Genomic DNA, 56,324 nt, shown 5'->3' on the forward strand with positions numbered 1-56,324 from the left:
CTATTTACTGAGGAATTCAACATTATGTGGGGGGATGGTCCCGGTGGTCAGCCCAACAGTCGCTTTGGGGTCAAAAAGCCAGTGCGTCCCCCTCAACGGGTGGCTGTGGGCGATGCCATGGTCACGGTGCGCTTTTCGCCAACCCCGCGATCGCAACCCTGGGCGGCCTCTACCAACGGCCTCATTGGTCAAACTCTGAATCGCAGTCGCCAAAAAATTGATATGGCGCTCTTTGTTTTCTCCGATCAGGAGTTGTCCTACGTGCTTGAGGAACGCCACAACCAAGGGGTGAAGATTCGCGCCCTCATTGACTCAGGATTTATCTACCGTGACTTTAGCGAAGCCCTCGATATGATGGGGGTAGCGATGGCCAATACTGCCCAAGCCCGTCAAGGCAACTGTTACTACGAAGCCGGCAACCGCCCATGGCAAAAGCCCATTCAAACGGTGGGCACCCCCCTCCTACCAGAGGGCGATAAGCTGCACCACAAGTATGGCGTGGTTGACGATCGCACGGTGATTGTGGGTTCCCACAACTGGTCCGAGGCGGCCAACCGCGGCAATGATGAATTCTTGCTGGTCATCGAGCATCCTACGGTTGCAGCTCACTACGAACGGGAGTTTGAGCGCCTCTATAGCAATAGTCGTTTGGGTCTGCCGCAGCATATTCGCGATCGCATTCAGCAGCAGTTGACCGCCTGTGGTGGTAAGATTGCCACCCGACCTGCCCCCTCTTCAGGAAATCGTGCCAGCACGCCGACTACACGGGTGAACTTGAACACGGCCACCGCAGAGGAACTGCAAACCCTACCGGGCGTCGGCCCCAAACTGGCGGCTGAAATTATCCGTGCTCGCGAGCAAAAGCCCTTTCAATCCTTGGCCGATCTAGATGCTGTCCCCGGTGTCGGGCCGAAGCTCCTCGAACGCTTGCGCGATCGCGTGACGTGGTAACGCCCTAGTCAGTCACACTTAATAAACCTAATAAGTTACAAGGGTGGTAATCGGCACATCGGGCAACTTTTGTCGTCCCCCCAAGTCCGTCAGCTCGACGATAAAGGCAAAGCCATGGAGTTCAGCTTGCGCTTTTTGGATCAGACCCGCCGCTGCTGCCGCTGTGCCTCCAGTGGCAATCAAGTCATCAACAATGAGTACCCGCCGACCTGGCTCTACAGCATCTTGGTGCATCTCGAGGCGATCGCGCCCATACTCTAGTTCATACTCCACCGCATAGACGGGAGCACAAAGTTTACCCGGTTTGCGTAAAGGAATGAAGCCTGCTCCCAGTCGATAGGCCAAGGGGGCACCAAAAATAAAGCCCCGCGACTCGATACCAGCCACATAGTCAATGCCCTCGTTGGCGTGTTTTTCCACCAATTGGTCAATGACGTAGCGCAGCCCCGCCTGATTTTGCAGCAGTGTTGTTAAATCCCGAAACAAAATGCCCGGCTTAGGGAAGTCTGGGACATCACGAATCAGGGATTTGAGATCCATAGGTAGTGTGTTTCCAATCAGTTCAGAAGCATCCTATCTTAGATCTTGTCTAACGCCAAAAGTAGTGGGCAATAAAGATAAGCGCCAATCCCCAGAGGGCAGGATGCACTTCCCTCCCTTTGCCTGCCGCCCATTTCACGATTGGATAGCTAATAAATCCCACTGCTAGCCCCTCACTGATGGAGTAGCTCAAGGGCATCACCAACACCACTAAAAAAGCAGGAATTGCTTCCGTGAGATCAGACCAGGGAATGTCTGGGAGCGATCGCGCCATAAAGACACCGACAAGCACTAGCGCTGGTGCCGTGGCAAAACTGGGAATCGCGGTTGTGATCGGCAAAAAAAACAGTGAGAGCAAAAACAATCCGCCAACCATTAAAGCCGTCAGTCCTGTCCGGCCGCCCACGGCAATTCCGGCTGCCGATTCAATATAGGTGGTCACGGTGGAAGTGCCAAAGAGGGCGCCAACAATTGTCCCCACCGCATCTGCCATAAAGGCTCCCAAAGCGCGGGGGAAATGTCCCTGCTGATTGAGAAACCCCGCCTGTACCCCCACCGCAGAGAGCGTGCCTACGGTGTCAAACATATCGGTAAAAAGCAGTACCAAGGTGACCAAGAAAAAAGACCCCAACTGCCGCGGTTGCAATTGTCCAAAACCCGCCAAGGCTTGACCAAAGAGATGGGACGGCCATTGCGGCCATTGGATCAAACCTGTCGGCCAAGGGGCAGCCCCCACTAGCCATGCAGCTAAGGCGGTGATCATCACCCCCCAAAAAATCGCCCCCCGCACCCCCTTAGCACAAAGAAAGGCTGTCAAAAGAATCCCAAGGGCAGCGAGGATGGGTGGCCATGTCTGAAAGGTGGTGAGTTTTGTTTTCGTGGCGGCATCAGCGATGATAATTCCCGCATTGCTAAGGCCAATGTAGGCGATAAATAGCCCCACCCCGGCAGCGATCGCCACCTTCAAGGACATGGGAATCATATTTACAATCAGCGATCGCACCCCCGTCAAGGTGAGCAGCACAAAAACAATGCCCTCTAGGAGGACAGCACTCAACGCCAATGGCCAAGGCAGCCCCATTTGCCCCACCACCGCAAAAGCAAAAAAGGCATTGATGCCCATGCCGGGGGCCAACGCAATCGGGTAATTTGCCCAAGTCCCCATCAGCATGCTACCCACTGCCGCAGACACGGCGGTTGCAATCACCAACTCCGCCTGCAAATCTTGTGGTTGCTCGCGAAAAATGGCATTGGAAAGAATTTGTGCATTGACGGGCAAGATGTAGGCCATCGTTAGAAATGTTGTCAGTGCCGCCAGTGCCTCGGTAGGGAGTGAGGTGTGTGCTTGCTGCAAATTACACCAATCCCTAAAGCGTGAGTACCCATGTCTCCTCAAGAGGTTGCTCCTTTGTGCGAGAGTTATTCAAGTTTATTTACGCTTTTATTTACGCTGAAGCCCAGTATGAGTGAATTTGATAAGGCTTGGACTTGTCCCTAACAGAGAGATTCGCCACTGCATATACTGGAGTACTCTTGAAATGGAGCCTTTTGGGAAAAGGTATAATAGGGAGCAGGACATGGATGTGAGCGAGATTACATCACCTCTCTCAAGTTTGCGGTTAAATTATATCAACTGTGTATAAAAGCCAAAAATTGAGGGCGTATTCAACTCAGCATCAGCAGCAACGAAGTTCTCGTAGTCAAGATATATTGATAGAGCAAAGGTTGGGGCAATAGAGGACAGGCCAATGATGAAAAAACTGGTGCGCTCACTGAAACGTCGCTATCCCCGTCCGGGGTATCGGCGGCGGCAGCGGGGGTTTACTCTGCCTTTGGTCTTGGGCATGGGACTGATCATGATCGTGGTTGCCCTAACCCTGCTCTCGCGATCGCAACTGGATGTGAGCACTGCTAGCTTGCAAAAACAAACCCAGCAGGCCTTTGCGGTGGCTGAGGGCGGTATGGCTCGTACCCTTGGCTTACTCAATGGCAACTACCAGATTCTGCTGCGCCGCACCTATAACCCCGCTAACAATACGAACTTTAATCCTGCCCGCCCCTACCTGATCAGTCGCGCAGCGGATGCAACAAAAGTGGGTCAGCCCAATACCACGGGTTTGAATGTTCCTGCTGTAAATGAATGGACAGCGGCGAGCCTTGATTCTGATGCGCCCCCCTGCTTTACCCTCGATAACCTAAATACGATTGTCCTCAACGGCACAATTGGCACCCCTGTGCAGGGCAATTACCGTATTCTCTCCTATCTCTACGATGCGCCAACGCAAACAGGACACCTGTTGATCGAAGGTCGCTTGCCCAATAACTCGCCGGCGAATGCCTTCATCTTGCAAAAGATGGTGATTACGGATCGCAGCGTGCCCTCCAACTTCCCTGGCCTGCTGGCACAAAGCATTAACCTCGGCAACAATGATGTCTTTGGCACCGTCAACGGCAACGTGATCTGCACCAATCCTGCCAACTGTGTGGTTCCCCAAGCCCAGTGCCAAAATGGCCAGCCGACCCAACAGGGACTGCGCAGTGCCATCGGAGCGCTCAATAACGCGATTATTGAGGGGACGATCGCCATCAACAAGATTAACCTACCGCCTTTTCCTGAAGCACCCGATGCGGTGGGTGGTTCCGTGCTAGGGAGTGTTCCCCTGACTACGCTACCCAGTTGGTTGCCATCCAGTCAAATTACCGACTTTCAGCAAGCCCTGCAAGCGGCAGGCGGCTACAGTCAAGGTGCCTACGCCAACTTTCCGATTCCAGGACAAGGCCGAAATCCTCCCCAAGACTCACAGGACATTACAGGTAGAACAACTGACCAAAACTTTCCCCGTTCGGGCGATCGCCCCTACGTTGACCCTGACCCCAACATTCCCTTCTTTATCCCTGATCCCCTACGCCCCGGGGAGCGAATTGTCAACCCAGAGAAAGTCTATTACGCCTATCGCATTCGCGACATTAACCTCAGTGGTAACGAGAGGGTGACATTTAATACGACGAACTATGCCATTCGCCTCTACGTCAGTGGCAACATCTCCCTCAGTGGTAATGCAGGGATTGACAACACCTGTAGCCCCAATAGTTCCACCTGCGGTACCGACGCTAATATGGGACTTCCCAGTGGTGTCGGCACGCCCGATCGCCTACGCATCTATGGCAATCCCCCAGACCCAACCAATGCGATACCTGACCAAGAATTCACCCTTAGCGGTGGCTCCACAGTAGGAAGTGTCTTTGTTTATGCGCCTGATGCGAAGGTAGGCATCAATGGCGGCAGTCGCGAGCCAGATATCTTCGGTGCAGTTTGGGCAAAAACGTGGAATGGTTCTAGCTCCAACAATGCTGAAATCAGGGTGCCCGATCGCCTACCGGAAGCCTTGGGAGGCAACTATGCCAATGCTTCAATTGTTGTGGCACGCACCACCGAAGCGAGCAACTGGAACCGCCTAGCCCAGTACTAAATTCGGAGGTAATGTTGATGACTCGTAGTAAGTTCTATTTCCACTGGCTGGTGCAGCAACGTTCCCAAGGCTTTACCCTTGCGGAGGTCTTGGCTTCCATTCTGGTGATTAGCCTCTTTACCCTAGCGGCGATGCAGGCCATTGTTGTCGCTGCCTTTTTCCAAGCGGATGCCCGTAAATTTGCCGAGGCCAGTCACTGGATTCAAGATGATCTAGAAAATATCAAAATTGTTGCCTACGATCTCTGCCAAACCAAGTTTGCCCAACGCAAGCTGGCAGCACCCGCCCAAGGCAATGACACCACCTTAACACTGGCACTCATTCAATCGGGTGAAAGTGACTACGATCAAGCCATGCCCCCAGAGTATCGCACCGGGGGTGCCTGTCCAGTAACTTCACCCACGGATGGGTTTCGAGTGGGCGATCGCGTTCTCATTGGTTCGGACTCGGGCACACGCCGTATTGTCTCTATGTCAGCCAACACGATTACCTTGGACTCGCCAGTAGGGGGCTATCGGGGGGCGGGTACTCGTGTCTATGCCCGCTGTCGGATTCAAGCCGATGAAACCAATGGCATTGATGGTGGCTTTGGTGCCTACCTGCAAACCTTGATTCCGCCGATGAACAGCAGCAATAATAGTCGCCCCATTGTCAATGACACGTTTACGATGACGCGCACACCCACCACCCGTGCTGAGGCACCTTTCCAAACCCTAGAACTGGCCTATTCTGTGCGCAATAGTAACAACCGCGTCGTTGCTCAACTATCAACCGAGGTGGTGCCCAATGCGTTTTTCCGCTGTCCGTGAGCAGGGCATGACCCTGATTGAAATCCTGATTGTCCTGACGGTGGCAGCGATTTTAGCGGTGGCTGTCACGCCGAGCTTTCTCTATTGGCTAGAAACGCAGCGGGTCAACCAAGCTCTTGAAAGCTTAGAGGGGGCACTACGGGAAGCGCAGCGGGAGGCAATGCGACGCAACCAAGCCTGTCGAGTGACGATTAACACAGGCACCAATCCCACTATCGCGGGAGATCCACCCCAATGTCTGCCCAATGGCTCCCGCCAACTGGAAAATGTAACCCTCCGTCGAGGAACAGGGACGGCCTCCGTGCGATTTGGCTTTCAGGGGCGCACCAGTAGTACAGGCACTATTGTCATTGCTTCTACCAATAATCCCACCCTTCAGCGCTGTTTGGTGGTGTCCTTGGGATTGGGGATTATGCGCACGGGCAGTTACCTTGCAACGGATACCACGGGTATGACTGCCAACAACTGTCAAGCACGCAACTAGAGGGGCACAGATATGCAGGGTTGGCGCAGAAGCGATCGCGGCTTTACATTGACGGAGTTACTGGTGGCGGCTGCCGTTGGCAGTATTGTTGTGGCCATGAGTGGTTGGGCAATGGTGGCTATCCTGCAAAACAATCGTCGTGTTGAAGAGCAGGCAATTACCCGCATGAACCTCAGCCGCGCCCTCGACTTTATCTCCGATGATATTCGCTCAGCCATTCGCATCTCAACCACGGCACCCCCAGATTGGGTCATTCCCAGTGGTGGCTACCAGTTGGTGATGTTTATAGAAAAACCAGCGGATAACCTAGAGGAACAGAACGACGGCACCCTCGCCAGTACGACCCGTGTGGCCTATTACACCCGTCCCAAGACGAGCAATGTGGTGTGGCGAGGCCCGATGATTCTCTATCGCCAAAAAATTGGTGACTCTACCCCCAATGCGTTGATTGATGGCATTGCCAACACGAGTCCCAACTGCACCAATAACTTGCCGGGCGCTGTTGACAGTGGCACCAACAAAGGAGGGTTTCGCGTCTTCGTTCAGCACAATCGCAATGTCAAGCTCTGCATTGCTGGTTTGGTGGAGTCAACGGGTACGGTTTACCAAGCAGAAACCCTTGCCGCCGTGCGATCCGGATCTGCGACCCCCACTCCCTAGCGGCAGCAGCATTCCTTGAGAGGTACTTTTGGGAACACTGATAGCTTCTCCTCTTCACTCGGATAGAATAGGCTCAAAACGGTGAAAGTTCCTAGGGAACGGGATGACCTCCCCTTTACTTTACGTACCCCCTGTTTGACAAAAGGGTCATCGTTTTTCTATTGCTGCTGTTATAGGGATGCAACCATGATTTGGCTTTTTTATAGTCTGATGACTATTCTTGGCATTGGTCTGCATTTGTGGCGACAGCCTCACCAGCGTACACGGGCAGGGATCATCCATGTCAGCTTGCTGTACCTACTGGTTATTTTTGTGGGAATTGGGGGGGTGATGAGTGCGTTGGTGCATACGTTTGATGCTGCAGCGACGGCTCGCAAAATTGGCTGGTTACCGGGGAGTCCTTTCCAATTTGAGGTCGCAATGGCGAATCTGGCCTTTGGGATTCTTGGCCTGCTCTGCATTTGGCAACGAGGATTGTTCTGGTCAGCAACAGGGATTGGTTTCTCGGTCTATGTGTTGGGATGTGCCTATGGCCACTACCAACAGATGTTGCTGGGAAATTTTGCCCCCTACAATGCTGGCTGGGGGATTTGGCTTTACGATGTTGGCGTACCGTCGTTGATCTTGACATTGCTGTGGGGTCGCAGTCGCTGGAATGTGTCCCACCCTCATAGGAATGTGAGTAAATCCTAACACCAATCGCCCTCAGAGCTGGTGACCTAGTGATTTTCAACTTAACAGAACAGGCGCGATCTCAAGGGGGAGTGTAGGATAGGGAAGGCGTGATTGAAATCCTTTGGCTGCGTTGTCCCTATGCCTCGTCGTACCGATATTTCAAAAATTCTCATTATTGGTTCGGGTCCGATTGTCATTGGTCAAGCCTGTGAATTTGACTATTCGGGAACCCAAGCCTGTAAGGCGTTGCGCGAGGAAGGGTACGAGGTGATCCTGATTAACTCCAACCCCGCCACCATCATGACGGATCCCGAGACCGCCGATCGCACGTACATTGAACCCCTCACCCCGGAAATGGTGGAAAAAGTCATTGCCGCTGAGCGCCCCGATGCCCTACTGCCGACCATGGGCGGACAAACGGCGCTGAACTTGGCGGTGGCTCTGTCAAAATCGGGGGTGCTGGATCGCTATGGCGTGGAGTTGATTGGTGCCAAATTACCCGCCATTGAAATGGCCGAGGATCGCAAGCTCTTTAAGGAGGCAATGCAGCGCATTGGGGTGGGGGTGTGTCCGTCGGGCTTGGCCAATACCCTCGAAGAGGCGCGGGCGATCGCCCAAGAGATTGGGGTTTATCCCCTGATTATTCGACCGGCCTTTACCTTGGGGGGCAGCGGTGGTGGCATTGCCTATAACCAAGAGGAATTTGAAGAGCTTGCTGCTGCTGGTCTGGAGGCTAGCCCGGTCTCGCAGATTCTCATTGAGCAGTCCCTGATTGGCTGGAAAGAATATGAGCTAGAAGTCATGCGGGATATGGCCGATAACGTGGTCATTATCTGCTCCATTGAGAACGTGGATCCCATGGGTATCCATACCGGGGACTCCATCACTGTCGCACCAGCGCAAACCCTGACGGATAAAGAGTATCAGCGGCTGCGGGATGCTGCCATCAAAATCATTCGGGAAATTGGCGTAGAAACGGGCGGATCAAACATTCAGTTTGCCGTTAACCCCGAAACAGGGGAAGTGATCGTGATTGAAATGAATCCCCGTGTCTCGCGCTCCTCAGCACTCGCTTCTAAGGCAACTGGCTTTCCCATTGCCAAAATGGCGGCGAAATTGGCTGTGGGCTACACGCTGCCGGAAATCCCCAACGACATTACCAAGAAAACCCCCGCTAGTTTTGAACCCACGATTGACTACGTGGTCACCAAAATTCCCCGCTTTGCCTTTGAGAAGTTTCCCGGCTCGCAGCCGGTGCTGACCACCCAAATGAAGTCCGTTGGTGAAGCCATGGCCATTGGCCGCACATTCCAAGAGTCCCTGCAAAAAGCCCTGCGATCGCTGGAAACCGGACGCGCCGGCTGGGGGTGCGATCGCCCCGAAAAACTCCCCAGCCTTGAACAACTGCGGGGGAAACTGCGCACACCCAATCCCGATCGCATCTTTGCCATTCGCCACGCCTTCCTCTTGGGGATGACCGTTGAAGAGGTTTATGAACTAACCGCCATTGATCCGTGGTTCCTGCGGCAGATGCAGGGACTGCTAGAAACGGAAAAATTCCTCAAGCGCAGCAAACTAGAGCAACTCACCGCTGATGATCTCTGGCGGGTCAAGCAGCAGGGCTTTAGTGATGCCCAAATTGCCTACGCCACCAAAACCACCGATGATCAGGTGCGGGCCTATCGCCAATCCCTCGGTGTTGTTCCCGTCTATAAAACCGTGGACACCTGTGCCGCCGAGTTTGAGGCCTACACCCCCTACTACTACTCCGCCTATGAGCGGCCGGTGGAGCAAATTAACCCCGATACCGGCGATGTTGAATTACTGCCCCCGCAATCGGAAGTGCTGCCCCCCCGCAAGCCGCGGGTAATGATTCTTGGCTCAGGGCCAAACCGCATTGGTCAAGGGATTGAATTTGATTACTGCTGCTGCCATGCTTCCTACGCGCTGCGGGCGGATGACTATGAAACAATCATGGTCAACTCCAATCCTGAAACGGTTTCCACGGATTACGACACCAGCGATCGCCTCTACTTTGAACCCCTGACGAAGGAAGATGTCCTCAACATTATTGAGGTGGAGCGCCCCGTCGGCATTATTATTCAGTTTGGCGGTCAAACGCCGCTGAAACTCGCCTTACCCCTCCAGCAGTACCTCGAAACCCATGGCGATCGCCTCGGAACGCAAATCTGGGGCACCTCGCCCGACTGCATTGATATTGCCGAAGACCGCGAACGCTTCGAGAAAATCTTGCGGGAGCTGAATATCCCCCAACCCCCCAATGGCACCGCTCGCAGTTACGCCGAAGCCCTGAGTATTGCCCAGCGCATTAGCTACCCCGTAGTGGTGCGCCCCAGTTATGTGCTCGGCGGTCGCGCCATGGAAATCGTCTATTCCGATGCCGAACTGGAACGCTATATGAACGAAGCCGTGCAGGTGGAGCCAGAGCGACCAATTCTCATTGATAAGTATCTGGAAAACGCCATTGAAGTGGATGTGGATGCCATTGCTGATGCCAGCGGTACCGTGGTGATTGGCGGGATTATGGAACACATCGAGCAAGCGGGAATTCACTCTGGGGATTCTGCCTGTAGCTTGCCCACCCAATCCCTTTCTCCTACCGTGTTGGCGACCATTCGCAGGTGGAGTATTGCCCTCGCCAAGGCCCTCAAAGTGGTGGGGCTGATGAACCTACAACTGGCAGTACAAGGGGAGCAGGTCTATATTTTGGAGGCCAACCCGCGGGCATCCCGTACGGTGCCCTTTGTCTCCAAGGCGATCGGCATTCCCCTTGCTAAAATGGCTGCCCGCCTGATGTCAGGCAAAACGCTTGCAGAACTCAATTTCCTCGATGAGAAGATTCCCAACCATGTCGCTGTTAAGGAAGCGGTTCTGCCCTTTGAAAAATTTGCCGGTACCGATACGGTGCTAGGACCTGAGATGCGCTCCACCGGTGAGGCGATGGGGATTGACATGACCTTTGGTGCTGCCTATGCCAAGTCTCAACTGGCGGTCAATCAAAGGTTACCTTTGAAAGGAACCGTTTTTGTATCGATGAGCGATCGCGACAAGGCAGCGATTGTGCCCGTGGTGCAGGAGTTGCAGTCCCTCGGCTTTCGGATTATTGCCACCGAAGGAACCCGCAATGCTCTGCTTGAGGCGGGTCTGAGTAATATTGAACTCATCCTCAAGCTCCATGAAGGGCGTCCCCATGTCCTCGATGCGATTAAAAATGAGCAGATTCACCTGATTCTGAATACGCCCTCGGGTCAGGAAGCCCGTACCGATGCCCAATTGATTCGTCGCACCGCCCTTGCCTACAAGATTCCAATTGTGACGACGATCGCCGGTGCAAAGGCAACGGCTGCCGCCATTAAAACCCTGCAAACCTCAACCCTCGGGGTACGGGCACTTCAGGACTACCATCGGGCGGAATGCTAAACATTGGTTTTGGCAACTATGTCTCGCCGCAGCGACTGCTGGCGATCGTCAGCCCCGACTCTGCTCCCATCAAGCGCCTAATTCTCGAAGCACGGCAGCATCATCACCTCATTGATGCCACCCACGGACGGCGGACTCGTGCCGTACTGGTCTTGGATGGGGAGATTGTCGTTCTCTCGGCGCTGCATCCTGAAACGTTGGTGGCGCGACTCAACCCACCCCCCTAGACGCCTCTAAAACATCAAAAAATAATCGTCACCCGCAGTGAGTCGGTGTAGAGGCCGGGGGCAACCCACTGCTGGGCAGGAATGCGACCGTAGATCGTCAGTGTATTGAGGACATTGTTGCCGGGAATAAAAGGCCCCCGTTGCTGTGTGCCCCCTGTGCCATCGCCCCAAATGATACTGCGATTAGCATCAAGATAGAGGTTATAGTTCAGGCGATCGCTCCCACTGCTCATTTGTCGCGGTGTAAAACTATTGCTGCCCCCTTGGCTTAGTTGAACCGTTACGGGGCGGTTATTAAAGCTACCAGCCCCACCCCCCACACAGACAAATTGGACTTGACCAGTGGTATCCAGAGGAATGGGCGAAAAAGGATCATAGCTCCCAAAGTTTAACCCGGTCACACTTTGAAACTGACAACCCGTCCCCTGAGCCTGTGCGGCTGCCCAATACCCAAGGCAACTGAAGCCAGTGATGCATCCTATCGTGGCGAGTCGGGCAACGAACATGAGACTTCCCCTACATCAGTAAAGAGATCGTCACTGGGTGGCAGTGTCAGTTGGAACGTACAGCGCAGTTGCTCGTAGGTCACTTCAGCAGTGTAGGTTCCTGCTTCTAGGGTATCAAAGTAAAATTCTCCCCTTGGCGAGAGGGGCGATAGGATTGTTTCCTTGTTGCGTTCTAGGGTGAGTTGTCCCAAATTGGGAATGATTCGCTCACTGCCCCGCAAAATCACCACTCGTCCGACATAGTTGCGACTGGGGCGGACATCAAAGCGGGCGATCGCTCCCCCACGAAAAGGCGGTGCAATCAGTAGCTCGGTGCGGCCAATGGCAAAATCAATGGGAATATCCTGATCCTCGATCCGCAAGGCATTGCCGTAGTAGGGCAGCAAGTCTGGAATCAAAATTTTACCGCGACGATTCGTGCGACCAATTTCCTGATTGCTTAAGTAGGTGCGCACACCCCCCACATTGGGCACATCTACCAAAACAAAACTTCCCTGCACCGGTCGCGTGGCAAAAACTTCACCGCCAATTGTGACGAATCCCCCTTCCACCACCACTTGCGCCTGTCCTGTATCCCCTGCCTGCGCGTAGCCAATTTGGTAGCGGCTCCAAGGGGCATTGTAAGAAAATGTGCCACTGACAAAGACCCGCTCATTGGCCTGAAGCACCTGTCCCTGATAGCCATAGCCGACGCCCACCGGGAGCGATCGCGAGACGTTGAGGAAAGGAACCCCCTGATTTCCCTGTTGCAGCCAGCCAGTGTTAAGTGTCACTGCATTGTTCAGAAAGTAGTTAAACGTAACACTGATTTGGTTCACTGGCTGATCACTGCCAGAAAGGAAGCGCGAACCTTGCAGGTATAGACTGAGATTGCGGCGGAGTTGCACTTGAGCGAGAATCGTTGCCTGTTGCCGCACCACTTGATCGCGGGGATTGGTAAAAAAGTACTGACCACTGATTGTTACCCGCGACCCCAGATTCAGAGTGGCATTGGCAAAGCCCTCTAACTGCGGGCGATCGTCCCCCAAACCCAAGCCAGTATTGACATAGTTGCCACTGAGGAGGCGCACCCCACCACCAAAGGCCAGCCGCCGCCCCGGATAGTTGTAGCCAACAGCAACCCCACTCCCCAATTTTCCCTCAGTGGTACTCACCGCCGCCGCCACATCCAGCGTGCCAATGGGAATCGCCGTACTCAGGTTCAAGCCCGCATTCAAAAGATCGCCATTGCCTTCCAGACGTGCCCCTAGGGTCAAGTTATTCAAAATGCCCTGCCGATAGGCCGCCAAAAATTGCACCTGATCTCCGTAGCTGAAATTCTCCGTGCCAAAATTTTCCCGCTCGGCACCGGCAGCCACAATAAACTCCGATAGTCCAGGGCGCAATAACGTAAACGACTGGACAAAATTACGGCTAAAGACCTGTTGATTGCCCTCAGCATCCTTTATCACAATTCGCAAGCGATTAAAGCCCCCAAAGGCGGGCAAATTTTTGAGAATAAACGGCCCCGGCGGTAACGTCACCTGCCGAATCAGCAAGTTATTCAGGTAAATTTCTGCGCTGCTGGGGGTGGTTACCTCACCCCGAAAGTCAAAGGCGGGTTGGCGAATCAGGTAAGGGCTAAGGCCAAAGTTGCGTTCCCAAACAATGCCCCCCCAAAGGCCACCCCCGCCCAACAGGTCACTGCTGATAAACGCATCCCCTAGGGTCAAAGTTGTGAGATGGCGCCGATGATCCAATCTAAAAGCGGTGAGTCCCCGTTGCAGGTTGCCATCGGCAGTCAACCCCAGCGTTGAGGTGAGGGCATTGCCACCAAAGCTAATCGCCACTTCACTGGCAGCCGTCAGTTGTTCAAAGTCATTCCAAAAAACACCATAGTTCAGGTAGGCACTTAAGGGTTGGCTATAGCGAATCCCCGGCGGTTCATTACTCGGTTTAAAGTCAATGACCGTTTGTGGCAGTTGGGCTGCTCCCACCTGTAACCGTAGCACTAAGTTGGCATCATCCCGCTGGAATGTCATCTGCGGTGCCAACGACTGCAAGGAGACGTGCTCAATGCCTTGGATGATTTCGCGGCGACCGCCAATCTCCCTCAGACCGGCATTCACTAGATCCTGCAAAGGGATGAGCACATCATCGCCACGCACCAAAACAATCACATCCCCCTTGGTAACGCGATTCACCTCAAGGGTATAAATGGCAGAGACTTCTGCTTGGGCAGAGACTGGAGCAGCCATCAGGAGGCTACTAAACGCAAACGCCGTTGGGAGTAGAAATTTCAGTTGTAAGGGAGGGGTTGGTGCCCACAGACTGTAATTTGACTTGGCGCACTTGGGCACAGTTGGTTTGTGGTAGAGGAATATTCCTAAAGGGGCGATCGCGATCGGCCAAAACATACACAGAATCTAGCGTCCGCTCGAAAACAACCGTCCCCCGCTCATTCAGCCCCTGTACGGTTATGCCAAGGGTTTGAATGTGAACATTACCACGATTGCGGAGTACAAAACTTAATTTGCCCCCTTCAACCCGACCATTCAAAATTTCGCCTTGGCGCTGGATATTGGCAGGTTGGACAAAAACGGGCAGGCTAAAGGTCTTGATAATGCGAATGGCAGCCCCTTGGGTTTCTGGCACATTGGCTGGGGGCAATTCTGTCACTAGGAGGCGATAGGTTTGCTCTTCAGTGGTTGCCGGTTGCCGTACCCCAACCCGTAAAGTCCGCTGTTCTCCTGGCGGTACCGACAGCAAGACAGGGAAAGCCACGACATTGCCATCGCTTTCCGTTAGCTCCTCTTGGCCATCGGCGGTTTGCTGCCAGCGGCGGACACTAATCTCAAAGTTAATCGGCACCTGCCCCGTATTGGTCAGGGTCAACAATGCCGTTCGCTGACGCGGTGAGAGAAACACCTGCACCGCATTCAAATAAAACTCTGAGGATTGTGCAGCTACTCTTGAACTCAGACCAAGAGCAAAGAGAGTAGCTAGCAGCGCAAACCGCCACCCGAATGGAAAACAGACCTTAGAACGAGACAATGACCTGAACTGTGTCACCGTACGTTCCTGGTGTCAGTTGATTCAAGATGCCTGCAGGTAGGCTGTTTCCTGCTGGAATCCGGCCGTAGATAGTGAAGTCTTTGGGCAAGGCATTAGATGCAGTGTACTCGACATCATTAGTGGCATCGCATCCCCAAATACCCGTTGCTGTAGAATTCTTGTATAGTCCATAGGGAAGACGGGCGGTACCACTGGCCATCTGTCGCTTGGGACTGGCGCAGGAAGACCCTGATGCAGAATTATTTCCTTGGCTTAGTTTGATAGTTGCTTGGGTCTTGGGTAAACACTGAACGCTGACTTTGCCTTGGGCATCCAAGGGCGTTGTTGCGTGGGCACCCAATGGATGATAGGTACCAAAGTTGATATTTTGAGTACCCGTAATTTTGCAGGCTGGGTTGACTTTTGCTTGAATTTGGATATTTGTGGTTTGGGGCGAAGTTTGGGCTTTGGCAGCCTGTGCCATTAACAGAGGCAGTACGCCCCCCGCCGCAGTAAGAAATAGACCGAGAAGAATCCGTTTGAGCAGGAATGAGAAAGTCATCGTCAAACCCCCTTATGAGAACAGCAAAAAGTTTAGACTCCAATTTTTGATGTTACTCTAATACTGAATGTAGCAAACCTTTAGGGATAACTCGCGGTGAGCTTGCAACACATACTAGCAGTAACAATACTACAGTATCCCCCCCCCCTTGCCTACCGTAATTTCACGGAGGTTTTATCTTTCCTTAGACTCTTCTCCCAACAGTTCATCAGTATTTTAATTGCTAGAGTGAAGCCTACAAATTGCTAATTATGAATTTGGAGAGCACTCAGTCATGACTCGTAGGCCAAGCTTACGCAAGCCTAATGTGAAGGTGTGCGGCGAATTCACAATTGCAGCCGTTAGAGGGGCACTGTCAATCTTACACCACTTACAGGACTTATGAACAGAGAATTTTAACTACGCAACAAAAGTTAATCTAAAGATTGGCACCCCCAAGCGTCAGGATCATCGTTGATGGGATGCGATCGCCATCGAAGGCAGTCTCAAAAATATTTTTGTAATGTTGATTGACCCCATTTTATTTGAGTGTATGCTAGTGCCTAGGAAAATTTTGTAGCCCTTTGATTTGGAGTGATTGCTGTGTTGCCAGACTTGCCAAGTTTTGATGCTTTGCTTCAGAGTTTGCGTAATATTGACACCTTAACCGAGTGGGAAATGGCGGTTCTGGGCATTATTGTCATCGTGGTTGGCATTTCTCTAGGGAACTGGGTCTGGCCAAGGATTTTGCAGGGGCTATTTATTCTTCTGTATCTTGGTGTAACTGCTATTCCCCTATTTTTGGTGGCGAACGGTATTCTACACCAGTGGCAAGATGTGGTCTTTAGCTGCCTAGTTATCGGCTTTTTGGGGTCAATCCCGTTACTCCCCTTTTTTGCTGTTTCCAGTATTCAGCGAAAAATAGATGGCCTCAAGCAACAGGTGAACACACCACCTGCATCAGCTCCTATTAATTTCGAAAGGGAGTGAGATATTTTCAAGAGGGATAGGCTATACTCAAAGCGTCATGAATGTTACTCAAGAACATGAGCTATAGCTTAGACTGACGAGAGCGGGTTGTCTCCTACATCCAGCAAGGTGGCAAAATCAGTGAAGCAACTCAAATCTTTCAGGTGAGCCGCGCCACCATCCATCGCTGGCTGAAGCGAGACGACTTAGCCCCCACAGTTGTCCCCCGTCGTCCTTGGAAGCTGGATTGGGCGGCCTTAGCAGCCGATGTTGCTGCCCATCCCGATGACCGTTTAATCGACCGTGCCCAGCGATTTGGCGTCCAAGTTTCCACCATTAGTTATGCCCTCAACCAGATGGGCATCACCCGCAAAAAAACAGATGCGTTACCAAGAACGGTGTGAAGAAGAGCGGCAAGCGTATCAACAGCAGCTCGACACATGGGTAGAGAGCCATGGGGAGGAAACGGTAGTCTATATCGATGAGACGGGGTTTGACTCTGGGGTGGAGTGTGAGTATGGGTGGTCAGCGCAAGGCCAACGAATTGATGGAGAGCGAGCGGGGAAGCGTCAGAAAAGAGAGAGTTGAGTCGCAGGACGGTATAGACACCAGAAAGACTTCATCGCCCCAATCCTGTTTTCAGGATATTTGAATGCGGTAGGGTTTGTGAGCTGGCTGAGTCAGTACTGTTTGCCGGCGTTAAAGAGACCGTCGTTGTTGATGATGGATAATGCACCGATTCATCCAAAAGGGGCGATTCAGGCAGTGGTGAAAGCGGCGGGTCACGAGGTGTTATTTTTACCGAAATACTCTCCTGATTTGAATGTGATTGAGCACGACTTCAGTGCGCAGAAGCGAGCGCGGATGTATGCAGGGTCAAACAGTTCGATTGATGAGGTGATTCGCAAGTATTGTGCTGGATAATGTCTCATTCTTTATTGGAATAGCTATATGTTTTGAGCCTCAAGGGCAATCCACGGCACCTGTATTCTACTCAGTCTTGACGGTGGGGTAGAGCGGTTGGCACAGGCGGTGCGTTGCCATGCCATTGTCTGAGTATGCGTTTGCCCTGTGGGCAAAGACACAGGGCTTCAAAACTACGGTAATCTTATAGAGAAACTAGAGTATTGCTGGCAGTGCTATGGGCATCACTATTGAAAACGTTTCTAAGTCCTTTGGCTCCTTTCAAGCGGTCAAGCAGGTGGATTTGGATATTGCCAGTGGCTCTTTGGTGGCGCTGTTGGGGCCTTCGGGTTCTGGCAAATCAACCTTACTGCGGCTGATTGCGGGTTTAGAGATGCCCGACACTGGCCGGATTCTGCTCACGGGCAAGGACGCCACCTATCAAAGTGTCCAAGAGCGTAATATTGGCTTCGTCTTTCAGCACTATGCCCTTTTTAAGCACATGACTGTGCGCCAAAATATCGCCTTTGGCCTAGAGCTGCGCAAGGTGCCCCGTGCCAAGATCAAAGCTCGGGTTGAGGAGTTGCTCGAGTTGGTGCAGTTGGCTGGCTTGGGCGATCGCTACCCCTCTCAGCTCTCTGGCGGACAACGCCAGCGGGTGGCTCTTGCCCGTGCCCTTGCCGTAGAACCCAAGGTGCTATTGCTGGATGAACCCTTTGGTGCCCTCGATGCCAAGGTACGTAAGGAACTGCGAGCATGGCTACGCCACCTCCACGATGATGTCCATGTGACAACGGTCTTCGTGACCCATGACCAAGAGGAAGCCATGGAAGTGGCCGATCAAATCGTGGTCATGAACAAAGGTCAAGTGGAGCAGGTGGGTACCCCCGCGGAAATTTACGACCATCCCGCTAGCCCCTTTGTGATGAGCTTTATTGGCCCTGTGAACGTCGTGCGCTCCCGTGTTTTTCAGCCCACCGAAGACACAGCCCCCCACTGCGATATTTTTCTGCGCCCGCGCGACATCATTATTGAGACAAGTCCCAATGGTAACACCGTCCCAGCTCGCATTCACCGCATCATTCACTTGGGTTGGGAAATTCAGGTGGAACTGCGCCTAGACGATGGGCAGGAATTGATGGCACACCTATCGCGAGAGCGATTTGACGAGCTGCGCCTTGAACCCCAACAGCAGGTCTTTATTAAGCCACGGGAGGCAAAGTCCTTTCCCCTGTATTACAGCATTTAGGCACGAAAAAAAATCAGTCCATCCCTTGAACAAACCAAGCCAAACTTGCTATGCTAACAAAGCAACGCAATGGGGTGTCGCCAAGCGGTAAGGCAGCGGGTTTTGGTCCCGCCATTCGGGGGTTCGAATCCTCCCGCCCCAGTTAGGTTTTAGACAGCAATGTCACAAATATTACCCTCATTACTGGCCTTAGATTTTGATGGCGTCCTCTGCAATGGCCTGCGGGAATATTTTCAAACCAGTTGGCAGGTGTATCAGCAGGTGTGGCCTGAGCAGCCCCTTGCGCTTTCCCTAGAGGAACTAGAAAGGCAATTTGGTCAATTGCGCCCTGTGATTACGGTGGGTTGGGAAATGCCACTCCTGTTGCGAGCAATTGTTGAAGGCACCTCTACTCAAGAGATTCTCCAAAACTGGCCAAAGGTGCGCGATCGCCTACTTGCTACCTACCATCTCACTGCCACCGATTTGGGAGAACGAGTGGACGGCCTGCGCGATCGCTGGATTGCAACGGACTGGCAAAGCTGGCTAGCACTCCATGACTTTTATGACGGTGTCATAGCCGCTTTACAACGCTGGCAAGCCCAAGGTCAACCCCTCGCCATTGTCACCACCAAGGAGCAGCGCTTTGTTACCTATTTGCTGGAGCAAGCGGGCATTTCCTTTCCCCCAGAGGCGATCTATGGCAAAGAGCAACGGCAGCCAAAGCCTGTGATTCTTGAGGCGCTGCAGTCAACCTATGGCGCTCCCCTGTGGTTTGTTGAGGATCGCCTCGGGGCACTGTTACAGGTTGCGGCTACACCGGCGCTAGGGGAAACAGAACTCTTCTTGGCGACATGGGGCTATACCACTGCTGGCGATCGCGCCCAAGCCGAGGCACATCCGCGCATCCATCTCCTCAGCCAAGAACAATTTTGTGAATTTCCCCACTGGCTTTGCCCCTAACCCCTTGTCTTTCAAGGTGGTTTTCTCTATACTGGAAAAGCTGCGAAACAGCGTGGGTCGCTAGCTCAGCGGTAGAGCACTCGGCTTTTAACCGATTGGTCTTGGGTTCGAATCCCAGGCGACCCATTTGAGTTAACTATCCAGTAGGCGGCGGAGTTCTGCCATATCGTCATCAATAGATTTACTTTGAGAGGATGCACTGGGGCGTGGCGCGTCCTGCACTTCGGGGGTAGAGACGTTGATATTAATATTTAACTGACTGCTGCCACTGGAGGTCTGGGGGAGTGTCCCCGCAGAGGGGGCATCGGGCAATAAGCCCATTTGCCGCTTCATTTCTAGCAGTTCAAATTCCACATCTTGTTTGTTGGCGCTGCTTTGGAGCGCTTGGAATTTACTTTCGAGAGTATCGCCACTCAGTTCAGCGATCGCTTGGGAGCGGGCTTCCATTTGCAGGACTTTATCTTCCATACGCTCAAATGCCGCCATCGCATTGGAGGTACCCACCTTGCTGACCGCTTGATGAATCTGCTCAGAGGCTTTGGCTGCCCGGACACGCGCTTTGAGCATTTCCTTCTTCGTTTTCGCCTCAGAAATTTTGCTTTCAAGGGCGGTCAAGTTGTCCTTAAGGGTTTTTACTTGGACTGCCATTTGATCCACTTGGGCTTTAAGGGCGGCAGCGGTATCTGCAGCAGTTTTCTTACGGTTCAAGGCTTCCAACGCGAGGGCTTCATCTCCTCTACTGAGGGCAAGACGTGCCCGCTCTTCCCACTGTTGGGAATCCTTAAGATTTTGGGCGTACTGCTGCTCTAGTCGTTTCTGAGCAGCAATGGCTTGAGCAACGGCTTGGCGCAACTTCACCAAGTCCTCGTTCATGTCAATAATTGTTTGCTCAAGGATTTTTTCTGGATCTTCAGCAGCACTGACAATGGCATTGAGATTAGAGCGAATCACCATGCCGACACGATCAAGTAAACCCATGCTTTGCCTCGTCAATAACTCGCTGACTCTACTCTAGCGCATGGCTTTTATTTACATGCCCATGATGCAGTAACCGGCGTCCACATAAAGAATTTGACCAGTGATGCCACTGGCTAGATCGCTGGCAAGAAAGGCTGCTGTGTTGCCCACCTCTGTTTGGGTCACCGTGCGCCGCAACGGAGCTGTGGCTTCCACATGGTGAATCATGTCGAGAATGCCCCCCACTGCTGAGGAAGCCAAGGTGCGAATTGGACCAGCGGAGATACCATTGACACGGATCTTCTGAGGCCCCAATTCTGCCGCGAGGTAGCGCACATTCATTTCTAGGGCTGCCTTGGCAATCCCCATGACATTGTAGTTCGGCACAACCCGTACACCCCCCAAATAAGTCAGGGTAATGATTGACCCGCCGTTGGTCATCAATGGTTTAGCGGCACGGCTGAGAGAGATCAGGGAGTAGGCACTGATGTCGAGAGCGAGATTAAAGCCTTCAAGGGAGACGGCGGAAAAGTCACCACTGAGATCTTCTTTTTGGGCAAAGGCCAAGCAATGAATCAAAATATCTAAGCCACCCCATGTGGATTGAATCGCCGCAAAGGTCTCGTCAATTTGTTGAGGTTGCTGCACATCTAGCGGCAGGAGCAACTTGGGGGCAAGGGGGGCTGTCAGTTCCTCGACCTTTTGCTTCAGCTTTCCCCGCTCGTCGGGAAGATACGTCACTGCCAGTTCAGCACCTGCTGCATGGAGCTGTTGGGCAATCCCCCAAGCAATGGAGCGATTATTGGCAATGCCGGTCACAAGGGCGCGTTTTCCCGATAGGTCTAGGAGCATAGGTACAGCCAGTGTGAAGGATCTAACCCTCTGATCGTACCAGAGGGGCTGCTGCCTTTAGCGCCAGCGTAGGACTTGGGTTTTCAAGGGGTTGACAAATTCCCGTCCCTCTTGGGTGGCTTTCTCGTACTCCCGCTTAAGCTGGTAATACCATTTAGCTTGGTAATCGGCCTCCTTGATAAGCGTCAACGGTGGCTTGTACTTTAGGCCTTCGCTTTGCTTGGCCACAATGCGCAAATCTTGGTTGAGAAATTCCCGCGCTAAGGGAGCCAGTAAGGGTTTCAGGGGGGCGAGCCATGGAAAGGTCCAGTAGTAGGTGGCGGTGAGTTCAGTCTCCTGATCGTTAATGGGGGTAAGGGTAATCAGAAAGCAAAAGGTGTGGCGATCGCTATAGTTGGTTTCGATGCGAATCCCCGGCAGCCGATAGATAATTTCCACCTCCGGGTGGCCGCCCAGAATATGGTGTGCCCACGACTTGCGCAGGAGGGGATGCCGCCGCATGGTAAAGCCATAGGGCGACGGATCAAAGGTTTTTGCCTTCTCAAAGAGCTTGCCCCGCTTACGCCACCACCACGCCCCATGGACAAAGGGCGCATGGGAGGGATCCATAAAGTTAATAAACACCTGATCCAGATGTCCCGGAAAGATGAATTTTTGCACCGCTTGGGGTTGGGTCTCGGCGCTAAATCCGGGCACAAGGGGAACCTCTAGAGTGGGTTCACTAACATTGCGCTCATTAGCCGGCAAAAAAATCCAAAGATTGCCCTGCACCTCGCGTACGGGATAACTCAACACACCAAAGTGCTTGAGATCCACATCACTATCACTGGTGAGGGAGGGAATCAGGGTACAGTGGCCGTGGGCATTGAAGCGCCAGCCGTGGTAGGGGCACTCCACCTCTTCCCCATCAAAGTGACCATAGTGCAGGGGAACGCCACGGTGAGGGCAGAGATTGCGCAGCGCAAAGGGCTTGCCTGAAGTGGTACGGCAGAAGAGAATAGGTTCCCCTAAAAGCACCTTGGCTTGGCAGCGACCCGGCTTGAGGTCAGCAGCTGGCAGGCCATAGTACCAGATATTGCGCAAGAAACTACCCGCATGGAGGGAGAATGAAGTGCTGCTGGAGTTCATAACCAGACTTTACCAGATGCTCGGCAGTTATTTTCTACGTTACGCCGAAGCAGCCGTCAAGTCAGTCACATACCGCAGCAAGATCCCCTTCTGGCCAATAATGAACCCTTGATCAGGACTAAAGAAGAGAATTTTATAAAAGTTGGAGGGGACTTTTTTCACATCCACATCCTGCTGCCACGTTTGGCCACCATCTTGGCTACAGAGCAGCACGCCGGCACCCCCTGCTAGCCATACTTCATTGGGTGTGCGATAGGCCAGATCAAGGAAGCCAACACTATTGCGACGCAGGGGACTCAGCAGTTCTCCCCAGTTTTCGGAATTGTCTGGATCAGAGAAGGCAATTTTACCGCCATTGACAATCATCCAGAGCCGACCATCCGGAGTAAAGCCCATATTGTGGACACGGCGCGAGGTCGTGCGGTTGTGGGGTTGCCAAGCGGTTTGTCCCGGCTGCCACGTGGAATAAAAGCTCCCCCGCGAGGAGACAGCCACATACTCACCAGAGGGCGAACGGTTGAGGTTGCGCATGACCCCAATGGCTTCTTGGACTAATGCTTGCCAGTTTTTGCCGCTGTCTTTGGTACGGTAAATGGCGCCTACATCGGTCATCATTTCCGCAGCGCCGCTGCCAAGGGCTTTCACGAAGCGAGGCGCACCCGGTAGTTTAGGATCGAGGGGAATTTGGTTCCAAGATTGGCCGCCATCGGTCGTGTGCAGCATAATCGGTGGCTCACCGACAATCCAACCCTCGTTCCCTTGGAAGCTAACGCTGTTGAAGCGATAGTCGGGATTATCTAACACCAGCGTACGGGGTTCCCACGTTTGGCCACCGTCGCGAGTTTCCATTAGTGTGGCATTGGCACCCACCAACCAACCGTGATTACGGTCAATAAAGCTCATATCGAGAATGGTTGAAGTGGTTGGTAGTTGGATGGCTTCCCAAGGGTTGTAGTCCAAGGCGGGGATGGCAAGGGCAGAGGTACTCAGGCTCACCCAGATACAAACGGTCACCAGTAGCCAATGCAGGAACTTGATTCCTTTCATTTTTTGCCAATAACTGTCAATTTGTTTAGCGAACATTATAGAAACTCAGTAGAAAAAGAACGGCAAGGGCAAGACCACCAAAAATGAGGATATTTTTTTGGCCGGGGGTGAGGCGATTCACACCCAAGCCGTAGTTCAGATTTTCCTTGAAGCCTGAGGGGGATCCCACAGGTCCAATGTTGCTAAATTGCTTTTTCGGAGCACTGCACACTGGACACCGCCAGTTCACGGGGAGATCAGCAAAGGCTGTCCCCGGCGGAATCGAGCGATTCTCGTCTCCCTTTGAGGGTTCATAGATGTAGCCGCAGGCACGGCACTCAAACCGATCTAAGGGCGCAACATCAGGGGTTTCGGCGGTCATACCTCAGAAATTTTTAAGATTTGCGACATACATCTTAATACTACGGGATTTAGGGGCGTTTCTTGTGATGAGGACAGGGGAGTTTTCAGGACAATACTGCGAAACTCTAAGACATGTAACGAAAGATCAGACCTTGGTAACATAAATATAAAGAAAAGATTAGGAAAGCCAGCCCTGCCAAGAAGTGATGCCATGATCAGGGTATTCAATTGAGGTCAGCCCATATAGACCTTAACCTTAAATCTCCTTTAATATTCCGTAGAATGCTGGCTTCCATATCACCAAGGGGGGCTGGCATTTTACTTTTGGGGATAAAATAGAGGCTTGCGCTTTCTATGGGTCGCCTGTGACTCCCACATTGTGTTGGCATTATCCACCGCTCCAAGCAGGAATTCTCTGTCGGCGCTATCAGCGATTTTTTGCGGAGATTGAGTTGACCTCTGGCGATCGCATCACAGCCCACTGCCCGAATACAGGGCCGATGACAGGAATCTGCCAAGTGGGTGCCCCCGTTCAAGTCTCCTACCATGCAGATCCCAAGCGCAAGCTGGCCTATACGTGGGAAATGATTTTCGTTGATGGCACGTGGGTGGGGGTAAATACGAGTTTGCCCAATCGGGTGATTGCTTCGGCATTGGCGGCAGGCATCCTACCGGAACTAGCTGGGTATGGCACTCAGCAGCGAGAGGTGGCCTATGGTCAAGAGCGCAGCCGCATTGACTTTTACTTGGCGGATCATCCCCAACAGCCCCCTGCCTATGTTGAGGTGAAAAATACCACTTGGGCGCAAGGGGGGTTAGCCCTGTTTCCTGATACGGTGACCATGCGAGGTCAAAAGCATCTGCGGGAACTGCAATGGCTACGGCAAACCCAACCTGACACTCGTGTGTGTATGGTCTACTTTATTAATCGCGGTGATTGCGATCGCTTTGCGCCGGGAGACAGTGCCGATCCCACCTATGGACAACTCTTACGCGCCGCCTACAACCAAGGGGTGGAAATTTTGCCCTATCGTTTTGCCATTGAGCCAACGGGCATTCAGTTTTTGGGAACGGCCAAGCTGGTACTCTAGGACACTTGACTGAGTTCAATCAGATTGCCATCGGGATCTGCGACAAAGATTGCGGCTCGTCCTGAGGCACTGCGCTGCAAGGGAATTTGGGCTGCCACTAGGCGTTGTTCGAGACTGGCTAAATCAGTTATGCCAAGGGCAAAGTGGGGGTTACGTCCCCACCGCTGATCTTGACAGCGATCGACCACCTGCTCTGCTGGGATGAGATGAATTTGCACCGTACCGATTTGATACCAGCGGCCGGGGAATTTCAGGGGGCGATCGACGGGGGTAAGACCTAGCAACCCTTCATAGAAGGCCGCAGCTCGCTGCAAATCCGTGACGTTAATAGCAACGTGGAGAAAGACCATCAGGAATTGGCGGGTTGCGTCACCCCTAGGCGGATTTCTGAGCAAAAGGAGGCCATGCTAAAGCCACCGAAGCGCTTGAGAATACTGGTGCGCAGGCGTAAATTGGGACTGGCAAACCAGAGTCGCTCCTCAGAGTACATGGTTTCGTATTCGGTAATCAGTGTCAGAGCACCATCACTGCCCATACTAAAGCGACCGGCCACAGGAGCTTTTTCGGCATAGCCCATTTCCCGCAGGAGCTTGCCTTCCATCCGTGACCCCTGATCCATGATCGGCACCAATACCGTCGAGCCTTCGTGCTTTTCGGTATCCCATTCCATCGTGCCGTCCCAACTGACCCGTGCACCGCACACTGCCCAAGCCGGATCCATGTCATATTGCTGACACAGGGCAATGACCGCAGGATCATCCACAGACAGTAATTCAATGGTTAACTGAGACTTGCCTGACTCAGTTTGCTTAAAGGCCAAGTGATGACTGGTACGTTGGGAAAACCAGCGGCCAGCACTTTGGGCAAAAAAGTCGCGGATGTCCATACCTGCGCACACTATGTAATGGGGACAAGATCAGTATTTTTGAGTCTTTTTTTAGGGTACACCGTCTCTTCGATTCCTTCCAAACGATCGCGCCGAGGAAAGATGCAGTCAAAGATTAACAATGTAACAATATGTAAACGAGTTTAAGATTTAAGATAGAAGTAGGTCGCCCTCATCAATCTCTATGCTGCACTCAAATTTACCTGAACCTCAACTGCTTAAGGTCTTGCTGGAGCCGCTACTCGAAGATTTTCAGTACTGGTTCACGCGATCGCGATCGCTCTTGCAGACAGAAGTGATTCCCTTCTTGAACGTGGCGGAACAGCAGGCACTCCTTGAACGGGTGGAGACGGCTCTCAACGATGTGATTGCTACCCAAAGCCTCTTTCGGGCAACGGACGGCCAAGTGGGGGTTGATACACAGGTACTGATGCAGTGGCATACGCTCTTGATGGAGTGCTGGCAGGTTGCCCACCACTATCGCTTATCCAAATCTTGTGACGCTTAAACCATTCTCGGCGCTTGGCTTGGAGGTGCTCTCTTCATGTTGCAGTTGATCTATATTGTTGCCTTTACGGTCTTGGCACTACTGGCCATGGCTAATCTGATTCGCAGTTTGTTGACCCTCGGCATTGAATCACAACGCCAATTTTCACCGCCACGGGTGACCCATCCCGAACTGTTAGATAGCGATGGCCATGTGATTGATGAGCCCCTGTTGGTGATGCGCTCTCTCAGTGTGGAGGATGCCCGTGCCCAACTGGATGCGATCTACCGCGAATCCCCCAGCTACGGTGACGACGCCCGTGGAGAAACCCAAGCCTAAATTCTTAGGCTCCTATGGGCAGTTCCTGAGTCGCTGGTTTCAGGTGGATGCAACGGCGCTGGCGGAGGTCTTGGCTAGGGCACGGCAGGAGTTACCGGCGACGGAGGTCTTGCTGATTGGCAAACCTCAATCGGGGAAAAGTTCGATTGTGCGGGCAATGACGGGTGCCGATGCCAGTATTGTCGGGGCGGGGTTTCGTCCCCATACGCGGCAAACACAGCGCTATGACTATCCCACAGCTGAACTGCCACTGCTCACCTTCACGGATACAGTGGGCTTGGGGGAAACGCCAGCGCAAACGGCTGAGGTGGTGGCGGAATTGGATCACCTGTTGCAGCAAAGTCAACGGGCACGAGTGATTATTTTGACGGTCAAGGTAACGGATTTTGCGGGCGATCGCCTGCACCAGGTGGCAAAGGCACTGAAGAAGGCTCATCCAGAGATTCCCTTTATTTTGGCCATTACCTGTCTGCACGAGCTGTATCCTCCCCAGCAAGAAAACCATCCCCCCTACCCGCCAGACACTCCTGAGGTTAACTTGGCGATCGCCGGCCTGAAGGAACGCTTTGCTGACATTAGCGATCGCGTCATTCCCCTTGACTTTACGTTGGAAGAAGACGGCTACACCCCTGTTTTTTATGGCTTTGAGGCCCTTGCTACAACCCTAGAGGCAGTGCTGCCCAAAGCAGAAGCCCAACTGCTCCGCGAGCTGATCGCCCAATCCCATCTCAGTGATCAACTAGCTCCCCTCTATCGTCAGGTGGGGCGGCGCTACATTGCCCCCTTTGCAGTGATGGCGGGAACCTTGGCGGCAGTGCCTTTGCCCTTTGCCACGATGCCAGTCCTTGTGGGGGTGCAGGTGGTGATGGTGGTGCTGCTGGGGCAATTGTACGGTCAGACCCTTTCGCCTTCCCAAGCCGCGGGCATCTTGACCACAATTGGTGGCGGATTTGTGGCGCGGTTGGTGGGGCAACAGTTGATTAAATTTATTCCAGGTTTGGGATCGGTGCTCTCTGCCTCTTGGGCGGCGGCCTATACTTGGGCCTTGGGGGAAGCCGCCTGTGTCTATTTTGGCGACGTGATGGGGGGCAAAACTCCCGATCCGCAGCGCATTCAGCAGGTACTCCAAGAAACATTGGCAACCGCACATTTACGCTTGCGCCAAAGCGAGTCCTAAATCAAGCCATCGTTTTGAGGGGCATTGGCCTTCAGGGAGCCATCTGCCTGCCAGCGCACTTCCCCGGCTTCTCCGACCACAAAATAGGGAATTTCTTTCTCCTTTAGATAGCGGGCGATCGCCGGATCAAGGGCATTGCGACTGAGAATGACACTGCGTGGCTTGACAATCTCAAAGAGGCGTGGCGTCAATTTTCGCCCCCACCACCAGAGAACCTGCGGTGACTCCACGGGCGTCACGGCCAGCCAATCGGCTTGCGCGGCATCGCGACTGGGATCACTGACAAAGAGCCACTGACTGTTGCCCATCTCCAAGGTCAAGATAGCCGGATCCGCCCGCAGGACAGTAATTTTCACCTGACCCAGTTGAACGGGTTGCCGCAGGGGAAGCGATTGATGGGGCACCTTGAGGGTGGTCAACATTTCCCGGTAGGCAGGATCACTCTTGGCCGTTGGCACATCCGTAAACTGGCGAATTGGGGTGATCCCATGAATCTCGCGCCAGCCCTGTTGTTGACGGTACTGGCGATCGCTGGCCACCGCCCAATCAATGCGGTTAATGCCCTCTTGAGCCAAGAAAGCCGTTAGCCCTTGGGAATCCCCCCCATTGATCACCACTGTCCCCGCTGGTTGCTGAATCACCAGTGTCGGCACCTGTGTATTGGCGAGAACCGTAGCTTGAAACAGCGTGTTTTGGCGCAGAATAAAGGGCACGAGAACCAGAGTGACACCAAAGGTAAACAGCAAAAACCAGCGGCGCCGCCAGCGAGGACTCAGCCACACAAGGACAATCAGGCCATAGAGAACAACAACTTGCAGCCAACCTAAGCTGCCAAGGGCGATCGTTGCCCCCGGCCACTGGCCGATGGTTTGAATCAGCCACAGGAGGAAGGCCGTGGGATAGTAGAGGAGCCAAGCAAGCGCCGATCCCACAGGCGGAACGAGAAGGCCGACCATTGCACTGATGAAGCCGCCAACCGTCAAGAGAACCAGGGGCAGATGGGCAAGGACATTGGCCAGCAGACCATACACCGGGAAAATACCGAAGATTGCCAAAGAGAGGGGCAGTACCCAAAGGGTGGCCGCGAGGGGTACCGCGACAAGGTTGCGTAGGGGTGTTGGCAACCAATCGAGGCGATCGCTAATCGGTTGAGCACTGACAATGAGACCCAATGTGGCCAGAAAACTTAACTGAAAGCCAATGTCCTCAATCCACAGGGGATTGTAGATCAGCATGGCAGTGGCGATCGCCAGCAGGATCACGAGGGGTTGCCCCTTTTGACCATTCACCAAAGCCACTAACCCCGCCAAGCCCATCAACACAGCGCGAATTGCTGAGGGGGCAAACCCACTCAAACAGGCAAAGAGCACCAAGACCCCAGCCCCCAAACCATAGCGCCACTGCTGTGGCAAGGGACGGGTCAACGCCAAGACAACCGCCAACAAAATCGCCGTATGAAACCCCGAGGCCGCCAGAGCATGGGATAGCCCCACGCGCCGAAAGCTGTCGCGCACCTCAAAGGGAATGGCCACCGCGCGGTTTCCCAGCACCATTGCCGAGACCACCGCACCATAGCGATCGCCCAACCCTTGGGCATGGACTTGAATAATCCGCTGCCGCAGTGCCCACAACCCCCAAGGTGATCCCTGATCCAAAATCGTGACCTTGTTGCCTGCTAAGCCGGCAAAGGTGTGCTGTAACTGAAGCTGTCGCCGAAAGTTAAAGGCACGAAAAAACTCACTGCCCCCCCCACGAGGTAGATAGAGCCGCCCCGAAATCTGGATCCGTTGGCTGGGATGTAGCTTTGCCCCTGCCGCTGCTGGCAGTGTCACATAGAGGCGGCCACTGGCTCTCCCTTGCAGCACCCCACTTTGGGCCGGTACTGGACTGAGATTTTGATAACGCTCCACCCCTAGGAAAAAGCGTCGTCGCCCAGCGCGATTAGGCAGTGGTGTGGTTTCAACACGCCCCTCGACGAGCACCGTTGACGGTAGGTTCAACCCCTCAAGACGCGGCACTAAACCGCTAATGTCATTCACCCCCGGCTGGGGGGTGCGCAGCCACACATAGGCCATTGCCAAAAGGGCAACGAGGGTCGCGATCGCAAAACTTTGACTCGAAGGCAGGCGCAGCCAAACCTTACCGCCCCAGCGCCGCCCGCTGTAAAGCATCCCGCCTAGAGCCAAGACCCCCAGCCAGCCCCACTGAAAGAAACTGAAAACACACCCCGTAATAAAGGCGATCGCCCAGAGAATCGCATCCGCCTTAGTCATCTTGCTGAACATAGCCCTGTTGGGGTTGGCATCCAGTGGCGCTGTTTAGGAGAAAACTGAGAGAGTGCACTGCCCTCAAAGGGAGAGTTTTAGAACCAGTTTTCAGGTGACTATGTCGTGCCGACACTAAGGGGCACCCGCGTCTTTTTTTCGACCTCAATGGTCACCTTTTCAGGGCGGCAGCGCATCACCGTCACTTCCAAGCCCTCTGCTCCTTCAGCCCTCAGGTCGTCAATGTAGCCCTGCTTCTCCCTTTCTGCTTCAGCTTGGGTCAAAAAAGGGCCAAAGTAGTAGGTGCAGGGGGGTGTTTTCGTGTCTATCTTGACCCACCATGCCAGACCGATTCCATTGACGAGATCGGCGAGCCAGTTTGTAAAACCTGTATTATTATCGCTAAACATTGACGGTATTCCTCCGAAACTTGCCAAATTGCCCCAACCAATCAATTCAATACATCTGTTGGTTTGCTCTCTATTTGTGTATAACTGATCCCCCCCTAAATGTGTATGGCGAAAATTCCAAACCATCAATTGTCATATTTATTTACATCAAGAGTCCCCACGAGGACAAGATCACTCATTCAACCCTGACGCTGAAGGTAAACGCAGTGGCGCTGGGCATGGCTCAAGGGGGTGGTAAAGGCCTGAATCTCTAGGAGTTGACTACGGTATCGCGGCAGCAGGGTTCCTAGGGTTTGGGCATCCTCTTTGCTCCACTGACCCCGGTACAGGACTAAAATGCCCCCCAACCGTAATAGGGGCAAACCGTAGGCACAACAACGACGAAGGTTTCCCACGGCTCGCATGAGCGCCAAATCATAGCGGCGGCCATGGGTTTCCGCCCGTCCCCATTCAGGGTGAATGTTCGCTAAATCAACTGTTTGCGGTAGGGATTGCAAAAACTTGACTTTCTTTTGCGTCGCTTCAAGGAGGATCACTGACCAATCGGGGCGGGCGATCGCCACCGGTACCCCCGGAAAACCACCGCCACTGCCAATATCAATGACCTGTTGAATCTTAGTTCCCCAAGGTGTTCCCCCAGTAGGCTGAAGCCATGGCAAAATCCCCCGCAACGAATCCCAGAGGTGCTTCTCCCAGAAATCAGGGACTGCCGTAATCCGCGTCAAGTTGATCCCTTGGTTGGCTGCGAGGATTGCCCTATAGAAGCGTTGGAACTGTTCCTGCTGTTGGGGTGTGGGTTGCCACTGGAGGGTCTCCTGCCAAGGGAATGGCTCAAGCAATAACGGACTAGGACTCGCCATCACCACCACTGGGCAACTCTTTCTTTGCTGTTAGCACCTCCCACGCCGCTTTGAGTCGCTCCTCAAAATCCTTGACATGGCTAGAGACGGTATCAGCATTCGACTTCAGCTCTGCGATCGCCGTTTCAAGGGCTTTTTGTACATCTGCTGGTAGGGCTTTGAGTTGAGCGGCGGCAAACCGTTGCAGAGCAGCAAGGAGAGCTTTTGCCGCTTCGGTGACCTCTTCTGGACTGACGGCTTCTGTTTCAGGTTCGGGAGTCGGGGACTCTGGTGGCGAAACTTGTTCTTCGGACATAGGGCAATGCTCCCAAGTGAGTACTCAACAACCTTAGCAATTATTTTGTGCGCCCCAGAAAAGGGCTGTACCCCTACCTTAGCAGATGCCCTTTTAGAGTGCCCTAACCCCCTAAAGATTAAAGTGAAACCCCGCCCCATTGGGCAGGGAAGATGCAAGGCATTAGAAGCTAAATGTCGTTCGCACAACCCCCAGAAGCAGCGGTGCGTTGTTACTGTTGCTGTTGGAATTGACCACGGCAATGAGGCCAGGTGTAATTGAAATATTCCGCGAGATCGGAATACGGTACAACCCCTCGATGTGGTAGGAGTTAAAGGTTGCGCCGGGGGCACCCGGCACATTACGAACGCTAATGGTTTGTGGGGGTTGGCCGACAATCAAACCCAGAACATCGCCCTTGCGCCAGATGTCCGGTACAGCAAAGGTGGCGGCCCAGTTTAAGACTTCTGCTTCTCGCCGTGGGCCTGTGAATCCTTGTACCTGATAGACATTGGAGTAGCCGACCCAGCCTGCAATGTTGAATTTTTGAATAGGGCGATAGGTAAACTGAAAGCCAAAGTTATCGGCGGCTGCATTGGCGTTATTGCCGATGGGGTTGGCAGCAGAGCCGGGAAAAACGGGAAACCCACTGCTTCCTGTTCCGCCAGCAACACTGACACCAAAGGAGCGCACATAGGTAAATCCCATGGCGAGGTTCTTCGCAGGTCGCCAGTCGAGTTGAGCCAAGGCGGCATAGGCACCGTCGAAGAGACCATTAGTATTTGGTGTATTTCGATTTGGATTAGCTGCGTTCGGTGCCTGATAGCTCAGATTTAGGGTTAGGCCAGTGCCCCGCTCTTTATTTTCAAGGAGGGTATAGCGCAGTGTTAAGCCAGCCCCGCCACCGAAGCGATAGAGGGGGTTAAAGCGACCAAACCGGCTAATGGCTCCCGTTTCATCGGACTGCAAGAGGGGGTTAAAGGTAAAGACATTCTTGTCGAAATTGCCTGCTGATGCATCAAAGGCAAGGAACAGGCGGTTGGTTAGAGGGGTGCGGTAGTAGAGGTCGTCAATGGTGAATTGGCCGCCAGTGTTGGTGTCGTAGCTGAGCCGTGCCATGTTGGTACCGGTAACAGTTCCGTAGTTAGGCATATTGGCCGCCTGAATGCGCACCCGCAGGACATCCTTGCCATAGAAGCTGGTGTCAAAGTTCAGCCGAGCGCGGTAGGTAGCAACGGGATTGTCTTCGATGGTGGGACCGCGATTGGGAACAGCGTTAGCGGCAACGGCTCGGGTGCCCGTGAGGACATCGGACACACTAAAAATTGCGGAAGCGCGTAGTTTAGTGGTGGTGGAAAATTGGGTTGCTTCAAGGTTGGCAACGCGACCTTCTAGATTTGTCACCCGTCCCTTGATCACGGCTAATTCGCTACTCAACTCCTCCGCCAGCCGCTGAAGTGTAGCTAGATCTTCCTTGCTGGCAAAGCGATCGCTCATCACATCGAGGCAGGCATTCAAGGCTGCAGCCATCTCAAAGCGTGTGGCGGCACGGTTGCCGCGAAAGGTGCCATCGGGATAACCGGCAATACAGCCATATTTCTCCACCAGTGAGGCCAAGGCTTGATAGGCCCAGTCCGTGGGGCGCACATCCGAGAGTTGATTCACTGAGGTTACTTGCGGCATTGTCCGCTGCATTCCCAAAGACGGCGCGGGGGCAGGGAGTCGGGGAGCTTGAGCCTCTAAGTCCGCCACTGCTGGCACTTGTGCCACTTGCAAGGGTGATTTTACTGAATGAGTCACTTGTTGCAAGTCATCATCAAGAAATCTAGAGGCACTCACATCACTCGTATGGGGTGTGTCTTGCAACTGATTCGCAGCTAATGCCGCTGACATTCCCCAAGCAGGAGCCAAAGCTAGCCCCAGCCAGACCGCGATCGATCTCGCCATTATTCACTCCTCAATCATGATCAAAGTATCTGCAAGCCTCGATTTATAGGATATTCAAGGGCAATCGGGCGATCGCCCCCAGCACTTCTGAACAGGCAACTCTCACCTGCCCCCTAGGAAAAGTTAGGAGTAGATTCGCAATACGTTCATTGAGGCTGAACAGAGGAAAACAGTTTCTTTACTTTCTTTAGCTTGAACTATTTGCAAATAAAAGTCAACTACTTCTTGCAAATCTCTCTAAACCAGTCCCAACGCTGCCACAAGCAAATCTTGATATGCTTTTTAGCAATTCCCTTGATCGCTGCTGTCATGTCCTACTCCCTCCGTGTTGCTGATCTGCCCGTCGGCGATCGCCCCCGTGAAAAGCTACTCAGCCAAGGTGCCCGCTATCTCAGTTCCGCAGAACTGTTGGCGATTTTACTGGGGACTGGTCAAGGGGCGGGCAAACTCTCAGCCGTGGGCTTAGGACAATTTATCCTCAAACAGTTGGGGGAGCGCAGTGGTAACAGTACCGATGCTGTGAGCCTTTTACGCGACATTACCCCAGAGGAATTGATGGCCATCCCTGGTGTTGGCCCCGCCAAAGCCACGACCATTCTGGCAGCTGTGGAGTTGGGGAAGCGGGTCTTTCAGTCGCGACCGGGGGAGCAAACGATCATTGACAATCCTGCCCTTGCCGCTGCTGTCCTCAGTACTGATCTCATGTGGCAACCGACGGAACGCTTTGCCGTTCTCTTGTTGGATGTGCGCCATCGCCTATTGGGGTCTCATGTGATTACGGTGGGAACCGCCACAGAAACCCTTGTCCATCCCCGCGAAGTTTTCCGTGAAGCAGTGCGTCGCAATGCGAGCCGCCTGATCATTGCCCACAACCATCCCTCAGGAAGTTTAGTCCCCAGTCAAGCGGATCTGGATTTGACAAAACAAATTCTGCAAGCGGGACAAATTATGGGCATTCCGGTGCTTGACCACTTAATTCTCGGCAATGGCGATTACCAAAGTCTGCGGGAAACAACCTCCCTATGGCAAGAGGTTCCCCAAGGGGATGGAGCTGCCTAAGGATGTTCCCAAGCTCCTCGATTTCGGGAGGCAGTGGCAGCCGTTATTCCTCGTCGTCAGGTTCGTTTTCCAGTAATGCCTTGGCTTCCAGTAACTGCTCTTTGTGGGCTTCACTAACAATTGGGTAGTGCAGGTTCAAACTCGCCAACTTTTGATAAATGAAGTGAGCCACCATGAGGCGGGCAAACCACTTGCGATTGGCGGGAATAATGTGCCACGGTGCCCATTCGGTACTGGTGTGGCGAAAGACATCGGCATAGGCGTCTCGATAGTCATCCCAGTGGGCGCGATCGCGCACGTCATCAATGGAAAATTTCCAGTTTTTTTCCGGGCGACTAATGCGCTCCAAAAAGCGTTTTTTCTGCTCTGCTTTGGAGATATTCAGGAAAAACTTGAGGATGAGAATACCATTGCGGGTTAAGTAACGTTCGTAGTGATTAATGTCCTCAAAGCGCTCTTTCCAGATGTGCTTGGTCTTGGTTTCGGGGGGAAGTTGTTGACGGTTCAGCAACTCTGGGTGCACCCGCACCACAAGAACTTCTTCGTAATAGGAGCGATTAAAAATACCAATACAGCCTCGCTCTGGCAATGCGCGGTTGGCGCGCCACAAAAAGTCATGATCCAACTCCTCGGCACTCGGTGCCTTAAAGCTATACACCTGACAGCCTTGGGGGTTAATGCCACTCATGACGTGTTTGATCGTGCTGTCTTTGCCCGCTGCATCCATCGCTTGGAAAATAATCAGCAGCGCATAGATATTCTGGGCATAGAGAACATCTTGGTAAGCGGCTAGCTTCTTAATGCCAGCGGCAAGGAGTTCTTGGGCTTCGACTTTGCTTTTGAGGCCAGCGGTATCCGCAGGATCATAGTCCTGCCAGTGAAATTTCCCCCCCACGGGAACAATGTAGCGATCGGGGTTAATTTGGTCGAGAAAATCTTGGGGAATCATGATCAGGAGGGGTTGCAGCAGAACTGTATCCTAGCCTACATTCTCTCATTGCAGAAAAATCGAAATATCCCCCTTTCGCGGCTATCTTTAACAAATTGTATAAGTCACAGGCAAAACAGAATTCTCTTTGTATGCTGTATCAGTAGGCGAGCGATCGCCCGCCATCGAATCATTTTCTGTCGTTTGCGTTTTGGACAGCCACCGTGGCTCCGATTAAACCTCACAAACTGGATCTCGATGCAAGTTACCCCTGTCCCTGTCGTCGCCAAGGGGAGTTGATGCCGATCGCCCTCACGGAAGCTTTTGGCTGTCGGCGCTGTCAGCAAATTTTTGTCGTCCGTCCCGATGGCTATTCGATTGAGCAGTTGGCCACCACCTATCCCTACAAACGCGCATGGTATTGGACAGGATTGCAGTGGAATCAGTTGCAGCGGGGCTTCTCAGAAAGCTATTGGTATTTTGCGATTGGCCTGAGCTTCTTTTTATTGATGCCTATTCTCCTCTGGCTGCCCTTACTTCTACAATTGTCCTTAAAACCTGAAGGGCTGCTATGGATTATTGCCTCCCTGCTGATTGCACTGACACCGGCATTTCTAGTCTGGATTGCCCTCTCCCGTCGTTGAATGCGCTGCGGCCATGTTGCCTGAGCCGCTAAGGGGGGCGCGGGTCGCCAGTACACACCTCAGCCAAGCCAGCTATGCCCTCCGTCAGGACGCTCTTCGGCGATTGATTGAGGAGTTGGCAACAGCAGAACCCCTCCTGTTGGAGCAAAATACGCTCGATCTTGAATCTAGCCGCGATTTAGCAGTGTCCCAGATTGTTCTTGGCTGGCTGCGGCTGACCCATGAGCGCCTCCACCGCATTCGGCAGTGGTTAGAGCACCTTTACCACGCGCCAGATCCGTGGCAGCAGCCGTTGCCAACGCGACCCGAGCGGTTTCAGTACGCCGTGCCCTTGGGGGTGGTGGCCTTGGTCTATGAAGGGCTACCCACTTTAAGTTTGATGCTGGCGGGCATGGCCCTCAAAACGGGAAATGCCCTTGTGCTCTGGAGTGGTGAAAGTAGCCGCTATACTGCTGGGGCGATCGCCAGTCTCATCGAGGCCGCCCTCAGTAAAACCAGTCTGCCCAAAGCCACCATTCAAACCCTCTCCCTGAGTCCAACCAGTTGGCTTGCGGATCCCGTCGCTGTTGATCTCGCCCTTGTCTATGGCCGCTCCCGCTTTGTGGCCGAGCAACGCGCTGCTGCTCGCTGTCCCTTGGTCTCTCTTTCCCTTGGGAATACCTATCTGGTTTGGGATGGTTCGGTGTCGCCAGAGAGTGTCCTCAACTGTATTCAGCACAGCCACCAAGCCAATCCCGATCGCGCCCTTGCCATTGAAAAGGTCATTGTGCTCGGTAATGTCAATCCCTCCCATCTGGCATTTGTGATCAATGAACTCACCCAAGCGGGCTACAAGCAGGGGGTGGATGAGCACTTACACCGCAACTATCCTGAAATTCCCCTCGTGGACGCCAGTGAGTGGCCACTCCCCTATCTGGATCGACGCTTGGCGTGGCACTACGAAGAGGATCTCACCGCCGCAGTGCATTGGATTCACCAGTATGGCAGCGCCGCCAGTGGGATTATTGCCAGCAGCTACGAAGACTGCCGTGCCTTTTATCAGCAGGTGCAAACTCCCCTGGTTTTTGTCAATCGTCCCCCCCAACTAGAGCGCTTGGATGCCTTGGCCATTGGTGCTGCTGCAAGGGGTTGCCAGCGGGGACTCTTTGGCCTTGGGCAATTACTCAGCACCAAGCAGGTCTATCTGTAGGGAAATTTTAGCTGGAACTGACAGGGACAGGCGTGAGCCAATCGCCACTGCCATTGGTTTCCACTTCCGTGAGCCAGCGTTGATAATCGGCGACAAGGTGTTGACTGAGGCGTTGTTTAATCGTTAACAGAACGCTCTTGAGTAAGCCATTGCCGGTGGCTTCGAGAATCGGGCGCGGTGTGAGATCCAAAGGCGGCGGAATATCCACGCCCACCTGCAAGTCAGCTAGACCAATCAAATCCGTGCCGTTTGCCGTTGCTTGGGGAGACAAATAGCCTTGGAGCGCAAGGTGAAAGCGGCGATTAATGTAGTCCACGCCGCGAATTTCACAGCCGAGGGAGCGCAATTGTAAAGAGCCATCGCTATTAGCATGGACAGCCAGATCCACCGTGGGCTGCAAGCTGACCATGAGAAAGTTAAGGGGACGCATCTTGAGGCGAAAGCGATCGCTACCCAAAAATTCCACCCGTGTTGGGTCAGTCAGGGCATACACCAGCCGCTGGGGTTGGCGCAGGTAGTGCTGCAGAAGGGCCGTGGGCGTTGCAATACTGAGGCGCACAGATTGGCTGGCCTTAAATTCTAAGTACATAGCACACCTAGCGAACGTTGTTTCTAATGTAACGAATTATTAAGAAAGGGGTAAACGGTAAACCGAACTCCCTAATCTGCCCAGCGGGTTTGCCGTCCCAGCCAAATGACCGGAATGAGACCGACGACCACCAAGGCCAAAGCACTTAAGGCGGCTTCGGGAAGTCGCTCATCAGAGGCAAAGCGGTAAACCTGTATGGCTAGGGTATCAAAGTTAAAGGGGCGAATCACCAATGTTGCAGGCAATTCCTTCATCACATCGACAAAGACCATCAGGGCAGCGGTAAAAAGGCCGGGCACCATCAGCGGCAAGTGAACCGTGCGCAGAATATTCCAGGGCGATCGCCCCAATGTCCGCGCCACCTCATCCAAGGACGGACGAATCTTCACTAGGCTGGCCTCCACACTGCCCAAGGAAACCGCCAAAAAGCGTACCAAGTAGGCATAGATCAGGGCTGTGATTGTGCCACTGAGAATCAAGCCCACTTCCACCCCCCACAGGTGCTCAGTGACATCATTAATGACGTTATCTAGCCACCCCAAGGGCATGAGAATCCCCACCGCAATCACCGTACCGGGAATGGCATAGCCCATCGCCGCAATCTGTGTTCCCCAACGCACCCAAACCGTTGGCAGCAAGCGATGCCCATAGGCCAAGAGCAGGGCAATGCCCACCGCCAAAACCGCAGAGAGGGTGGCCAAAATCAAGCTGTGGCTGGCGTGTTCTAAAAATTCACGGCTGAGGTGCAGTTGTTGGTAGCTGATGGCCAAGTAGAGGAGCAACCCGCCGGGGAGTAGAAGACCAAAGAACACCGGTAGGGCACAGGCCAGCCAAGCCAAAGCCGCTCGCCAGCCTTTGAGCACGTAGGGAATGGGGCGATCGCTCCCGCGATTGTAATAGCGTGCCTTGCCCCGAGACCATTTCTCCACGAGCAGCAGGGCAAAAACAATCACCACCAAAACAGCTGCCAACTGAGCTGAGGCCACGCGATTGCCCATGCCAAACCATGTGCGATAGATGCCTGTGGTAAAGGTATCCACGCCAAAGTACTGCACAGTACCAAAATCATTCAGGGTTTCCATGAGCGCTAGGCTGGTGCCGGCAGCAATGGCTGGCCGAGCAAGGGGCAACGCCACCGTCCAAAAACTGCGCCAAGGCCCACAGCCAAGGGAACGACTGGCCTCTAAGCTACAGGTGGCCTGCTCCAAAAAGGCTACCCGCGCCAAGAGAAAGACATAGGGATAGAGAACGAGGGTGAGCATGGCGATCGCCCCGCCAAGGGAGCGGATATTGGGAAACCAGTAGTCACCGTAGCCCCAGCCCGTCAGCTCCCGTAGCCACCCCTGAATCGGACCTTCAAAGGCAAAAAACTCCGTATAGGTATAGGCCAAAACATAGGCGGGTGCTGCCAAGGGGGTTAACAGTAGCCATTGCCACCAGCGCACCCCCCAAAACTGACAGTTGGTGACCAGCCAGGCAGTACTGACACCAATGACAATCACCCCTGCTCCCACCCCCAACATTAGCCAGAGGGAGTTGAGTAAATAGTCGGGTAAAACGGTTGTGGCCAAATGGTGCCAAGTGTCACCCGTATTCACAAAGAGTTGACTGAGAATGACCAAAATCGGTATCGCAATGACCACTGCAATCAGTGACACCACTAACTCCCAAGGTTTGAGCTGCACCAACTGCGGCATTCTCATGGATTTCAACATCGGGCAACCTCCCAAAATAGGTACTGACGTTGTGGGCAAGAGGTAGAGAGGACTCAAAGAATGGTCAAACTAAAGTCTAGCCAAGGGGATCGCGTGATTATCGCACTCGTAGAAATGTAGTCCACCCCTGTCAAGGCCACTGCTCGCAAGGTTTCTAGGGTGATATTGCCAGAGGCCTCAATTTTAGTGTGGGGGGCTGCGGCGCGGATCATCGCCACGGCTTGGGTCATCTCTGGAATCGGCATATTGTCAAGCATGATCACCTCTACCCCCAAGGAGAGGGCTTCGCGCACCTGCTCTAGGCTCTCAGTTTCCACCTCAATGGCCAAGGGAAAGGGACTGGATTGGCGGACTTGTTCAACCGCAGCCGTGATGCCCCCCGCTGCCACAATGTGGTTATCCTTAATCATAATTGCATCGTCAAGGCCAAAGCGATGGTTGACACCGCCCCCCACCGCCACTGCATATTTTTCTAACAGGCGCAGTCCGGGCGTTGTTTTGCGGGTATCGACGAGTTGCGTTGGCAAGTCAGCAATTTGCTGGGCGTAGGTACGGGTGAGGGTGGCAATGCCACTGAGGCGCATCAGGCAATTGAGAGCCAGCCGTTCACCTAGGAGTAAGGTTTCTAGGGGAGCTTCAATGCGAGCAACAATTGTCGGCGCCTCACAAAGGGTGCCCTCGGCCTGCTCGTAGTTAAACACTACTGCTGCTGTCAGGCGTTGGAACACCCGCTCCACAATGGGCAGACCGGCAATCACTCCCTGACTTTTGAGACGAATATGGGCTTTTCCTTGGCGATCTTGGAGATGCAGGGCTTGGGTGGTGCGATCGCCCCGCCCGATGTCCTCCTGTAACCATTGATCCAAGAGGGGATCTAGGACACACCACGGCGGCAAATAGGCAGACCCCCTAGGACTCATTGGAGAGCGTCACCAATGTCTGTAACTTGTCCCATGCGGCGCCACTGGCCAGAATCGCCTTTGCCCGATCCACCCCTTCCCACCAATCTTGAACGACTGCTGCCACGTAGAGAGCTAAGGCGGCATTGAGCGCCACCACATCCTGCTGAGCCGTTGTGCCTTTGCCCTGCAGAACTTGGGTAAGAATCTCGGCATTGGTCTGGACATCTCCTCCAGCCAGATCCCTCAGGGGGGCACTGGCGAGTCCCAAGGCTTGGGGATCAAGGACTTCTTGGCGCAGCGATTCCTCAGGGCTACTAAACATGACAAGATCGGTCATATTGCCGAGGGTGGCTTCATCCACTCCTTCGCGACCATAGAGGACAATCCCGCGTTGGCGTCCGAGACGTTGGAGGGCGCCGGCCATGGCTTCAAGATAGCGATCGCTAAAGACACCAATCACCTGCCCTGTGGGGTGGAGCGGATTCACCAAAGGACCGAGGAGATTAAAGACGGTGCGAATTTTCAGGGTACGGCGCAGGGGAGCCACGGCTTTCATGGCGGGATGCCAACCGGGGGCAAAGAGAAACGTAATCCCCACTTCCTTGAGCAAAAAGGCGGGATCGCTGTGAGCAAGATTGATCCCAAGGTACTCAAGGACATCCGCTGAACCGACGCGGCTAGAGACGGAACGATTGCCGTGCTTAGCCACTTTGACACCGGCTGCTGCGACAACAAAGGCAACCGCTGTGGAGATATTAAAGGTACCCGCGCGATCGCCCCCGGTGCCGCAGGTATCAATGAGGGGTTCGGCTAAATTTAGCGGTGCAGCGGCGGACTGCGCCAGCAATACCTTGGCCATACCCGTGAGTTCCTCAACCGTCAGCCCCTTGAACTGTAATGCCGTGAGAATGGCACCGGCGAGGGCATCGGGAATTTCTGCTGCCAGCCATCCTTGCATTAACTGGGTGGCCTGCTCTTGCGTCAGGGCTTGGCGATCGAGGAGTTGTTGGAGCAGGTCAGACCACATTGAACCTTAATTGAACCTTGGAGGAGACGAATCGAGGGTTAATTGAGTTGTTGCTGGCGCTGGCGTGCCTGCCAATAGTGCATCGGTAAGCAAAGCAGCGAAGAGGTGGTGAGCAAAAAGGCCAAGAGTGCGGTGATTTTGCACATTTGACCTAAATCAGTGCCTTCTAATGGTACAGCGATTTGCAGACCCCGCGCACCACAATAGACGAGCCAATAGACAAAGATCATGCGCCAAAGGGTTTCACCATAGGCCTCTTGGGGGGAATACTCCCGCAGGGGACATTGTTTTTCCTCTTGATAAGCTGTGTACAAGAGCCAGCTTAAGCCACTCAGGGCGGCGATCGCTGAAACAATTAAGATTCCCACTGACCAAGAAGCAGCCACTGTCATTGTCCTTTTGCACTCCCTATCATCAGCACATCGTTCCTCAGTCTAGGGGAGTCATTTGCAAGGGATGACAATTGCTAACAATTTGAAATTTTTACATCAACATAATTTACAAATGCTCTCTAGGTTGAGGTGAGCCATCACGGCTGCTGTAAGTTGATCCAGGGCAACAGTCCGTTGCTCGGCATAGTGGGGAATGGCTGTGGGTAGGGGGGGCAGTTGACGGCGCGATCGCAACCCATTTAGCCAATGGCGACGCCAAGCACCATTTTCCAATAGCCCATGCAGGTAGGTGCCCCAAAGCGTGCCCGCCGTGTTAACAAGGCCGAGTTCTGAGGCAGAAAAAAGGGGCTGCCAACCGTTGAGATCGCCTGTGTATTCACTTTGGCCTTGGTGAATTTCATAGCCCACGATCGGCTCAGGACAGGGGAAATAAATGGATTGGGTTTGTTGTTGCTGGGTACATTTGCTTACCCCCAATTGCGTGTGCAGCGGCATGAGTCCCAGTCCTTTATAGGTGCCGGGGCAGCCCTCTAAGCCCAGAGGATCGCTGATGGTGGTACCCAAAATCTGCCACCCACCGCAAATACCGAGAATGGTTCCCCCTTGGGCAGCGTAGGCTTGTAGTTGCGCTGCCATCCCCGTTTGCCGTAGGACGTGGAGATCAGCAATCGTCGTTTTCGTCCCCGGCAAGATCACGGCATCGGGTTGCCCCAAGGGACGATGGGGGGGTAGAAACTCAAGGGAGACACTGGGTTCCGCCAGCAGGGGATCGACATCGGTGAAGTTGGCAATACGCGGTAGTCGAATGACTGTAATTTTCAAGTCTGCCCCTTGGCGTTGGGGACGCGGATCCCATAGATCAAGGGAATCTTCGGCAGCGTAGTGGCGCTCGAGCCAGGGAATCACCCCTAAAACCGGTACTCCTGTGGTCTCCTCTAGCCATTGCACACCACTGTCAAGGAGCGATCGCTGGCCACGAAATTTATTAATGACAATCCCCTGAATGAGCGATCGCTCAGCAGGATCAAGAAGCATCAATGTCCCGACAATGTGGGCAAAGACGCCCCCCCGATCAATATCCGCCACAAGGATCGTCGGTGCCCCAAGATACGTCGCCACCCGCATATTGGTGAGATCGCGGTGCTTGAGATTAATTTCTGCGGGTGACCCTGCACCTTCACACACAATCCAGTCAAAGCGTTGTCGCAGATCCGCCAAGGCCTCGGTAATCGCCTGCCAACCCCGCTCAAAATAGTCCCGATAGTAGTCTGCTGCTTGGGTGACCCCCGCCACCTGCCCCTTGAGAATCACTTGGGAGGTCATGTTGCCTTGGGGCTTGAGGAGAATCGGGTTCATCGCCACTTCGGGTTCTATCCCTGCCGCCCAGGCCTGCATTGCTTGGGCATAGCCAATTTCACCTCCCTCACGGGTGACGTAAGCATTCAAGGCCATATTCTGTCCCTTAAAGGGAGTGACACGGTAGCCCTGCTGCGCCAGCCAACGACAAATCACCGCTGTGAGGAGAGATTTACCGGCATGGGAGCTGGTGCCCACCACCATCAGGGATTTAGCATTCATGGTCGAGTTGATCATTACTTCGCTGCCTGTGGGACCTTTTCCAACAGTTCCGGGGCTAGGGATTGAGTCAGGTTCAGGCCATGGGTGGGCGAACTCAAGGCCATTGCTGCGGCCGGTGTCAGCCATTGCCGTGCCTGTTCATCCCCTAGAAGGTGCAAGCGTAAAAAGGCTAAGCTTAATCCTCGCAGATAGGTGCGCGATCGCGGGGGCATGGCACCGACAAGGGACTGGGGCACAGGCAGCACCGGTTCATTTTGACCCGCCTCACCAATGGTTGAGAAATGGGTGGCATCGTCTATCAACACCAAGTAGCGATCGGGCGTCGTCAGCCATGTAAAGGGATAAATTTGCTCCTCGACCGCTGGGGCGATCGGATCGTCACTGGCAGCCACAAACATAACGGGAATTTTCAACTGCCTCAAGGATTCAGGACTAAAGACCGCACTGGTAATCGGGTTAACAGCAATCACCGCTTGCACACGGGGATCCTGTAGGGAATAGACCTTTGGTGGTAATGCTTGCGCTTGGCATTGGAGCAGCAGTGACACATTAAACGAGTCGAGAACACTTCTTGTGCAATGTCGCCGCAGTTGTTGAAAATCCAACGGTGCCCCCGCGAGGGCGAGAGCCGTGTAGCCGCCAAAGGACTGACCAATCATTGCCACCCGCTCCAAATCTAGCCGCCCTGCCCAAGGATAGAGTTGCTCAGGAAATGTCCCTAAACGATTGAGGACAAACGTGACATCGAGGGGGCGATCCAGAAATTCTTGAGCCGCCACCCTAGGAGTGACATGGCCTATGGCAAAGGACAGCAACTGACGGGTGGAGCTGCCCACATGCTCTAGGGCAATGACGGCAAACCCATGGGAGGCCAGATGTTGACACAAATAGCGATAACTGTAGCGATTGGCTCCCAATCCATGGGAAATGATGACCACTGAAACCCGCTGTCCCGCAGGAACGATGGGTAGATAGAGATCCGCTGCAATGGGGCGGGAATGTCCCGTCAACTGCAACCGCCGAGGCGATGCATCCACTGCTGTCCAAGGCATCTCGAGCCACCGCCAAGGCCCCGGTTGGGGCAGTGATTGCACACTGGCAGGAATAGATTCTGGCTGATTTGCGATCGCCTGTTGACGAACAACATCCAGAATTGTCTCTGTTTCGCGGATTGTATGCTGGAAGTTTTTGAGAATCGCGAGTCCTTCCTTGAGATCAAAGCGGATACTGGGGGAGGGGTAATGGCGCATCACACTCAACGCGGTCAGACCCTTGGGATCAGTGGCAGCGAGAATCAGGGCGGATCGCAGGGCACGGGCGTTTTCTTGGCGGCTTTGGGTTTCGAGAATTCGGCCCGCTTGCACCATCAATTCTTGACCAAGGGGGGAATACAGGAGTTGGGCAACAGCCACCGGCGAGAGGCGCAGCCGTTCTTGTAAGGCCAACCGCAATTGCTGCTGATGCACAGGCGGCAATAACCGTAAATAGCTGGCGAGTTCTGGGGAGGCTTGGCCAGTGGTAGCAAAGCGTTCTAAATCAGCAATGGGGAGCGATCGCTCGAAGGGGCCATAGCGAAAAATAATCCGTTCTGCTGCCGTTGCCGACAGCCCCCTTGATCCCACCAAAAAGATGCTGAGACCCGCCACAACACTGAAGGGGGGCAAGAGAAACCACTTAAGGGAGAGAGTGTTCACAGCGAGGAGTCACGCAACACCACTAGATCAAGAAATTTAGAAAAGTAGTGGGAACAGCGCTCAGCGCAAAAATTCTATAGGTACTTTCCAGTATAGAGATAGCCCTTTGCTAATATGCCTGCTGCTGACATCATGCCCGCGCCACTTTGGAACTGCTAGGGTGCTGTCCTCGTCTTGAAAACTACTCAGGTTGTGAGCCAGCGCAATACCAGTACGTGATGGACATCATCACCATCTCGTTGGCGCTATCACCCCGCAGCCCACACCCAACTCCTATGGTAGTAGTGTGGCAGGTAGGGAAATGACCAAAGATTAACGATAAGCCCCCCTAACACTTCCCGCTACCGCTTTTCATTAAGGATCTTGACCTATGAAACGCCCTATTTTCACGTCACTGCGATATTTCGTTCCTTGGAGCTTGGCCGTACTCATCCTCAATGCGGGTCTGAGTTGGGCGGGATTTACGCCCCCCAAAAACCTATCCCGGCCGGGGAATCGGGAGGGGGCAGCCACCCGCGGCGTCTGTAGAGTGCAAACAGCGGCGAACGAACCGGATTTAATCGCCCTAGTACCAGCAAGTAATATTGGTTTAACGGCAGTTAATCGCCCCACGTTTTACTGGTATTTACCCGCCAATAATTACCAAGCTCTTGAGTTTGCCCTCTTTCAGAACCTTGCCGACGGGACGCAGGTGCAAATTTACAAGCAGCAGTTTCCGATGGCCAATCGCCCGCGCCTAGACAGTATTACGTTGGCGGGTGACGTACCGCCCCTACAGGAGGGGGTGGACTACCGCTGGACGGTGAGTCTCATTTGCAATCCCCGAGATCCTGATCCATCACAGATTCGCTTTGTGGAAGGCTGGGTACGGCGGGTGACACTACCAAGGATCCCGAACAAGCAACTGCCCCAGGTCAGTCCTGTAGAACGCTATAACCTGCTGGCTAGCCATGGCCTGTGGTACGATGCCCTCGAGACATTGGTCAAACTGCGGCAGCAACAGCCAACTGACCCCAAGGTGAATGCCCTGTGGACAGAGTTAATGACCGCTGAGGAGGTTGGCCTCGATCGCCTGAGCAATTTGGCGATCGCCCACCGCAGCCGGCGCAATTTACGGTAACTTAGACAGGGCGGTGGAGGGGGGCAACTGTACCTTGGAGGCAAGCCCCAGTCCTTGGAGTGTGCGAATCACCCACCAAGTGGGATCCACTTCCCACCAGTACCAGCCGGCCTTGGCCACGTGGGGATAGGCATGGTGGTTATTGTGCCAACCTTCGCCGTAGGTGAGGAGGGCTGCCCACCAAAGATTGCGAGAGTTATCATCGGTCTCAAAGCGACGATAGCCCCACTTGTGGGTGGCGGAGTTAATCAACCACGTGCTGTGCCAGAGGAAGACCGCCCGCATAAACATTCCCCACAGCAGCCATGACCAACCCCCAAGGCCATAGAGGAGCAAAGCAAGGGGCACTTGCAGCAGCAAAAAGTAGCGATCCAGCCAGCGGTAAAAGGGATGCCGCACCAAGTCTGGGGCAAAGCGGGCATACTCCTCAGCCTCAAAAAATTGGTGATGGGGATAGACCAGCCAGAGCATATGGCTCCACCAAAAGCCCCGCCGCGCTGAGTAAGGATCTTTGACTTCATCTTCGGTGTGGGCATGGTGCAAGCGGTGACCGGCCACCCAAAAAATGGGACCTCCCTGCATGGCCAAGGCACCCAAAACAGCAATGATGTATTCCAACCACTGGGGCACTTGAAAACTGCGGTGACTCAGGAGGCGATGGTATCCCAAGCAAATGCCGATGCTGCCAAAGAGCCAGTGGAGAAAGATGGTGACCACCAAGGCTGACCAAGAAAAAAAGAAGAGAGCAACCGCGGCCAAGACATGAACCGTCGTTAAAAAAAGCACAAAGGCCCAATTGAGGCGGGCAGTTTCAGGTTGGAGTTCTAGGGATGATGACATGGGCACTCCTCAACACCGTGTGCGGATTTAGACGCAAGTTGAAATCAAGTTGTAATCTAGAGAATCTGAGCCACCAAGACAATCCTCAGGGCAATCCTCGGCTGAGCCTAAATGGCCTTAGAAAATGTCTTACCAGATTTGTGTTGCAGGTAGGTATCAAAGACGGCAGCCACATTGCGGATGAGGAGTCGGCCTACGGGGGTGACCTCTAGGCGATCGCGCCCTAAATGAATCAGGCCATCGGCAGCCAAGTCCTGGAGTGCGGCCAACTCTGGAGCAAAGTAGGCATCAAAGTCCAGCTGGAACTGGCGAGCGATCGCCCCCTTGTCCAAGGTAAATTGGCACATCAGTGCCATGATGATGGTGCGGCGCAGCAGATCCTCAGGGCGCAGTTGAATCCCGCGTTCTGTAGCCAATTGCCCCGCCGCAATGTCACTAAAGTAGGTGGCTAGATGCTTCTGATTTTGGGCATAGGCCTCCTGCAACATGCTAATTGAGGTCAGACCAAAGCCAATCAAATCTGCAGGGGGCAGGATCGTATAGCCCTGAAAGTTGCGTTTGAGCGTTCCTGCTGCTTGGGCGATCGCCAGCTCATCCGTGGGCTTGGCAAAGTGATCCATGCCAATGTACTGATAACCTTGGCTAGTTAGCGTTTCAATGACCCGCTGCAAAATGGCCAGTTTGGTCGTGCCATCGGGTAGGGTAGCAGGGTCAATTCGCTTTTGGATGGGTTTCAAATTGGGAAGATAGGCAAAGTTAAAGACCGCAATGCGATCGGGGTCAAGGCGCACTGTTTTGGCAATTGTGGTTTCAAAAGATTGCACCGTTTGAAAAGGCAGGCCGTAGATCAGGTCAATGTTGACACTCTCAAACTCAGCAGCGCGGATCCACTCCATCACTTGAAAGAGCCACGCCTCCGGCTGCACCCGATTGACAGCCAGCTGAACTTGAGGATCAAAGTCTTGCACACCAAAGCTAATGCGGTTGAAGCCCAGATCGCGCAAGCGAAAGAGATACTCGCGGTCGATATAGCGGGGATTGACCTCAATGGAAATTTCGGCATCGTTGGCAAATTCAAAGTGGTGGGTGAGCGTCCGCCACAGGGATTCCACTTGGTCAATGGTGAGATAGTTGGGGGTACCGCCGCCCCAATGCATTTGAATCACTGGACGAGTGCGATCCAGCCGTGCCGCCACTTGGGCAATTTCCTCTGCTAAGGCATCCAAGTAGGTTTTGGCAATCGTTTGGCTTTGGGTGACGATGACATTGCAGCCGCAAAAATAGCAGGCGGTTTGGCAAAAGGGAATATGCACGTATAGGGACAGAGGCAGATGCCCTGCGTTACTCCGCAGCAGTTCCCGCTGGAAACAATGGCTATCAAAGTCAGCAGTAAACTCGGCAGCCGTGGGATAGCTGGTATAGCGGGGCAAGGGGCGATCGTATTTTTGCAGCAATGCCCCATCAAATTGAATTGGCTGAACCACACTCATGGATGTTTGCAAGCTCCTAACAAGATCAACAGTGGGCCTTAAACGGCAACAGCTTCAGGACGGGGTTGCTCCCGCCGACTCGGTTGGTTCTCAACAACGGACTGCCAGACCTGCTCGCCAACGGTGGCTTTTAGCTCCGACTCTAGGGCGTGCATGAGGTGGCAGTTGAGGGTAAAGGCAAAGTTGGCTTCCTTGACAATGCGGGCGATCGCGACCTCATCGAGGCTGAGGCTATCCAAGGTTTCCCGATACCGCTGCTTAAAGGCTTTCTTGTCTTCTGGGGTCGGCAGGGCTGGAAACTCGTAAAAGGCGGTGCCCTTGCCTGCGGGGAGCGCTAACTGGGAACGCACAATTTTACTCAGAGCTTGTCCCCCAGAGAGATCCCCCATATAGCGGGTGTAGGAATGGGCAATGAGCAACAGAGGATCACTTTGGGCGAGGTCATGAATACGACTGAGGTAAACGCGAGTGGCTGTGAGGGGGGTAATCTGATCGCGCCAATTGTCGCCGTAGTAGAAGGCCAAGTCTTCGGCCAGTTGGCCACTGCGGTTGAGTTCGGGAAAATACATCGCCCGCAGGCGATCGCTCGTAGCACTGGCTAAGGCAGCTTCGAGGTCGGTGTACACAAAGTAGAGATTGGCCAAGAACTGGCGGAAGAGGCTCGGCGTAATCAACCCGCGGACAAAACATTTCATGAAGGCGGTGTGTTCGGCCAAGCTGTGAGCCTCAGCAGTTCCTTCCCGCAGCGCAAGGGAGAGCACGGTCATACCTGTAACTCCTGAAATCAGTTTTTAACAATCTTTTTTGAGATGAGTTCATCCTGCCAACGGCGAATGGCCGTGGGCTGAACGGGGGCAGAAGGGCAAACTAAGGGTGAGTATTACTTTTTGACCATATGGCTGTCAAGCGAAACTTCAAAAAACATTACAAAACTGCCTACTTTTGCAAAATCGTCAAGACGGTTATTGACCGTCCTGAGGGATATAGTATAGTAAAACGGTATGACCTGCATAGGTTTAGTTCTATAGGAGTGAAAGGCTTATGGTGGCGATCGCCCCCAATCCCGATGCGAGTCAGAGCGTTAAAACTATTCGCGAAAACCTTTTAACCCCCCGCTTTTACACAACAGATTTTGAACAGGCAGCAAAACTTGACCTTAGTCGCCAGCAGGAACAACTCGAAGCAATGTTGGCGGAAATGCGGGCAGACTACAACCGCCATCACTTTGTCCGCGACGACGCCTTCAAAGGCACATGGGACACCTTGGATGCAGAGACCCACAAAGCCTTTATTGATTACCTTGAGCGCTCCTGTGTCTCTGAGTTTTCAGGGTTTTTGCTCTTTAAGGAACTCTCGCGCAAGCTGAAGAATCGCCACCCCCTCTTGGCGGAAATCTTTCACCTCATGGCACGGGATGAAGCGCGGCACGCAGGGTTTCTCAACAAGGCAATGATGGATTTTGGCCATGGCATGGACTTGGGCTATCTCTCTAAGGCGCGTACCTACACGTTTTTCCCCCTGCCATGGGTGCTCTACACCGTCTATCTATCGGAGAAAATTGGCTACTGGCGCTACATCATCATCTACCGTCACCTGGAAAAGCACCCCGAACATTCCTTCTATCCCCTCTTTAACTACTTTGAAAGTTGGTGCCAAGACGAAAACCGCCACGGCGATATTTTCAAGGCCTTGATCCACTCCCAACCTCAATTGATTCAAGGCTGGGGTGCCAAACTATGGATGCGCTTCTTCCTGCTGACGGTGTTTGCCACCCATACGCTGACGGTGCATGAGCGTGCCAAATTCTATGAAGCCCTTGGTCTTGATGCCACGGAATTCGATCGCGAGGTCATTGCCAAAACCAATGAAACGGCCGCTCGCACCTTCTCGGTGGTGCTCAATGTCGATCACCCTGACTTTTATCCGCGGCTGCAACGCTGTGTCGAAATCCATAAAAAACTCCAAGCCATTGAAGCCAGCAAGCAACCCAAGTGGCTGAAGGCCTTGCGGAAGCTTCCTCACCAGTTGGCGATCGCCGGCCACCTGTTACGCCTGTATCTCTTGCCCCCCGTCAATGCCCAACAGGAATGGGGCACCGTGCACTAGGGCTAAAGCTCCTCTTGGCGAAAACGGTTGAGCAGTTCTACCAGCAGCTCTTGGTTGGCCTTGGGAATCAGGCGATCGAGGGAAAGGGACTGCTGACCCCCGCCAAGTGGAACTGAAACCTCCTGCAAGACACTCGTGACCTGCGCCGAATTAACCTCCCCCTGCTCTAGGAGGGGCAAAAAGGCTTCGGCAAGGGGGGCTGCCAGCTTGGCATCAGCGAGATACAGATGCCATTTGGCCACATCCATATAGATATCGCGGCCAATTTCAGCCGCAAGACGTTCAATTAAGGGGGTACGACTCATTTAGGTCACCGCTTTTTCATTCACTCTATTTGTACCAGTCAAGGGGGGCGATCGCTAAAACAGACCGATCATGGGATAGTAATCGGGAAAACACCTGTGGACAAGGATCAGGCTCACCCATAGAAGGCTAATCATTAATTTTTGTTAAGAACTAAAACCCTAACGGTCTTTTCCCTAAGTCCTGAATGCGCTCAAAGCAGCCAAAATCAATGGTTACAGGGAGCGTGTCCTTTTTCTTTTAGGAAAGAGCTGTAGATTACAACAGTTTTTATTCTTTGTGCTACCATAGGCATCAGTTCTCTTTTAATTGCTCTTAATTGCTGATTGTATGGCTACGGCTATCCCCCCCGGCATTCCCCAAGACGTTCAGCCAAGTGAGACCCTACTAGAAGACTTGCGCCAAGATGTCATTCATTTGCTGAAACAGACCGTTGGCATTGTTGAACGCTACAACAGCCTCCATAAAACAGCAGAGAGGGATTCATCTCAAGAAAAAACAGAATTTTCAGGTACAGCAGCGATTCGGCAAGCCCTCACCAACGTTGAGGAAATGGCTCTACGCATGTCCGTGGTCGCCCCCATGAAAGCTGGCAAATCCACGATTATCAATGCAATTGTCGGTCAACCGCTTTTGCCTGCTCGCAATACTGCCATGACCGCTACTGCAACGGAAATCGTTTTAGATACAAACTACCCTGAACCTGTTCTCTTTGTCCCCGAAGAAACCCTCGCTTTATTCAAAAAGACAGCGGCGAAAATCCGCCAAGAATACAATAGGAATCGTGACAACGTTGCAGCTAGGCTACAGAAATATCCTCATCTTGACACCACATTTGAAAACATTATCAGGAATGACGGCACTTTGTTCAAAGAAGAAACAACAGGTGTCGAAAGTGTGCGTGAAGCCCTGCAACTAATGAATGATTTGGTACGTTTAGCCAGCCAAATAGTTCCTGCCTACAACCCTGTAAAGCGGATGCGGGAGCTACCCCAGATCAGAGTAGCACCTTTTACCTCTGAAGGCGAGGCTATCAACACCGCTTTGGGCAACCTTGTCATTATTGACACTCCAGGTCCTAACGAAGCAGGCGAGAACTTAGAAATCAAGAATATTTTTGCTGAACAACTTGAGCGTAGTAGTCTCATTTTGGTTGTCCTAGACTTTACCCAACTCAAGACTGAAGCGGCTAAAAGTGTTCAAGAAACTGTTCAGGCAATTGCTGAGATTCGTGGTGGAACTGAAAATATCTATGCCCTCGTAAACAAAGTTGATCAACGACGCAGAGGGGATATGACTCCTGCAGAAGTGCGGGAGTTTGTGCAGCAGGAATTTAGAATTCCTAGCTCTCATGTTTTTGAGCTATCTGCCCAACGAGCCTATTGTGCTGCTCGTTTCCTGAAGCAGCATGACTTAGGAGAAGACTGGCGGACTCGACCTGAAGCCAGAGATTTGGCAAGAGAAATTCTTGGGGATGACTGGGAAGAAGACTTAGAAGATATTGACAAAGATGCGTTTACTAAGAAAGCTAGAAAGCAGTGGTATGAACGCTCAGGATTTTATCAGTTTTTCACTAAAGTGATTAGTGAACTCATTAAAATTGCTGCACCGAAAGTAATCAGGGAATCTCTAAACATCACTCACGGCTTTATTCATAAGCTTCTTGAAGACATTAATTTGCGAAAAAGAAGCTATCAAGCAACCCTAGGTACACTTGAGGATGAAATTAAGCAACTAAATCAAGATATTAAGAAAATTGAAAATTCGGCTAATCTGTTGAATATTATCGAGGAGTATCAAAAAGAAATTAAGAATCAGATTGCCAGTGAAGTCTCTGAATTGAAGAACAAGGCAAGAGCAGACGTTAGTCATCTTTTTTCTCAAAAAGAGTATGAGCAGGCTGATGTTCTCAAAAAAGTAATGCTTTTTCTCACAGACTTTGCACACAAATTAACCAACGACAAGTCTCGTGAGGATCATTTAAGGATTCCTTTTAGCTCAAGGCATGACGCTGAAGATTTTCAGGGAAAAATATTTAACCTAGTTTCACAAGAAGCAGAAAAGTTTTTTGGTGATACCCAGAAAAAGATTGAAAAATTTGTAGGAGAAAAAATCCTTGGATTAAAGAAAGAAATAGAGGAAGAAACTCAGCCTATCCTAGAAAAAGCAAGAGAACGACTCCAGATGACTTTTAATGTGCAATTAAGCCTTCCTGATTTTCAGGTTTCAAAGGCTAGTTTTGGCAATTCTGAACTTCGACCCGAAGCTTTAACTAGGACTGTCAATAAATTTCGAAAAGTGGAAAAGAGATTTTGGTGGCACTGGTTTTGGCTAATTCCTAAGGAAGTGTATGAAATTTATACAGAGACTATTCAAGAATATGTAGTCTATCTCAATAAAGTCGTTGAGGAAATCAATCGACAAATAGACACCCAAGCGAATCAAATAGAACAAGAGGTTAATAATTATTTAGAAAAAGGTTTTAAAGTAGAAGCAGAACAATACATCGAGTATCTCAGTAGCTATCTCAAGGATTATCGAACAACTCTGATTGAGAGCCAAGAATATCAGAGAAAGTCTGCTGTTGAAAAAGAAGAAGTGATGAAGCAACTAGAGCAGCTCGAGGAGGATGCTCAAAAAGCGAAGTGTGATATTCCAATTTATTCGCGTCGAGTAGAGCAAGTTCTGATCAGCAGTATTGAAGGTGAATACTGAGCCGACAAATTATTAAATTTTATTGCAGATTCGACTTTCCTTACCGTACAGTGTCAACACTTTTTATCTTTTGTGCTAACCTAGCCCCCAGTACTCCCTGACTGCTGATGATGCCGATTTATTTAAGTCGATTAAAGTAATTTTTTGCGTTGTAGATTTTATGAATTACTTAGCCATTGAAGAGCGAATCCCTCTTGCCAATGATCAGCTACTGATTGATTTAGCTAACAGCATTCACACAAATCAGTCTTTGATAGCGTATCGCGCCAATCGAGGTTTTTTGGGTAGGTTACTGGATAGTTTAACAGGTCGCACTTACCAGCAAGATACCCTTCTTGCCCAAAACTTGACCCGAGGACAGGAAGCATTACTGAGCATTACCAATGAACTGATTGAAAAGCTGCAATTTACTGAGTATGCTCTTGTCACTACCCAACACTCCCTCCGAGAAACTCGTGAATGTCTTGTAGCTACTCAGCACTCTCTTCGAGAAACTCGTGAGGGGCTTAATCACAACACGCAGGCATTGAGTAGTTTATTGAATAGTTTAATTGAGACCTGCGATCGCAAGTTTCAAGAGCAAGAGAAACGTATTGCTACCCTTGAACGGCGAGTGACGGCACGGGAAGATTTCGATCGCATTTTCTCTCTCTGGCGAAGTGGCCAAAGCTATCACGATCTCCCTTGGGCTATCCAAATCCTATTTTTAGCCCGCGAAATCTACAACAGTTCCATTGCCTACCTAGAACTTGAACAACAAGTCACTTATTATCGCGACCTACTGGTGAATGAAATTTTGGCGCACCAGCGGCACTACTTACCCAAGCATTTCTTCAGTACCGCAACGCTGCTAAAAGTAACTCGGCAAGCAACAGCACAAGAGGATACAGAGATCGTTTACGACATTCTGGCGAGTTGCCGCTATTCAGACTCCTATCCCTTGCTGCGCAATATGTCAACACTATACTGCCAACAGCAGCCTTCCTTTGTCCTTCAGCACCCTCCTTATACCCTAGATGCCAAAGAAGTCATTCAGCGGATTGTTCATGAAACTGCCGCTGCAACGTTGCATTCCCTCCAGTCTCTGAAATCCAAGGAGTGATTATGCTAAACACTGGTTCAAAAGTTGGTTTAGTCCTCACGGGTGGTGGTGCCAAAGGTGCTTACCAAGTGGGGGCACTGCGCTACCTCGCTGAACAGGGATTTGAACCGCACATTATTGCAGGTACCAGTATCGGTGCCCTCAATGGCGCCATCATTGCCAGCTATCCCCAGCAATTGGCTCGGGGTGTGAGCAAGCTCGAGGAGATTTGGCGTGAGATTGGTGCCGCCAATATCATCTCCGCCAACCCCAACTGGCTCAGCATTCTCATCAGCTATGGCATCCAATCTGCCTTACCTGAATTTGGGGGATGGATCAATACTTTTTTGACAGTGACGGGGATTCTCCCCAAATGCTATTCCTTCTTTGACCCGCGCCCGATCGAAGAACTTGTGCACTCCTATGTAAACTACAACCAACTGAAACGGGGTACGGAGCTTTGGGTAACGGTTTTTCCCTCATTGCAAATTCCGGGTCTGGGCTATAACCTGTTGATGACATTGATTGACATGTGTCGCGTTTGGACAGGCACAAAAGCTGAGTGGCTGCGGGCACAGGATATGGATGACCCAGAGACGTTATTGAACTTGCTGCTGGCGAGTGCGGCCGTTCCTTTGGCCTTTCCGCAGCGACAGGTCAATGGTCAAACCTATGTGGATGGGGCACTTCAGGATAATGTGCCCTTGGGAGCGTTGGCGCAGCGGGGCTGTACCCATGCCATTGTCATTCACCTTGAGGATGGGGTGCCCTGGAATCGTTATGACTTCCCTAATTTGACAATCATTGAGATTCGACCACAGACAGTGCTGAATACTTCAAACACGGTTGTACTGGGGAGTCTAGAAAGCTTGCTCGATTTCCGGAGCGATCGCATTGCCGCCCTGCAAGCACAAGGGTATGCCGATGCCAAGGCAGCCATTGAGCCGATCCTCACCCTTGCGCAGAACCTGAGAACCCTGCGCCAAACCCATGGGGAGTTAAAGGCTTCTACGGCAGCACTCTTGAATCCCGATGAGTTAAAAACCTCTACAGCAGCACTGCTCAATCACAACGTTACTTTAAAATCAATACCCCCCATGGTTGATCCATAGGGGGTCATCAGGAGATAGCTCAGCACCGACCTATGGATCGTAGGGCTTCTTGCCGGTGAACTTCAGTTGCGAAGGATTGGGATTTTGGCCAATGGAGCGGGGCACTGAGTTGACGGCTTCACGCCCTTGGTTCACCTTCTCAGGGAAAACACCATCCTTGGGATGGATCAACACCGTTTCACCATCGGGGAAAATGCGGTAGATTTTGTAGTCATTGATTTTGCGGGGACGCAGTTGCTGAGCGGCTAGGGCAAGGCACTGCTCCTTACGGGCAAGGTAAACAAGATTTTCCCCTTCACGCATAACCGCAGCCCCAGCCGTCGGCATTTCAAAAACCTGCTCTTTGGGGCTTGTCCAGGTGATGGCGTATTTCTCTTCG

Annotated in this window: 54 protein-coding genes, 2 tRNA genes and 1 pseudogene (2 of these 57 only partly in view); 26 read left to right on the forward strand and 31 right to left on the reverse strand. The window is 52.7% G+C overall.

What is annotated here, in order from left to right:
• Positions 1 to 951, forward strand: partial view of a phospholipase D-like domain-containing protein gene (locus RHI63_RS10950; protein ID WP_310821591.1) — the 3' portion only. It extends 747 nt beyond the left edge of the window; only the last 951 of its 1,698 coding nucleotides appear in the window; its start codon lies off the left edge, out of view; it ends in the stop codon at positions 949 to 951.
• 27 nt (positions 952 to 978) lie between these two features.
• On the opposite strand, the gene RHI63_RS10955 is transcribed toward RHI63_RS10950, so the two are convergent.
• Positions 979 to 1,491, reverse strand: coding sequence for an adenine phosphoribosyltransferase (locus tag RHI63_RS10955; RefSeq protein ID WP_206200182.1), 513 nt, complete (start codon positions 1,489 to 1,491; stop codon positions 979 to 981).
• 49 nt (positions 1,492 to 1,540) lie between these two features.
• A complete protein-coding gene (locus RHI63_RS10960) occupies positions 1,541 to 2,845 on the reverse strand; it encodes an NCS2 family permease (protein WP_206200183.1) in 1,305 nt (434 codons plus the stop codon).
• 394 nt (positions 2,846 to 3,239) lie between these two features.
• Here RHI63_RS10960 and RHI63_RS10965 point away from each other — a divergent pair, with 394 nt between their 5' ends.
• From RHI63_RS10965 to RHI63_RS10995, 7 genes are all read left to right on the forward strand, one after another.
• Entirely contained in the window at positions 3,240 to 4,961 is a 1,722-nt protein-coding gene (locus RHI63_RS10965) for a hypothetical protein (RefSeq protein WP_310743052.1), read from the forward strand.
• Between the two features lie 17 nt (positions 4,962 to 4,978).
• Positions 4,979 to 5,770 carry a prepilin-type N-terminal cleavage/methylation domain-containing protein gene (locus RHI63_RS10970; RefSeq protein ID WP_310743053.1) on the forward strand — a complete coding sequence of 264 codons (792 nt, stop codon included), beginning with the start codon at positions 4,979 to 4,981 and terminating at the stop codon, positions 5,768 to 5,770.
• A complete protein-coding gene (locus RHI63_RS10975) occupies positions 5,748 to 6,254 on the forward strand; it encodes a GspH/FimT family pseudopilin (RefSeq protein ID WP_302678306.1) in 507 nt (168 codons plus the stop codon). The genes RHI63_RS10970 and RHI63_RS10975 overlap by 23 nt, the downstream gene beginning before the upstream one ends.
• 12 nt (positions 6,255 to 6,266) lie before the next feature.
• Positions 6,267 to 6,914: a type II secretion system protein J gene (locus tag RHI63_RS10980; protein WP_206200187.1), complete on the forward strand. Its 648-nt coding sequence runs from the start codon at positions 6,267 to 6,269 to the stop codon at positions 6,912 to 6,914.
• Positions 6,915 to 7,100: 186 nt separating this feature from the next.
• Complete coding sequence (locus RHI63_RS10985) at positions 7,101 to 7,607, forward strand: DUF6790 family protein (RefSeq protein WP_149819398.1); 507 nt, start codon at positions 7,101 to 7,103, stop codon at positions 7,605 to 7,607.
• Between the two features lie 120 nt (positions 7,608 to 7,727).
• Positions 7,728 to 11,030: a carbamoyl-phosphate synthase large subunit gene (gene carB, locus RHI63_RS10990; RefSeq protein ID WP_310821592.1), complete on the forward strand. Its 3,303-nt coding sequence runs from the start codon at positions 7,728 to 7,730 to the stop codon at positions 11,028 to 11,030.
• On the forward strand, positions 11,024 to 11,257 hold the full coding sequence (locus RHI63_RS10995) for a DUF370 domain-containing protein (protein WP_149819402.1): 234 nt from the start codon (positions 11,024 to 11,026) through the stop codon (positions 11,255 to 11,257). Before carB ends, RHI63_RS10995 begins: the two co-directional genes overlap by 7 nt.
• A 14-nt stretch (positions 11,258 to 11,271) precedes the next feature.
• On the opposite strand, the gene RHI63_RS11000 is transcribed toward RHI63_RS10995, so the two are convergent.
• From RHI63_RS11000 to RHI63_RS11015, 4 genes are all read right to left on the reverse strand, one after another.
• The gene (locus tag RHI63_RS11000) at positions 11,272 to 11,763 is read right to left on the reverse strand and encodes a spore coat U domain-containing protein (protein ID WP_310453506.1); all 492 of its coding nucleotides are present in this window, start codon (positions 11,761 to 11,763) and stop codon (positions 11,272 to 11,274) included.
• Positions 11,736 to 14,000 carry a fimbria/pilus outer membrane usher protein gene (locus tag RHI63_RS11005; RefSeq protein ID WP_310744554.1) on the reverse strand — a complete coding sequence of 755 codons (2,265 nt, stop codon included), beginning with the start codon at positions 13,998 to 14,000 and terminating at the stop codon, positions 11,736 to 11,738. The genes RHI63_RS11000 and RHI63_RS11005 overlap by 28 nt, the downstream gene beginning before the upstream one ends.
• A 10-nt stretch (positions 14,001 to 14,010) precedes the next feature.
• Positions 14,011 to 14,676, reverse strand: a complete 666-nt coding sequence (locus RHI63_RS11010; RefSeq protein ID WP_310822024.1) for a fimbria/pilus periplasmic chaperone — start codon at positions 14,674 to 14,676, stop codon at positions 14,011 to 14,013.
• 106 nt (positions 14,677 to 14,782) lie between these two features.
• Positions 14,783 to 15,358 (reverse strand): spore coat U domain-containing protein, encoded by a 576-nt coding sequence (locus tag RHI63_RS11015; RefSeq protein ID WP_310821593.1) that lies wholly within the window; start codon positions 15,356 to 15,358, stop codon positions 14,783 to 14,785.
• A gap of 582 nt (positions 15,359 to 15,940) precedes the next feature.
• Between RHI63_RS11015 and RHI63_RS11020 the strand changes: the two genes are divergently transcribed.
• The 6 genes and pseudogenes from RHI63_RS11020 to RHI63_RS11045 all read left to right on the forward strand — a co-directional run bounded on the left by RHI63_RS11020 (position 15,941) and on the right by RHI63_RS11045 (position 19,526).
• Positions 15,941 to 16,327, forward strand: coding sequence for a hypothetical protein (locus tag RHI63_RS11020; protein WP_149819415.1), 387 nt, complete (start codon positions 15,941 to 15,943; stop codon positions 16,325 to 16,327).
• A gap of 98 nt (positions 16,328 to 16,425) precedes the next feature.
• Positions 16,426 to 17,230: pseudogene (locus tag RHI63_RS11025) on the forward strand (IS630 family transposase).
• 217 nt (positions 17,231 to 17,447) lie between these two features.
• Positions 17,448 to 18,458: a sulfate/molybdate ABC transporter ATP-binding protein gene (locus tag RHI63_RS11030; RefSeq protein ID WP_206200194.1), complete on the forward strand. Its 1,011-nt coding sequence runs from the start codon at positions 17,448 to 17,450 to the stop codon at positions 18,456 to 18,458.
• 70 nt (positions 18,459 to 18,528) lie between these two features.
• Positions 18,529 to 18,600: transfer RNA gene (locus tag RHI63_RS11035), tRNA-Gln, on the forward strand.
• A 17-nt stretch (positions 18,601 to 18,617) separates the two neighbouring features.
• Positions 18,618 to 19,400: an HAD family hydrolase gene (locus tag RHI63_RS11040; protein ID WP_310821594.1), complete on the forward strand. Its 783-nt coding sequence runs from the start codon at positions 18,618 to 18,620 to the stop codon at positions 19,398 to 19,400.
• A gap of 54 nt (positions 19,401 to 19,454) precedes the next feature.
• Positions 19,455 to 19,526 (forward strand) — tRNA-Lys (locus tag RHI63_RS11045).
• 6 nt (positions 19,527 to 19,532) lie between these two features.
• On the opposite strand, the gene RHI63_RS11050 is transcribed toward RHI63_RS11045, so the two are convergent.
• Genes RHI63_RS11050 through RHI63_RS11070 form a run of 5 tightly spaced genes read right to left on the reverse strand, consistent with a single transcriptional unit; the run spans position 19,533 to position 23,745 of the window.
• On the reverse strand, positions 19,533 to 20,378 hold the full coding sequence (locus tag RHI63_RS11050; protein ID WP_206200196.1) for a PspA/IM30 family protein: 846 nt from the start codon (positions 20,376 to 20,378) through the stop codon (positions 19,533 to 19,535).
• Between the two features lie 51 nt (positions 20,379 to 20,429).
• Positions 20,430 to 21,209 carry an enoyl-ACP reductase FabI gene (gene fabI, locus RHI63_RS11055; protein WP_206200197.1) on the reverse strand — a complete coding sequence of 260 codons (780 nt, stop codon included), beginning with the start codon at positions 21,207 to 21,209 and terminating at the stop codon, positions 20,430 to 20,432.
• A gap of 57 nt (positions 21,210 to 21,266) precedes the next feature.
• Positions 21,267 to 22,337 carry an aromatic ring-hydroxylating dioxygenase subunit alpha gene (locus RHI63_RS11060; protein ID WP_206200198.1) on the reverse strand — a complete coding sequence of 357 codons (1,071 nt, stop codon included), beginning with the start codon at positions 22,335 to 22,337 and terminating at the stop codon, positions 21,267 to 21,269.
• 39 nt (positions 22,338 to 22,376) lie between these two features.
• Positions 22,377 to 23,384 carry a photosynthesis system II assembly factor Ycf48 gene (locus RHI63_RS11065; protein WP_255521456.1) on the reverse strand — a complete coding sequence of 336 codons (1,008 nt, stop codon included), beginning with the start codon at positions 23,382 to 23,384 and terminating at the stop codon, positions 22,377 to 22,379.
• A gap of 25 nt (positions 23,385 to 23,409) precedes the next feature.
• A complete protein-coding gene (locus tag RHI63_RS11070; RefSeq protein WP_149819429.1) occupies positions 23,410 to 23,745 on the reverse strand; it encodes a rubredoxin in 336 nt (111 codons plus the stop codon).
• Between the two features lie 346 nt (positions 23,746 to 24,091).
• On the opposite strand from RHI63_RS11070, the gene sfsA reads away from it, so the two are divergent.
• Positions 24,092 to 24,817 carry a DNA/RNA nuclease SfsA gene (gene sfsA / locus RHI63_RS11075; protein ID WP_206200200.1) on the forward strand — a complete coding sequence of 242 codons (726 nt, stop codon included), beginning with the start codon at positions 24,092 to 24,094 and terminating at the stop codon, positions 24,815 to 24,817.
• On the opposite strand, the gene RHI63_RS11080 is transcribed toward sfsA, so the two are convergent.
• A complete protein-coding gene (locus RHI63_RS11080) occupies positions 24,814 to 25,167 on the reverse strand; it encodes a VOC family protein (RefSeq protein WP_206200201.1) in 354 nt (117 codons plus the stop codon). The genes sfsA and RHI63_RS11080 overlap by 4 nt on opposite strands.
• Positions 25,167 to 25,703 carry a phycobiliprotein lyase gene (locus RHI63_RS11085; protein WP_206200202.1) on the reverse strand — a complete coding sequence of 179 codons (537 nt, stop codon included), beginning with the start codon at positions 25,701 to 25,703 and terminating at the stop codon, positions 25,167 to 25,169. The genes RHI63_RS11080 and RHI63_RS11085 overlap by 1 nt, the downstream gene beginning before the upstream one ends.
• A gap of 184 nt (positions 25,704 to 25,887) precedes the next feature.
• On the opposite strand from RHI63_RS11085, the gene RHI63_RS11090 reads away from it, so the two are divergent.
• From RHI63_RS11090 to RHI63_RS11100, 3 genes are read left to right on the forward strand one after another with little or no spacing between them, the layout of a single operon-like run.
• The gene (locus tag RHI63_RS11090) at positions 25,888 to 26,211 is read left to right on the forward strand and encodes a DUF2605 domain-containing protein (protein ID WP_286625093.1); all 324 of its coding nucleotides are present in this window, start codon (positions 25,888 to 25,890) and stop codon (positions 26,209 to 26,211) included.
• A gap of 36 nt (positions 26,212 to 26,247) precedes the next feature.
• Positions 26,248 to 26,529, forward strand: coding sequence for a DUF2973 domain-containing protein (locus RHI63_RS11095; RefSeq protein WP_149819439.1), 282 nt, complete (start codon positions 26,248 to 26,250; stop codon positions 26,527 to 26,529).
• Entirely contained in the window at positions 26,510 to 27,706 is a 1,197-nt protein-coding gene (locus tag RHI63_RS11100; RefSeq protein ID WP_310438491.1) for a GTPase, read from the forward strand. Before RHI63_RS11095 ends, RHI63_RS11100 begins: the two co-directional genes overlap by 20 nt.
• Here RHI63_RS11100 and RHI63_RS11105 read toward each other — a convergent pair.
• The 5 genes from RHI63_RS11105 to RHI63_RS11125 all read right to left on the reverse strand — a co-directional run bounded on the left by RHI63_RS11105 (position 27,703) and on the right by RHI63_RS11125 (position 33,461).
• A complete protein-coding gene (locus RHI63_RS11105; protein WP_310821596.1) occupies positions 27,703 to 29,979 on the reverse strand; it encodes a ComEC/Rec2 family competence protein in 2,277 nt (758 codons plus the stop codon). The genes RHI63_RS11100 and RHI63_RS11105 overlap by 4 nt on opposite strands.
• Positions 29,980 to 30,089: 110 nt before the next feature.
• The gene (locus tag RHI63_RS11110; protein ID WP_206200206.1) at positions 30,090 to 30,380 is read right to left on the reverse strand and encodes a DUF1816 domain-containing protein; all 291 of its coding nucleotides are present in this window, start codon (positions 30,378 to 30,380) and stop codon (positions 30,090 to 30,092) included.
• A gap of 179 nt (positions 30,381 to 30,559) precedes the next feature.
• Entirely contained in the window at positions 30,560 to 31,240 is a 681-nt protein-coding gene (gene rsmG, locus RHI63_RS11115; RefSeq protein WP_310821598.1) for a 16S rRNA (guanine(527)-N(7))-methyltransferase RsmG, read from the reverse strand.
• Positions 31,227 to 31,535: a hypothetical protein gene (locus RHI63_RS11120; RefSeq protein ID WP_310744558.1), complete on the reverse strand. Its 309-nt coding sequence runs from the start codon at positions 31,533 to 31,535 to the stop codon at positions 31,227 to 31,229. Before RHI63_RS11120 ends, rsmG begins: the two co-directional genes overlap by 14 nt.
• 162 nt (positions 31,536 to 31,697) lie before the next feature.
• The gene (locus RHI63_RS11125; protein ID WP_310821599.1) at positions 31,698 to 33,461 is read right to left on the reverse strand and encodes an iron uptake porin; all 1,764 of its coding nucleotides are present in this window, start codon (positions 33,459 to 33,461) and stop codon (positions 31,698 to 31,700) included.
• A gap of 309 nt (positions 33,462 to 33,770) precedes the next feature.
• On the opposite strand from RHI63_RS11125, the gene radC reads away from it, so the two are divergent.
• Entirely contained in the window at positions 33,771 to 34,520 is a 750-nt protein-coding gene (radC, locus tag RHI63_RS11130) for a DNA repair protein RadC (RefSeq protein WP_206200208.1), read from the forward strand.
• Between the two features lie 43 nt (positions 34,521 to 34,563).
• Here radC and RHI63_RS11135 read toward each other — a convergent pair whose 3' ends face one another.
• Positions 34,564 to 35,469 (reverse strand): polyphosphate kinase 2 family protein, encoded by a 906-nt coding sequence (locus tag RHI63_RS11135; protein WP_206200209.1) that lies wholly within the window; start codon positions 35,467 to 35,469, stop codon positions 34,564 to 34,566.
• A 203-nt stretch (positions 35,470 to 35,672) separates the two neighbouring features.
• Between RHI63_RS11135 and RHI63_RS11140 the strand changes: the two genes are divergently transcribed.
• Positions 35,673 to 36,092, forward strand: coding sequence for a hypothetical protein (locus RHI63_RS11140; protein WP_206200210.1), 420 nt, complete (start codon positions 35,673 to 35,675; stop codon positions 36,090 to 36,092).
• A gap of 13 nt (positions 36,093 to 36,105) precedes the next feature.
• The gene (locus RHI63_RS11145; protein ID WP_206200211.1) at positions 36,106 to 37,281 is read left to right on the forward strand and encodes a hypothetical protein; all 1,176 of its coding nucleotides are present in this window, start codon (positions 36,106 to 36,108) and stop codon (positions 37,279 to 37,281) included.
• A gap of 7 nt (positions 37,282 to 37,288) precedes the next feature.
• Here RHI63_RS11145 and RHI63_RS11150 read toward each other — a convergent pair whose 3' ends face one another.
• The 7 genes from RHI63_RS11150 to RHI63_RS11180 all read right to left on the reverse strand — a co-directional run bounded on the left by RHI63_RS11150 (position 37,289) and on the right by RHI63_RS11180 (position 45,178).
• Entirely contained in the window at positions 37,289 to 37,870 is a 582-nt protein-coding gene (locus RHI63_RS11150; RefSeq protein WP_206200212.1) for a DUF1997 domain-containing protein, read from the reverse strand.
• 71 nt (positions 37,871 to 37,941) lie between these two features.
• Complete coding sequence (locus RHI63_RS11155) at positions 37,942 to 39,585, reverse strand: iron ABC transporter permease (protein WP_206200213.1); 1,644 nt, start codon at positions 39,583 to 39,585, stop codon at positions 37,942 to 37,944.
• A gap of 53 nt (positions 39,586 to 39,638) precedes the next feature.
• Complete coding sequence (gene nadC, locus RHI63_RS11160) at positions 39,639 to 40,505, reverse strand: carboxylating nicotinate-nucleotide diphosphorylase (protein WP_310800225.1); 867 nt, start codon at positions 40,503 to 40,505, stop codon at positions 39,639 to 39,641.
• A complete protein-coding gene (gene trpD / locus RHI63_RS11165) occupies positions 40,495 to 41,514 on the reverse strand; it encodes an anthranilate phosphoribosyltransferase (protein ID WP_206200215.1) in 1,020 nt (339 codons plus the stop codon). The genes nadC and trpD overlap by 11 nt, the downstream gene beginning before the upstream one ends.
• Positions 41,515 to 41,552: 38 nt before the next feature.
• Entirely contained in the window at positions 41,553 to 41,906 is a 354-nt protein-coding gene (locus tag RHI63_RS11170; RefSeq protein WP_149819466.1) for a hypothetical protein, read from the reverse strand.
• A gap of 96 nt (positions 41,907 to 42,002) precedes the next feature.
• Positions 42,003 to 43,484 carry a cobyric acid synthase gene (locus RHI63_RS11175; RefSeq protein WP_310800577.1) on the reverse strand — a complete coding sequence of 494 codons (1,482 nt, stop codon included), beginning with the start codon at positions 43,482 to 43,484 and terminating at the stop codon, positions 42,003 to 42,005.
• 14 nt (positions 43,485 to 43,498) lie between these two features.
• Entirely contained in the window at positions 43,499 to 45,178 is a 1,680-nt protein-coding gene (locus RHI63_RS11180) for an alpha/beta hydrolase (protein WP_206200218.1), read from the reverse strand.
• A 370-nt stretch (positions 45,179 to 45,548) separates the two neighbouring features.
• On the opposite strand from RHI63_RS11180, the gene RHI63_RS11185 reads away from it, so the two are divergent.
• Positions 45,549 to 46,298, forward strand: coding sequence for a DUF928 domain-containing protein (locus RHI63_RS11185; RefSeq protein WP_206200219.1), 750 nt, complete (start codon positions 45,549 to 45,551; stop codon positions 46,296 to 46,298).
• On the opposite strand, the gene RHI63_RS11190 is transcribed toward RHI63_RS11185, so the two are convergent.
• The 3 genes from RHI63_RS11190 to RHI63_RS11200 form a co-directional block, all read right to left on the reverse strand.
• A complete protein-coding gene (locus tag RHI63_RS11190; RefSeq protein ID WP_206200220.1) occupies positions 46,290 to 47,138 on the reverse strand; it encodes a fatty acid desaturase in 849 nt (282 codons plus the stop codon). The two genes, RHI63_RS11185 and RHI63_RS11190, sit on opposite strands and share 9 nt — an antisense overlap.
• Before the next feature lie 107 nt (positions 47,139 to 47,245).
• Positions 47,246 to 48,628, reverse strand: coding sequence for an oxygen-independent coproporphyrinogen III oxidase (gene hemN / locus RHI63_RS11195; RefSeq protein ID WP_302678321.1), 1,383 nt, complete (start codon positions 48,626 to 48,628; stop codon positions 47,246 to 47,248).
• Between the two features lie 38 nt (positions 48,629 to 48,666).
• Positions 48,667 to 49,395, reverse strand: coding sequence for a biliverdin-producing heme oxygenase (locus RHI63_RS11200; protein WP_310821600.1), 729 nt, complete (start codon positions 49,393 to 49,395; stop codon positions 48,667 to 48,669).
• Positions 49,396 to 49,669: 274 nt separating this feature from the next.
• On the opposite strand from RHI63_RS11200, the gene acsF reads away from it, so the two are divergent.
• A complete protein-coding gene (gene acsF / locus RHI63_RS11205) occupies positions 49,670 to 50,734 on the forward strand; it encodes a magnesium-protoporphyrin IX monomethyl ester (oxidative) cyclase (protein WP_310821601.1) in 1,065 nt (354 codons plus the stop codon).
• Between the two features lie 2 nt (positions 50,735 to 50,736).
• Here acsF and RHI63_RS11210 read toward each other — a convergent pair whose 3' ends face one another.
• Complete coding sequence (locus RHI63_RS11210) at positions 50,737 to 51,039, reverse strand: DUF3181 family protein (protein WP_206200224.1); 303 nt, start codon at positions 51,037 to 51,039, stop codon at positions 50,737 to 50,739.
• Positions 51,040 to 51,367: 328 nt separating this feature from the next.
• On the opposite strand from RHI63_RS11210, the gene RHI63_RS11215 reads away from it, so the two are divergent.
• From RHI63_RS11215 to RHI63_RS11225, 3 genes are all read left to right on the forward strand, one after another.
• Positions 51,368 to 53,752 (forward strand): dynamin family protein, encoded by a 2,385-nt coding sequence (locus RHI63_RS11215; RefSeq protein WP_310821602.1) that lies wholly within the window; start codon positions 51,368 to 51,370, stop codon positions 53,750 to 53,752.
• 160 nt (positions 53,753 to 53,912) lie between these two features.
• Entirely contained in the window at positions 53,913 to 54,854 is a 942-nt protein-coding gene (locus RHI63_RS11220) for a diguanylate cyclase regulator RdcB family protein (protein ID WP_206200227.1), read from the forward strand.
• Positions 54,855 to 54,856: 2 nt separating this feature from the next.
• Positions 54,857 to 55,945: a patatin-like phospholipase family protein gene (locus RHI63_RS11225; protein ID WP_206200228.1), complete on the forward strand. Its 1,089-nt coding sequence runs from the start codon at positions 54,857 to 54,859 to the stop codon at positions 55,943 to 55,945.
• A gap of 30 nt (positions 55,946 to 55,975) precedes the next feature.
• Here the strand turns inward: RHI63_RS11225 and RHI63_RS11230 are convergent, their stop codons facing one another.
• Positions 55,976 to 56,324, reverse strand: the 3' portion of a protein-coding gene (locus tag RHI63_RS11230; RefSeq protein WP_149819488.1) for a photosystem I reaction center subunit II PsaD. The gene runs 71 nt beyond the window's last position; only the last 349 of its 420 coding nucleotides appear in the window; the start codon falls outside the window, past its right edge; it ends in the stop codon at positions 55,976 to 55,978.

The sequence above is a fragment of the Thermosynechococcus sp. GLH187 genome (assembly GCF_031583395.1).
Taxonomy (GTDB): Bacteria; Cyanobacteriota; Cyanobacteriia; order Thermosynechococcales; family Thermosynechococcaceae; genus Thermosynechococcus.

Excerpts from the sequence above, each read along its gene's own strand:
- RHI63_RS10955 (WP_206200182.1), bottom strand. The coding sequence starts at position 1,491 with ATGGATCTCAAATCCCTGATTCGTGATGTCCCAGACTTCCCTAAGCCG.
- RHI63_RS10965 (WP_310743052.1), top strand. The coding sequence starts at position 3,240 with ATGATGAAAAAACTGGTGCGCTCACTGAAACGTCGCTATCCCCGTCCG.
- RHI63_RS10970 (WP_310743053.1), top strand. The coding sequence starts at position 4,979 with ATGACTCGTAGTAAGTTCTATTTCCACTGGCTGGTGCAGCAACGTTCC.
- RHI63_RS10975 (WP_302678306.1), top strand. The coding sequence starts at position 5,748 with ATGCGTTTTTCCGCTGTCCGTGAGCAGGGCATGACCCTGATTGAAATC.
- RHI63_RS10980 (WP_206200187.1), top strand. The coding sequence starts at position 6,267 with ATGCAGGGTTGGCGCAGAAGCGATCGCGGCTTTACATTGACGGAGTTA.
- RHI63_RS10985 (WP_149819398.1), top strand. The coding sequence starts at position 7,101 with ATGATTTGGCTTTTTTATAGTCTGATGACTATTCTTGGCATTGGTCTG.
- carB (WP_310821592.1), top strand. The coding sequence starts at position 7,728 with ATGCCTCGTCGTACCGATATTTCAAAAATTCTCATTATTGGTTCGGGT.
- RHI63_RS10995 (WP_149819402.1), top strand. The coding sequence starts at position 11,024 with ATGCTAAACATTGGTTTTGGCAACTATGTCTCGCCGCAGCGACTGCTG.
- RHI63_RS11000 (WP_310453506.1), bottom strand. The coding sequence starts at position 11,763 with ATGTTCGTTGCCCGACTCGCCACGATAGGATGCATCACTGGCTTCAGT.
- RHI63_RS11005 (WP_310744554.1), bottom strand. The coding sequence starts at position 14,000 with ATGGCTGCTCCAGTCTCTGCCCAAGCAGAAGTCTCTGCCATTTATACC.
- RHI63_RS11015 (WP_310821593.1), bottom strand. The coding sequence starts at position 15,358 with ATGACTTTCTCATTCCTGCTCAAACGGATTCTTCTCGGTCTATTTCTT.
- RHI63_RS11030 (WP_206200194.1), top strand. The coding sequence starts at position 17,448 with ATGGGCATCACTATTGAAAACGTTTCTAAGTCCTTTGGCTCCTTTCAA.
- RHI63_RS11040 (WP_310821594.1), top strand. The coding sequence starts at position 18,618 with ATGTCACAAATATTACCCTCATTACTGGCCTTAGATTTTGATGGCGTC.
- RHI63_RS11050 (WP_206200196.1), bottom strand. The coding sequence starts at position 20,378 with ATGGGTTTACTTGATCGTGTCGGCATGGTGATTCGCTCTAATCTCAAT.
- fabI (WP_206200197.1), bottom strand. The coding sequence starts at position 21,209 with ATGCTCCTAGACCTATCGGGAAAACGCGCCCTTGTGACCGGCATTGCC.
- RHI63_RS11060 (WP_206200198.1), bottom strand. The coding sequence starts at position 22,337 with ATGAACTCCAGCAGCACTTCATTCTCCCTCCATGCGGGTAGTTTCTTG.
- RHI63_RS11065 (WP_255521456.1), bottom strand. The coding sequence starts at position 23,384 with ATGAAAGGAATCAAGTTCCTGCATTGGCTACTGGTGACCGTTTGTATC.
- RHI63_RS11070 (WP_149819429.1), bottom strand. The coding sequence starts at position 23,745 with ATGACCGCCGAAACCCCTGATGTTGCGCCCTTAGATCGGTTTGAGTGC.
- RHI63_RS11080 (WP_206200201.1), bottom strand. The coding sequence starts at position 25,167 with ATGGTCTTTCTCCACGTTGCTATTAACGTCACGGATTTGCAGCGAGCT.
- RHI63_RS11085 (WP_206200202.1), bottom strand. The coding sequence starts at position 25,703 with ATGGACATCCGCGACTTTTTTGCCCAAAGTGCTGGCCGCTGGTTTTCC.
- RHI63_RS11090 (WP_286625093.1), top strand. The coding sequence starts at position 25,888 with ATGCTGCACTCAAATTTACCTGAACCTCAACTGCTTAAGGTCTTGCTG.
- RHI63_RS11095 (WP_149819439.1), top strand. The coding sequence starts at position 26,248 with ATGTTGCAGTTGATCTATATTGTTGCCTTTACGGTCTTGGCACTACTG.
- RHI63_RS11105 (WP_310821596.1), bottom strand. The coding sequence starts at position 29,979 with ATGACTAAGGCGGATGCGATTCTCTGGGCGATCGCCTTTATTACGGGG.
- RHI63_RS11110 (WP_206200206.1), bottom strand. The coding sequence starts at position 30,380 with ATGTTTAGCGATAATAATACAGGTTTTACAAACTGGCTCGCCGATCTC.
- rsmG (WP_310821598.1), bottom strand. The coding sequence starts at position 31,240 with ATGGCGAGTCCTAGTCCGTTATTGCTTGAGCCATTCCCTTGGCAGGAG.
- RHI63_RS11120 (WP_310744558.1), bottom strand. The coding sequence starts at position 31,535 with ATGTCCGAAGAACAAGTTTCGCCACCAGAGTCCCCGACTCCCGAACCT.
- RHI63_RS11125 (WP_310821599.1), bottom strand. The coding sequence starts at position 33,461 with ATGGCGAGATCGATCGCGGTCTGGCTGGGGCTAGCTTTGGCTCCTGCT.
- radC (WP_206200208.1), top strand. The coding sequence starts at position 33,771 with ATGTCCTACTCCCTCCGTGTTGCTGATCTGCCCGTCGGCGATCGCCCC.
- RHI63_RS11135 (WP_206200209.1), bottom strand. The coding sequence starts at position 35,469 with ATGATTCCCCAAGATTTTCTCGACCAAATTAACCCCGATCGCTACATT.
- RHI63_RS11145 (WP_206200211.1), top strand. The coding sequence starts at position 36,106 with ATGTTGCCTGAGCCGCTAAGGGGGGCGCGGGTCGCCAGTACACACCTC.
- RHI63_RS11150 (WP_206200212.1), bottom strand. The coding sequence starts at position 37,870 with ATGTACTTAGAATTTAAGGCCAGCCAATCTGTGCGCCTCAGTATTGCA.
- RHI63_RS11155 (WP_206200213.1), bottom strand. The coding sequence starts at position 39,585 with ATGTTGAAATCCATGAGAATGCCGCAGTTGGTGCAGCTCAAACCTTGG.
- nadC (WP_310800225.1), bottom strand. The coding sequence starts at position 40,505 with ATGAGTCCTAGGGGGTCTGCCTATTTGCCGCCGTGGTGTGTCCTAGAT.
- trpD (WP_206200215.1), bottom strand. The coding sequence starts at position 41,514 with ATGTGGTCTGACCTGCTCCAACAACTCCTCGATCGCCAAGCCCTGACG.
- RHI63_RS11170 (WP_149819466.1), bottom strand. The coding sequence starts at position 41,906 with ATGACAGTGGCTGCTTCTTGGTCAGTGGGAATCTTAATTGTTTCAGCG.
- RHI63_RS11175 (WP_310800577.1), bottom strand. The coding sequence starts at position 43,484 with ATGAATGCTAAATCCCTGATGGTGGTGGGCACCAGCTCCCATGCCGGT.
- RHI63_RS11185 (WP_206200219.1), top strand. The coding sequence starts at position 45,549 with ATGAAACGCCCTATTTTCACGTCACTGCGATATTTCGTTCCTTGGAGC.
- RHI63_RS11190 (WP_206200220.1), bottom strand. The coding sequence starts at position 47,138 with ATGTCATCATCCCTAGAACTCCAACCTGAAACTGCCCGCCTCAATTGG.
- hemN (WP_302678321.1), bottom strand. The coding sequence starts at position 48,628 with ATGAGTGTGGTTCAGCCAATTCAATTTGATGGGGCATTGCTGCAAAAA.
- RHI63_RS11200 (WP_310821600.1), bottom strand. The coding sequence starts at position 49,395 with ATGACCGTGCTCTCCCTTGCGCTGCGGGAAGGAACTGCTGAGGCTCAC.
- acsF (WP_310821601.1), top strand. The coding sequence starts at position 49,670 with ATGGTGGCGATCGCCCCCAATCCCGATGCGAGTCAGAGCGTTAAAACT.
- RHI63_RS11210 (WP_206200224.1), bottom strand. The coding sequence starts at position 51,039 with ATGAGTCGTACCCCCTTAATTGAACGTCTTGCGGCTGAAATTGGCCGC.
- RHI63_RS11215 (WP_310821602.1), top strand. The coding sequence starts at position 51,368 with ATGGCTACGGCTATCCCCCCCGGCATTCCCCAAGACGTTCAGCCAAGT.
- RHI63_RS11220 (WP_206200227.1), top strand. The coding sequence starts at position 53,913 with ATGAATTACTTAGCCATTGAAGAGCGAATCCCTCTTGCCAATGATCAG.
- RHI63_RS11225 (WP_206200228.1), top strand. The coding sequence starts at position 54,857 with ATGCTAAACACTGGTTCAAAAGTTGGTTTAGTCCTCACGGGTGGTGGT.